We start from the raw sequence: 57,671 nt of genomic DNA on the forward strand, positions 1-57,671 counted from the left end.
TACGGTAGCCCAGAAGGTTGGCATCTCACCTTTATCGGCATAGACGTTAGAGAACATCCCCTCTACGCCAGTCATGTCGACGCCGACACCTGGCTGGAAGACCACACCCATGAATAGGGCCAAGGCAACCGCAACCGCTGATGTCAGGCCGAAAAAGCCCAGGGTAGACAAGCCGACTTTACCTGCTGATTGGCTACTGCCAAGCCCAGCAGCACCGGAGATAATGGCGACGGCGACCAAAGGGATCACCAACATTTTGATTAAGTGGATGAAGATGCTGCCTAGCGGGGCGAACATACTTGCAGACTGGCCCATCATCGCGCCGACGAGGGTTCCCACACACATGGCAATGACGACCTGCACGCCAATATTGCCAAACAGTCCTTTTTCTTTTAACACGGTTAGATACCTCAGTTGTGTTCGATATTATTCGCAAAGCAATGGGTATAAAAAACATTGGTAATTTGTTTTGTAATTGTACTAAATGTTAACCCGATATTTTGCGCGTGTGTTTTTACACGGAAATATCATCTTTATCAATCTTTCTTTTACTTGATTGGTGTTATTGCCTTTCAAACTTGCAATTTGTTTGTACCTGGCCTTAACAAGTTGGTTACTGTATGGGGGAAGGAGGAAGAGATCTTTGATCTTGCACCAGAAAATATCAGGGAGATGCAAAAAGCCGCCCACAGAGTGACCTGGGGCGGCTTTTGTGTTTATAGCTTAACGCCGGAAAGGTTAGCCTTTGCGGGTTGCTGCCTTCATGTTGCTGATAAAGCTATGCATATTGCTGAGCATAGCATCATGATCATCAAGGTTGTTCTCAATCACTTTCACCACGGCAGAACCAGAAATGGCACCTGCAGCACCGGCTTCAATCGCTTCGGCAACTTGCTGCGGCTCTGAAATACCAAAGCCAAGCAGTGCTGGTGGTGCATTGTGCGTCTTCAGGCTTTCCAGCAGGTGGTTGATTGGCGCACCTGCTTTGGTTTCAGTACCGGTTACACCGGCGCGTGATAGCAGGTAGGTATAACCACCACCGAACTCAGACACCGTTTTCAATGTATCTTCATCAGCATTTGGCGGGGCGATGAAGATTGGGTGGATGCCGTGCTTAGCTGCCGCGTTACGGAACTCTTCAGACTCTTTTAGCGGCACATCGGCAACAAGAACCGAGTCGACACCCGCTTTTGCGCACTGTTGGTAGAAGTTTTCGATACCATTGGTGAACACCAGGTTGGCGTACATCAGAAGGCCAATTGGCATGTCAGGATACTTAGCGCGGATCTGGCTCAACAGATCAAAACAGACGGCTGGGGTAGTGCCAGATTCCATAGCACGGATTGTTGCACCCTGGATAGTTGGGCCATCAGCCAGCGGATCAGAGAATGGGATCCCTAGCTCCAGTGCGTCGGCACCGGCTTCTACCAAGGTTTCAATGATTTTCAGTGATTGCTCCGGGTTCGGATCACCGATTGTAACAAAAGGAACAAATGCGCCTTCGTTTTTCGCCGCCAGGCGGTCAAATTGGGCTTGGTAACGATCCATTACAGCACTCCTTTTGCATCTAGAATATCGTGTACGGTGAAAATATCTTTGTCGCCACGGCCTGATAGGTTAACGACCAGCAGCTGTTCTTTTTCTGGGTTGGCTTTGATCATCTTCAAGGCATGGGCCAGTGCGTGGGCTGACTCAAGTGCCGGGATGATACCTTCGCTGCGGGCAAGCTCTTGGAAGGCTTCCAGTGCTTCGTCATCGGTGACGGCTTCGTATTCGGCACGGCCAATAGCGTTGAGGTGGGCGTGCTGAGGGCCGACAGACGGGAAGTCCAGGCCGGCAGAAACAGAGTAAGACTCTTCAACCTGGCCATGTTCGTCCTGCATCAGAGGTGCTTTCATACCGAAGAAAATACCTAGCTTACCGTGTTTCAGCGGCGCGCCGTGCATGTCGGTATCGAGGCCTTTACCTGCCGGCTCAACACCAATCAGGCCAACACTTTGCTCGTCGATGAAGTCCGAGAACATACCGATAGCATTCGAGCCACCGCCGACACAGGCGATAACGGCATCAGGTAGGCGGCCTTCTTTCTCAAGGATCTGGGCTTTGGTTTCTTCACCGATGATGTGCTGGAATTCACGCACGATGGTCGGGAACGGGTGAGGACCGGCAGCAGTACCTAGCAGGTAGTGCGCTTTGTCGTAAGTGGCTGTCCAGTCACGCATCGCTTCGTTACAGGCATCTTTCAATGTTGCCGAGCCTGAATGGACTGGGATCACTTCGGCACCCATCAGCTTCATGCGAAATACGTTAGGGCTCTGGCGCTCAACGTCTTTGGCACCCATGTAAACACGACACTTAAGACCCAGTAGCGCACAAGCCAATGCTGTGGCAACACCGTGTTGGCCCGCGCCGGTTTCGGCGATGATTTCATCTTTGCCCATACGCTTAGCCAGTAGGGCCTGACCCAATACCTGGTTGGTTTTGTGGGCACCACCGTGCAGTAGGTCTTCGCGCTTAAGGTAAAGCTTGGTCTTGGTGCCTTTGGTTAGGTTTTGGCACAAAGTCAGCGCTGTTGGACGACCGGCGTACTCTTTTAGCAAGTCGATAAATTCTTTCTGGAAGCTAGGGTCTTGCTGGGCTTCAACAAACGCTGCTTCAAGCTGGTCTAGGGCTGGCACGAGGATCTGTGGGACGTACTGGCCACCGAACTCGCCGAAGTAGGCACTAATCTTACTCATGGTTTATTTTCCTTAATACTTTCTGATAGCCGCGAAAGCCGCTTTCAATTTTGTTGGGTCTTTTTTGCCGGGCTTACTCTCTACACCGGAATTCAAATCCAGTCCCCGGCAGCCAAGGTGGGCTGCTTCGCAGACGTTGTCCGGGTTAAGGCCACCGGCCAGCATGGTGATTTGCTTTTGAACGCTAGGAATCAGGCTCCAATCAAAGGCAACACCCGTGCCTCCAGATTGGTTACCGACCTTGCTATCTAGCAAGTGACGGTCGACCTGCCACTGACCAAGGTCTGGTGCTTTTTCAGTCACGCCGTGGGCTTTCCAGATTTCACACTCTGCAGGTAGCTGGCCTTTTAGGGCTGCAATATAGTCGTGGTCTTCATCGCCATGAAGCTGAACCGCTGACAGAGATAGCGCCTCGGCAGCTTTAGCGACAGCCTCTGGGTCAGCATTGCGGAATACACCGACATATTTCAGTGGCGCACCGCTCATCACCATGCGGGCCTGCTCGATGTCGACATGGCGTGGCGAGCCAGACACAAAGATAAGGCCACCGTAAACCGCACCGCTCTGGTAGGCAGCTGCAGCATCATCGGCATGGGTTAGACCACAAACTTTGTTGTCACCTAGCAATACACGACGAACTGCCAGCTCAAGGTTGTCTTCAGCCATCAGCGAGCTACCGATCAAAAAGCCGTTGGCATAAGCCGACAGGTCACGTACCTGCTGGTTGTTGTAGATCCCAGATTCTGAAATCACAATCGTTCCTTCCGGAAGGCGTGGGGCTAGCTCTTTGGTACGGTTCAGATCAATGCTGAGATCGCGCAGGTTGCGGTTGTTGATCCCCACCACCTTGGCCTTGAGGGCAATCGCACGCTCAAGCTCCTCTTCATTACTGACTTCCGTCAGGATACCAAGGTTAAGCTGCTCGGCAACCTCGGCCAGTTCACGGTATTCATCATCGTTCAATACCGACAGCATTAGCAAAATGGCATCGGCATTGTAGTGGCGCGCAAGGTAGACCTGATAGGTATCAATCATGAAGTCTTTGCAAAGCACCGGCTGGCGAACTTGGTTACGCACCACTGGCAGGAAGTCAAAGTTACCTTGGAAGTACTTCTCATCGGTCAATACCGAGATAGCACTGGCATGGCCGTTGTACACCTGGGCGATCATGTTGAGGTCAAAGTCTTCGCGGATCAGGCCTTTTGACGGTGATGCTTTTTTACATTCCAGGATAAATGCCGCCTGATCGCCCGATAGTGCGTCGTAGAAGCTGCGGTCACTCGGGATTAGGCTGTCTTTGAACGATGCTAGTGGTTGCTCAGATTTACGTGCATCAACCCAAATACGTTTGTCGGCGACAATTTTAGCTAGAACTGTTTCCATTTTAACCTCGTGCTGCAAGTTGGCCGACAAGCTCAAAGGCTTTGCCTGATTTCATGACATTGATGGCCTTCTCGGCATTGGCCTTGAGATCTTCTTGGCCAAACAGGCGAAGAAGCAGGGCCACGTTGACGGCGACAGCGCCCATTTGGGCATCGGTCCCTTTACCGGTCAGGATATTGGTAATAATGGCACGGTTTTCTTCCGGCTCACCACCCTTGATCGCTTCAAGCGGGTGGCTTTCAAGACCAAAGTCAGCAGGGGTTAAGGTGTACTCGGTGATTTCACCGTTGATGATTTCTGCCACTGTGGTTTCACCGTGGATAGCCACTTCGTCCAGGCCGCTGCCGTGGACAACTGCGGCACGTTTCATACCCATTGCTGCCATGGTTTCGGCAATCGGGCGAACCAGTGAAGCGTCGTAGACACCCATTAGCTCGATGTTAGGGCGAGCCGGGTTAATCAAAGGACCCAGCACATTGAAAATGGTACGGGTTTTCAGGGTTTGGCGAACCGGCATCGCATGGCGTACGCCGCCGTGGTACTCAGGTGCGAACAAGAAGCAGACACCAAGGTCGTCAAGGGCTTCGCGGGCCGTCTCCGGTTTCATGGCAAGGTTGATGCCGAATTTGTCCAGCAGATCAGAAGAGCCTGACTTGCTAGAGACGCCACGGTTGCCGTGTTTGGCAACCTTAACGCCACAGGCGGCAGCCACGAAAGCTGCCGTGGTCGAAATATTGATGGTATTAGCACCGTCGCCGCCGGTACCGACGATGTCGGCAAAGTCGTACTCAGGGCTTGGGAACGGGTTGGCATTGGCCAGCAGTGCTTTGGCGGCACCGGCGATTTCAGCTGGGGTCTCGCCTTTGATTTTCAGTGCTGTCAGTACCGCCGAGAGCAGTACTGGCTCAACTTCGCCTTTTATAATGGCGTCAAACAGGGTTTGGCTTTCTTCTTGGCTCAGTGCCTGTTGGTCGTAAAGCTTGTTGGCAATGGTGTAGATGGTCGCATCCATAATAAAAATCCTTGTTGTCTATACCGGCTGATTATTGGTTCGGCTCATTATTGGTCGGTTGTCGGAGACGTGACCCAGGCCAGCGTATTGGTCAGCAGCTGGGCACCTTGGGTCGTGAGGATAGATTCTGGGTGGAATTGGTAACCACACACACGATCCTCATCATTGGTCACCGCCATGACCAGGCCGTCAACATCGGCAATAATATTCAGGCTCTCTGGCACCGTTTCGGCAACTAGCGAGTGGTAGCGGGCAATCGATAATGGGCTTGGCAACCCGCCAAACACGTCATGGCCGGTATGGCTCATCATGGCTGATTTGCCATGAACGATTTCACCTGCGCCTGAGACCTTGCCGCCGTAGGCTTCGACAATGGCCTGGTGGCCCAGGCAGATACCGATCATCGGAACCTTGCCGCGCACTTGTTTGATCAGCTCTGGCATACAGCCCGCATCGGCAGGGGCACCCGGGCCCGGTGACAGCACCAGAACCGGATTGCTTTTCTCAGCCAGTGCCTGTTCCATCTGCTCGACGCTAAGGCTGTTGCGGTAAATCGTTACTTCGCAGCCTAGCGAGCGGAACTGGTCAACCAAGTTGTAGGTAAAGGAGTCAAAGTTATCAAGCAATACAATATGGGGTAGGGACATCAGTGGCTCCTTAGTGCGATTTACGTTCAGGGGCACTGTGTGCCTTGCGGATAGCTGTGATCACCGCTTGTGCCTTACCACGGGTTTCATCGGCTTCTGCCTGAGGGACAGAGTCGTAAACCACACCGGCACCGGCTTGGACGCTGGCAACATCATCTTCGACATAGGCCGAGCGGATCACGATACAGGTATCCATATCACCATGGCCGGTCAGATAGCCGACTGCACCGCCATAACTGCCACGGCGGCGCTGCTCGACCTCACGGATAAGCTGCATCGCACGGATTTTCGGCGCGCCGGTCAGGGTTCCCATGTTCATACAGGCCTGGTAAGCGTGCAGGGCATCCAGATCGCCACGTAGCTGGCCGACAACACGGGAGACCAAATGCATTACATGGCTGTAGCGGTCGACGGCAAGTAAATCTGCGACATAGCGGCTACCCGGCTCGCTGATACGGGCAACATCGTTACGGGCCAAGTCAACCAGCATCATGTGCTCGGCGTTTTCCTTCATGTCGCAGCGCAGTTCGAGCTCGATACGACCATCGAGATCGAGGTTGATTGAACCGTCCGGGTTCTTGCCGCGACGGCGGGTACCGGCTATCGGGTAGATCTCAATTTGGTTGCTCTCGGTACAGTATTTCAGGGCACTTTCCGGCGACGCACCGAACAGGGTGAAATCGGCATCCTGCAGGTAGAACATATAAGGACTTGGGTTGCCGATTTTAAGCTCTTTGTAAGCGTTTAGCGGTGACGGGCACGGCAGGGTGAACTGACGAGACGGTACCACCTGAAACACATCACCATTGATGACGTGCTGTTTTAGATCGACCACCTGCTGGCAGAAGTCTTCGTCGCTCACGCTTGCTACCGGCTCGCATTCATCGAGTAGCTGGGCGGCTGGTAGCGGCATCGGCTCCAGGCAGGCTTCCTTGATGTGCTGCAGGCGGCGGCTCAGCTCGAAGTAGCTCGAGGTGTACTCATCGCCGCCGAACAGGGTGGCCTGCAACTTGCCCTTGCGGCGCTGGTGGTCAATCACCAGTAAGGTCTCGGCAATATAGAACAGGTAGTCCGGGCAGCGGTTGTCCTGCTTGACGCCTGGCAATGGCTCAAAGCCATCAACCACGTCATAGGCGAAAAGACCACCGATAAATAACGCTTCGCGCGGGTGACCGGCAATATCGAAGGCATGCTGGATCATTCGCAGTGCATCAAACGAGGAGGTCTGGCGCAGACGGCTGTCTTCATCCAGCGCGCGTTCGGCTGATGGGAACGTCAGTTCCAGCTGGCGCCCCTCGCGTACTGCAGTGATATCGGCAGGCATCTTGCCTTCCAGGGTTTGCAGCACATTGAGGCCGTTATCGGTCAGGGCCTCGAGGGTGACCACTATGCCGCGGCAGACAATACGGACTGCCGCGTCGATGAGCATCAGGCTCTTGAGGTCTTGTTTGGAGTCGACTTCGGCCGACTCCAGCAATAGGTTGTGTGGGCGGTCGCCACAGACGGAGTAATACAACTCCGTCGGATCCGCAACATAGGGTACATCGAGGCTGAGCAGTTCCAGCTCACCGACGCCTAGTGGGGTAGTATTCACAGCGTTCTCCCTGCCGCTTCTACAAACGGTTTCAACTCTTGCATCAACTGTTCAAACATTGGGCCGGTCAGTGCCTGATGGCCGTCCGACAAGGCTTCACACGGGTTAAGGTGTGATTCAACGATAATACCGTCGGCACCGACTGCAGCCGCCGCGCGTGAAAGTGGGATAACCAGTTCACGGACGCCGGTACCATGGCTCGGGTCAACCACCACCGGTAGGTGGGTACGTTGCTTAAGGTAAGCCACGGCGTTCAAATCCAATGTGTTACGTGTTGCTGTCTCGTAGGTACGGATACCTCGCTCACACAGGATGATATTTGGGTTGCCTGCGTCGTAGATATATTCCGCCGCGAGTAACAGCTCCTCGATAGTGGCTGAAAGTCCGCGTTTGAGCAAGACCGGTTTTTTGCTTTCACCCACCGCTTTTAGCAGGGCGTAGTTCTGCATATTGCGAGCACCAATCTGAAGACAGTCGATGTATTCACACATTGAATCCATCTGGCTGACCTCCATAACCTCAGATACGGTCGGGATACCCAGTTGTTGGTTGGCTTTTTTCAGTAGCTTCAAACCTTCGACACCCATGCCTTGGAAATCATATGGGCTGGTACGTGGCTTGTAAGCGCCACCGCGAAGGGCAACGGCACCATGTTTTTTCACCACTTCGGCAACGCTTAGCAGCTGCTCTTCAGATTCGACCGAACAAGGGCCAGCAATAACTGCGAACTTGTCGCCACCGACAGAGGCATTACCGAAACGAACCACGGTATCGTGGGCCTGCACTTCACGGCTGACCATTTTGTATTTGGTCAGGATAGGCTTGACGTTTTCGACACAAGGGTAGGCATCAAGGTGTAGCTGTTGTAGAACACGCTCATCGCCAAGCGCGCCCAACACAATGCGCTCAACACCCGGCATGTAGAGAGGTTTGAGGCCGGCTTCTTCGATGCGGGCAAGAATTTCTTTGGCTTGTTCTTCGGTTGCGTTTGGCTTAAGTACGATGATCATATTCTTTTCCTCTTCAGGGCGCGGCTTGTGGTTGGCGCTCTGGTAAAATCTTTGTCTGGCTGAATTTGGCTATAAAAAAACCCGCGTCGAGGCGGGTTCGTGTAATCTGTTTAAGGCACAGCTAATCACACCACCCGCGTTGGGAAGTGCCACCACCAAGATGAGAAAGCGCGGAGCTGACGATGAATTTGCTGTACCATGTATTTATCCTTTCAGTGTTATACAGGCTGTCAGTGAATATACTGAACCACCAAATGTAGTACTGGGTAACTGCGTACTAGTAAACTAGTTCGCGAGAGTAAAGTCAAGAAGATAATTTATGTTGTTTGATTTACACAGCCATACCACCGCATCAGACGGTCGGCTGTCACCGCAAGATCTTGTACGGCGCGCCGCTGAGCGTCGGGTCGATGTATTGGCGATTACCGATCACGATACAGTGGCCGGACTTGCGCCTGCCGAACAAGCGATAGAAGCAGAAAATCTGCCTTTAACTCTCATCAAAGGCATTGAAATATCGACACTTTGGTCAAATTTTGATATTCACATTGTCGGATTGAATATCGATCCCGAGCACCCGGCGATTGTTCGTATTATCGAAGAGCAGGCACAGCGCCGTGCCGATCGTGCCGCCTTGATGGGGGAGCGGTTGGAGAAGAACCGAATGCCGGGGGCATTAGAAGGGGCCAAGGCCATTGCCAATGGGGCCACGCTTACCCGTGCCCACTTTGCCCAGTGGATTGTCGAGCAGGGCTATGCCAAGAACATGCAGGCCGTTTTCAAAAAGTTCCTGACCCGAAACAACCCGGGCTATGTGCCACCTAACTGGTGTTCGATGGCCGAAGCGGTGGAAGCCATCCACCAAGCCGGCGGGCAGGCCGTGCTTGCCCATCCCGGCCGTTACAATATGACCGCAAAATGGCAAAAACGCTTATTGACCGCTTTTGTTGAAGCCAAAGGGGATGCGATGGAGGTAGCGCAACCGCAGCAATCTCCGCAGGAAAGGCGTTTGCTCGGCGATTATTCAATAGATTATCAATTACTCGCTTCACAGGGCTCTGATTTCCATTATGCCTCGCCATGGACCGAACTTGGACGTAACTTGTGGTTGCCCAAGGACGTGACCGAAGTCTGGCAGGACTGGAGCGTTGAGAAGAAACGCATAGAAGAGGAAGTGCGCGAATAGGCTGCATTTCCTATGGAGGAAGAATGAGTCAGTTTTTTTATGTTCACCCTGAAACACCGCAAGTCCGTTTGATTAACCAGGCGGTAGCCATTATCCGCAATGGTGGGGTGATCGTGTACCCGACCGATTCTGGTTATGCACTTGGCTGCCAGCTGGAAAATAAATCGGCACTGGAGCGGATCTGCCAGATCCGCCGTTTGAACGATAAGCACAACTTTACCCTGCTGTGCCGCGATCTTTCCGAGCTGTCGCTATATGCCCGTGTTGATAACGCGGCATACCGTTTGCTGCGCAACAATACGCCGGGGGCTTACACCTTTATTTTCAAAGGCACTAAGGAAGTTCCACGCCGTTTGATGAACCCTAAGCGTAAGACCATAGGTATTCGTGTACCGGACAATGCCATTGCGCTGGCTTTGCTTGAGGCGTTAGGTGAACCGATGATGTCGACATCTTTGATTTTGCCGGGCAACGAAACCACAGAGTCTGATCCGGAAGAGATCCGCGACCAACTTGAGCATGCAGTGGATTTGATCATCAACGGCGGCTATCTGGGTGAACAGCCGACCACGGTGGTTGATTTTAGCAATGACGAAATGGAAATTGCCCGTGTGGGTGCCGGTGACCCATCACCTTTTGAGTAATATCGGGTTAACAGGGTGTTTTCTGTGGTATCTCAGCTAAGCTTTTGGCATAATCCGCCATCGCTTTAAGATGGCTTAAAGCATGATGATATTTCGACGCCTGTGAAGGCGACAAAGGTTTGTCTAATGAGTGAAAAATTACAGAAGGTACTGGCGCGTTCTGGCCAGGGTTCTCGCCGAGAAATCGAATTAATGATCCAGAACGGTCGAGTTAGTATCGACGGTAAGGTAGCCAAGCTTGGTGACCGCCTGGACGATCTGTCAGTCAATGTCCGCATTGATGGCCACAAAATCCAGTTGGTGTCGTCTTCAGAAGAAGTTTGCCGAGTATTGGCGTACAACAAACCTGAAGGTGAACTATGTACCCGTCACGATCCAGAAGGTCGCCGTACGGTATTTGATCGTCTGCCTCGCCTAAACGATGGTCGCTGGGTATCGGTGGGTCGTCTTGATGCCAACACCGCTGGTCTGCTGCTGTTCACTACCGATGGTGAATTGGCAAACCGTCTTATGCACCCGAGCCGTAGCGTTGAGCGTGAGTACATGGTCCGCGTATTCGGCGAAGTGACCGAAGAGATGGTTCGCAACCTGGTTAAGGGTGTTGAGCTAGAAGACGGCATGGCGCGCTTCGAAGACGTGGTCTACGCCGGTGGTGAAGGTATGAACCATACCTTCTACGTGGTGATTACCGAAGGTCGTAACCGTGAGGTTCGTCGTCTGTGGGACTCCCAGGGTGTAACGGTAAGCCGCCTGAAGCGTGTGCGTTACGGTGATATCTTCCTGACTAAGGATCTACCTCGTGGCGGTTGGATGGAGCTTGAGCTTAAAGAAGTGAACTACCTTCGTGAGAAAGTAGAGCTTCCAGCTGAAACCGAAACTGTACTGACAGTTGAAGGCCAGAAGCGCAAGCGTGGTGTTCGTCAGATCCGCCGTGCAGTGCGTCGTCACGAAGAGCGCCTGAACGAAGATACAGGCCGTGGCCGCCGAGGCCGTCAGGACCAGCGCCGTTCATCGAGCCGTAACCAAGGTGAAGATAACAGCCAAGCACCACGCCGCAAGCCAACAGGGAACACCTCTAACCGCCGTCACCAAGGCGAAGAAGGTAACAACGGTTCACGCCGCAAGCCGTCAGGTAATGCTGCAAACCGCCGTAACCCGCTGAAGAACAAGCCAGCCAAGCCTCGTACCCGCAAATAGCATGTACTGGCGAATAAGCCGGTTTGAAACCGAATAAAAAAAGCAGCCATTGGCTGCTTTTTTGTTATCTATCGCTGGTAAATCGCTTAGCTAGCCGCTCCCGGCTTACGCTTTGGCTGGGCGTCAATGCACTGGCCGTTGACGTCTTTGCTCTCTGGGCCCATCAGGTAGAGATACAATGGCATGATCTCCTCTGGGGTTTTCAGCAAAGAGGGGTCTTCCGCAGGGAAGGCCTTGGCACGCATACCGGTTCGGGTACCACCTGGGTTGATGGCATTGACGCGGACATTGGTATTGGCCATTTCATCGGCCAGAATCTGCATCATGCCTTCGGTGGCAAATTTAGAAATAGAATAGGCACCCCAGAATGAGCGGCCTTGGTGGCCAACGGTCGAAGAGGTAAAGACAATACGGCCGTCTTCAGCTTTTTTGACCAGTGGCATGATAGCTTGGGTTAGCAGGAACTGGGCTTTGACATTGACCTGCATGACATCGTCGTAGGTATCTTCACCTAGTTGGTCAAACGGGCTAAGTACGCCCAGCAGCGAGGCGTTGTGCAGTACCCCATCCAAGCGGCCGAATTGGCCTTCAATAGTTTCTGCCATATCCAGATAGTTCTGCTTGGTCGCACCCATCATATCCATAGGGATAATCGCTGGCTGAGGGTAGCCCTGTGATTCTATCTCGTCGTAGACGGCTTCTAGCTTGGCAACCGTGCGTCCGAGCAAGATAACAGTCGCGCCGTGGGCGGCATAGCTGATGGCAGCCTGGCGGCCAATTCCATCACCCGCTCCGGTTACCAGGATAACTCTATCTTTCAGTGAGTTTTCAGCGATTTGATAATCCACTGTGTACTTCCTTATTGGTTTTTTCGTGTGCCCATTGTATACCCAAAATTTGCTCGCTTAAACGAGCATATTGACGCTGTTTGGCTATATTGCGATAGCGGTATGGGTGACAACTTGGTTACAATGGCTAAATGTCAAAAAATGAGGACTCGACATTGGATTTTTTGTTTGATTATGGATTGTTCCTAGCCAAGATTGCCACGGTGGTTATTGCCTTTATCGCGATTCTGGTGGTGGCCAAAACAGTGAAAGGCCATCATGGTAGCCAGAAAGGTGAGTTGGAAGTTACTGACCTGACAGAGCAATACAAGCACACTGTGCATCAACTGGAGTCTCACTTGTTTGATAAGCCATTGCTTAAAGCGCGTGACAAGGCTGAAAAGAAAGCAGACAAGGAAAAACACAAAGCACGACAGAACGAAGTAAAAAAAGCGGCTAAAGAGGGCGATTTGTCTCACTCCCGTGAGCCACGCCTGTTTGTGTTGGATTTCCATGGCAGCATCGATGCCCGTGAAGTGGCCTCACTACGTGAAGAGGTGACGGCAATTCTTGCCGTGGCTATGGAAGGTGATGAAGTACTGCTTCGCCTTGAGACCGGCGGTGGTATGGTTCATGGCTACGGCCTGGCATCTTCCCAACTTGACCGTTTAAAAGCGGCAGGGATCAAGCTGACAATCTCAGTGGATAAAGTGGCGGCCAGTGGCGGCTACATGATGGCCTGTGTTGCCGATAAAATTATCTCGGCGCCGTTTGCGGTTGTCGGCTCTATTGGCGTGATAGCCCAACTGCCAAACTTCAATAAAGTGTTGAAGAAAAACGATATTGAGTTTGAGCAAATCACAGCCGGTGAGTTTAAGCGCACCCTGACAATGTTCGGTGAAAACACCGACAAGGCACGTGAGAAATTCCAGAGCGAAATTGAAGAGACCCATGGTTTGTTCAAGGCCTTCGTGTCTGAGCACCGCCCTGAGCTAGACCTTGCCAAAGTGGCGACCGGTGAGCATTGGTTCGGCAAGCAAGCGCTAGAGCTTGGATTGGTTGATGAAATTGGCACCAGTGATGATTACATCAGCACATCTTGTAAGGACCGCGAAGTCCTTCAGGTACGTTATGTCCAGCGTAAGAAGCTAGCGGAAAAACTTGCCGGCGCGACTGGCGATGCGGCTGATAACCTGCTGCTGAAATGGATCAGCCGCGGGCAGCGTCCAATTGTCTAAACGTCCATTAGTATAGAGAGGTTACGATGGATCAAAAGTGGGCCTTGTTTTCGTTTCAAGGGCGAATGCGCCGTCGGGATTATTGGCTTTATAGCATCCCTGTGCTCTTGGTATCCTTACCGGTGTTCTTGTATTCCACACCGGAAAATGCGGGTAACCCGATGCTCAATATCTTGTCTATTGTGGTCCTCGTTTTTGTGTTTTGGGCTTCGGCAGCCCTGAACGTAAAACGCCTGCATGACCGCAATAAAAGTGCGTGGTGGATTATTCTGACTTTCTTACCGTTGATTGGTCCGATCTTCGTCATTGTTGAACTGGGGATTCTGGACGGTACACCAGGGCCGAACCAGTTCGGTGCGGACCCGAAAGGGCGTGGTGAGCCACCTTCAGCACCGGGGCCTCGCTCAGATAATGAGTCCAAGGATAACGGTAAAGAGACAATGACTATCGATATGTAAGTATATCGACAGGGCTATAGGGTTATAGCCCTAAAATCATAGCCTTGTAAAAAGCCAGCCCCGCCAAAAGCGGGGCTGTTTTTATTCTGCATGACCCTTTTAAAGGAGGCTTATTTGCCAAGGGTGAACTTTGGCGATAGCTGGTGGGCCAGGTATTTGAACATGTTGAACACTGCCGTGGTCTTTTCAGTTGGCAGGCCTTTGTCATCAAGGAAGAACTCGCCTTTGAAAATCAGTACCCCACCACGCTCTTCTACGGAGGTGGCACGCATCCCGTCGATGTAGCCTTCATGATCTTGGATTTGCTGGTTGGCAATCATTAGCAGGTCATCAGTTGAAATGGTTTCTTTGGTGCTCATGGTATCTCTCTCATCTCACAGCAGGTTGCCGGTAAGTTCGCCGGCAGAGGTGGCTTAGTGTATTTGAGTTGGTGTGCAATGACAAATTTTGCGCCAAACTGAGCGTTGTCATTTTATTGGCGTTGTTGATTTTTATTGGGAACTGGTTATATCTTGAAAAAAGGCGAATTTCAGCAAGTCGGTTTTTTGTCATCCTAAGTTGAAAATATCAGGGTACAAAGAATAGGCATTAACCCGTTGAATTGTCGAAAATCTGTGAGCGATGGCAAAAAATAGTGGTTTTTTATAGTCAAAGCGTTGCGGAGGTGGTAATGATTAGCGCCCATTGCGGGAGTTGTTTTCAGTTTTACGGATAAATGAGAGGAAAATCGCGCCGCAACTTGTCTTGTCGGCATACATTTTTCCTATGCATTTGGTTAGCGTAACCAGCTGTTAACAAGTGGGGAAGGGACAACCAAACGGTCTCGTTTTGTTAAAAAGCAGTTGACCTTCTCCGATTGTAGCCCAATATGTAAATACCAATCACATTACGTAACTAGTTATCCGGAGCTGTCCTCAACCGGTTGGATTTCGCGATGTAAATAGTTACTTAATCAGTTTGGTGTACCAGCGTTGCCGTGCTAGTTCTAGTTTTTTTAGCGTGCAACTAGTTGTTTTAATTTTAAGTTTTGTGAGCACGAGGACGTAATAGAATTATTATGGGTAAATCTCTCGTTATTGTGGAGTCCCCAGCCAAGGCGAAGACAATCAATAAGTACTTGGGTAAGGACTTCGTTGTTAAGTCAAGCGTCGGTCACGTTCGTGACTTGCCGACTGGTGCACGCAGCACCGGTAAAAAAGCGGCGGCTACTTCAACCAAGGGCTTGAGCGCAGAAGAAAAAGCGCGCATTAAAAAAGAAAAAGACCGCAAAGCGCTGATCAATAAGATGGGTGTCGACCCATACAATGACTGGGCTGCCCAATATGAAGTGCTGCCAGGTAAGGAAAAAGTCGTCAACGAACTACAGAAGTTGGCGGAAGATGCTGACTTTGTTTATCTCGCGACCGATTTGGACCGCGAAGGGGAAGCTATTGCGTGGCACCTTCGTGAGATCATCGGCGGCGATGATGAGCGTTACAAGCGAGTGGTTTTCAACGAGATCACCAAAAATGCGATCCAGCAGGCCTTCGAGCAACCGGGTGAGCTGAACATGGATGGCGTGAATGCACAGCAGGCGCGCCGATTCCTCGACCGTGTGGTCGGCTTTATGGTTTCCCCTTTGTTGTGGAAGAAAGTCGCACGTGGTCTTTCTGCGGGCCGTGTACAGTCGGTCGCGGTCAAGCTGATTGTGGAACGCGAGCGCGAAATCAAGGCGTTCGATCCAGAAGAGTACTGGGACATGCATGCCAATACCCAAACAGCAGGCAGTGATGCCCTGCGTTTGATGGTGGCACAGCAGGCCGGCAAAACCTTCCGCCCAGAAAACGAAGCGGATACTATGGCGGCCAAAGCCCTGTTGGAAAAAGCGGCTTTCCAGGTCAAAGATCGCGAAGACCGTCCAACCAGCAGTAAGCCTTCAGCACCTTACATCACCTCGACGCTCCAGCAGGCGGCAAGTACCCGCTTAGGCTATGGCGTTAAGCGCACCATGGGCTTGGCCCAGCGTCTGTATGAGGCAGGTTACATTACTTATATGCGTACCGACTCGACCAACCTGTCGAAGGAAGCGGTTGAAGCGGCGCGCGAATTCATTGCCAGCGAGTATGGCGATAACTACCTACCGTCTGCACCGAATGTTTACGGTAGCAAGGGTAATGCCCAGGAAGCGCACGAAGCGATCCGTCCTTCTAGCGTTGATGTCAAACCGGAAAACCTTGAAGGCATGGAACAAGATGCGATCAAACTTTACGATTTGATCTGGCGTCAGTTTGTATCGTGTCAGATGGTGCCAGCGAAGTACGATTCGACCACGATTACTGTCGAAGCCGGTGACTTCACCCTGAAAGCGAAAGGCCGTACCCTACGCTTTGCCGGTTGGACCAAAGTACAGCGTCCATCGGGCAAGAATGAAGATACTACGCTACCAATGGTTCACGTGGGCGATACGCTCAAACTGGAATCGTTGGAGCCAAAACAGCACTTTACCAAGCCACCTGCACGCTTTACTGAAGCGGCACTGGTTAAAGAGCTGGAAAAACGCGGTATCGGTCGTCCTTCAACATACGCATCAATCATTTCAACCATTCAAGATCGTGGTTATGTGCGTGTCGACCAGCGCCGTTTCTATGCCGAGAAGATGGGTGAAATTGTTTCGGATCGTCTGGATGAGAGCTTTGCCGATCTGATGGACTATGACTTCACTGCCCGTATGGAAGGCAACCTCGATAAAATCGCCGAAGGCGATGCAAGCTGGAAATCGGTTCTGGACAAGTTCTTCAGTGACTTCACCTCTGAGCTAGAAAAAGCTGAGCTGGATGAAACTGAAGGCGGCATGAAGCCGAACAATATCGTACTGACCGACATTGAATGTCCGACTTGTGGCCGCCCAATGGGTATCCGCACCGCATCAACAGGGGTATTCCTGGGTTGTTCGGGCTATTCACTGCCACCGAAAGAGCGTTGTAAGACAACCATCAATCTGGGTGACGAGGACGGTATCGTCAATGTCTTGGAAGAAGATGTTGAAACAGCTGCCCTGCGTGCCAAGAAACGTTGTCCGAAATGTAGCACGGCGATGGATGCCTACCTGATCGATGCCGAGCGTAAGTTGCACGTTTGTGGTAACAACCCAAGCTGTGACGGCTACGTGGTTGAGAAAGGTGAATTCAAACTCAAAGGCTACGACGGCCCGGTTATCGAGTGTGATAAGTGTGGCTCGGATATGGAGCTCAAGAACGGCCGTTTCGGTAAGTACATGGGTTGTACCAACGAAAACTGTAAGAATACGCGTAAGATCTTGAAGAACGGTGAAATTGCACCACCGAAGGAAGATCCGGTTCACTTGCCTGAACTTCCTTGTTCCCAAGATCCAGATGCTTACTTCGTACTGCGTGACGGCGCTTCCGGCCTGTTTATGGCAGCGAGCACCTTCCCGAAATCGCGCGAGACCCGTGCACCATTGGTGGAAGAACTTGTTCGCTTCAAGGATCGCCTGTCGCCGAAGTTCATGTACCTGACAGAGGCGCCGACGGAAGACCCGGATGGCCGTCCTACAGTGGTTCGCTTTAGCCGTAAGACCAAAGAGAACTACGTCCGTTCGGAAATCGAAGGCAAGCCATCAGGCTGGACCGGGCTCTACATTGACGGTAAGTGGGAAATTACCGACAAGCGTAAAAAGCCGAAGAAAGAGAAAGCTGAGAAATAATAAAAAACCGCCGCAAGGCGGTTTTTTTTGAGAGCAGGAAGAGCGGGGGCTAGGAACAGATGGTCCTAGGAGAAGCTGGAATGGGGCCTAGGAAAAGAAGGCCCTAGATCCTAGGTAGAGCAAAAAAAGAATGAGCTTGACGTTCTCTAGTTTTTAAACATCCTGCAGCACCCAGCACCCAGCACCCAGCACCCAGCACCCAGCACCCAGCACCCAGCACCCAGCACCCAGCACCCAGCACCTAGCACCTAGCACCTTAAGCGATAGCGTATGCCGGTACTCCGCTGTGGAAGCGGAAGGTGTCGTCTGGGCTGCTGATCAGCTCGGCTTCGCGGGCACCGATGGCTTTTATGCGCTCGCTGATATCTTCGCCGGCGATTTGCTCGGCCAGTTTGAGGTAGTCCTGGTAGTGGCGGGCCTCCGAGCGTAGCAGGGAGATATAGAACTTCTGCAACTCTTCATCAAGGTATGGGGCCAGCTTAGCAAAGCGCTCACAAGAGCGGGCTTCGATGTATGCACCGATGATTAGCTTGTCGATCAGGGTGCTAGGTTCATGGGTACGGACAATCTTCATCAGGCCTTTGGCATATCGACCCGCGTTCAAACTGGAGTAGGGGATACCGCGGTTTTCCATGATTTCCAGTACTTGTTCGAAGTGGTGGAACTCTTCTTTGATCAGGCGGACCATCTTGTCGATAAGCTCTTCACCGTGGGCAAAATCAGCCTTGGGTTTTAGCTCAGCAGCCAGGCCATTTTTCTTACCATGGAAACTGCGGGTGTCTCTCTCGTTACCATAGACGAACTCTTCATACGGTTTTGCCCATTCGAGCAGAGCTTTGCCACTCTCTGTATCAACGGCATATTTGCGGATCAGGAACATCGCGGTTTGGCTGGCTTTGAGCTCGCAATTGCAGTGATCGACAAGTAACGCCGTGAGGTTTTCAGGTTTTTTTGCTTCGTTGATCCAGGCATTAGGCGTATCGCATTGCAGGAACTGCTTGATCGGCTCAAGCAACGTGTCGATCATCTGTTGAGTTGTATTCATGGGCTTGATTTGTTGAGTCTTGTTGTAGATATTTGCCCAGTATACCAATGCAAGTGCGTAAAGTGGAAATGGCTGAAAAAACAAAGGCCACCGCATGGGTGGCCTTTGGTAGGAACTTTGCTGGTATGCAATGCGCTACCATTTGCGCTTAGGCTGGAACAAGACATCTAGCTCGTCCTGCTCTTTCTCAATCATCTGCTGGCGTTGCTGCTGGTTAGTCATGTTCTGGCTGCTGTCGATATCTTTTAGCATCTTCTGCAACTTCTCACGAGCCTGGTTGGCATAGTCGTCGTTTTTGCTAGACAGTACATCAATACCTTTCTTCAGTAGCTGCTTGGCCGTACCCAGTTGCCTTTTCACGCGCGCCTCGTTGGCTCGTTTGATAACATTTTCAATATTGATCCTAAGCTGGATGCCTTCTAGGCGAGCATTTTCGGTGACAAATGCTTGAGTTGGCATCCGACCTTTGCTGTGCTCACTTTTGATTACGTTTTTCAGGCGTTTTACAAGTTGAAGCATACCAAGAGCTTGTTTGTCAGTACTTGGTACCTTGAAACTGGCGACATCGGCTTGCGAATAGTTAGCCTGCAGTTGGTTTATTTGCTCGGTAACATTAATAACGCGCTGTGGCAGTGATTTATCCGATGGATCGACTTCTTTCATTCCTTCCAGAGAGAACAGTACCCGTTTGTTCAGGCAGACGAGCAAATCCTTGCTGTATGGAAGGTGGTGGGCATTACTGATCAACTCTTCGGTCGCATCAATAACGGCGATAAATTTTGCCAATTCCTGCTGTTTTGCGCTTTCTAGTTTCTGTCGGTATTGAATAATGATGTTGTAGCCAACAATCAGAATCAACAACAGGCTTACCAGGCCAATAATTAGTGGCATGCTCATGGGGTGGGGACCGTCCGTGCTTACTCAAGCCCTATAAGATACACCATATCGATAATTGGTCATAGCTGCGAGATCGTTTTCTAATTGATCGACCTCGCGTAAGCGTTGATTGGTGGCATAAAATTGCTTATTGCGATAAGGATACGTGACATTTTGCGGGTATCGTCTATTACTTGCGAAAATTAGACACTCAAGGCTGGGAAACTGGGTCTATAAGTTATATAACATTATGTTATAAAGCCCTGCGGAACGCAGTGCAGGGAGACACTCCAAGGTCGGGGTATAGATGATAAAGGACTATCATTAGGCGGGACCATGAAACTACAACAATTAAGATACATCGTTGAGGTTGTAAACCATAACCTAAATGTCTCTGCGACAGCGGAGAGCTTGTACACATCCCAGCCGGGGATCAGCAAACAAGTCAGGTTATTGGAAGATGAACTTGGCGTGCAAATTTTCGAGCGTAGCGGTAAGCACCTGACTCAGGTGACACCGGCAGGCGAGTCGATTGTCAAAATCGCAAGGGACATTTTATCCCGTGCGGAGAGCATAAAATCGGTGGCTGGGGAGCATACCCACCCAGAAATGGGCACACTGAATATTGCTACCACCCATACCCAAGCCCGTTATGCGCTTCCGCCGGTGATCCAAGGCTTTACGGCCCGCTACCCCAAGGTCACCCTTCACATGCACCAAGGGACACCCAACCAGCTTGCGGATGCCGTGTCCAAAGGAACCACGGATTTTGCTATTGCCACCGAAGCACTGCACTTGTACCAAGATATGATCATGCTGCCTTGCTACCATTGGAATCGCTCGATCGTGGTTAAAGCGGATCACCCCCTTGCCCAGAAGTCAGAGATTACTATCCATGATTTGGCCGCCTATCCATTAGTTACTTACGTCTTTGGTTTTACTGGCCGCTCTGAACTAGATAGTGCCTTTAATCGTTCAGGTTTGACGCCGAGAATTGTCTTTACTGCAACAGATGCCGATGTGATCAAAACCTATGTCCGCCTGGGTATTGGTGTCGGGGTTATTGCCAGTATGGCCATGGACCCAGCTACTGACAGCGATTTGGTGGCGATTGATGCCAGCCATATTTTCGACGCCAGCACGACCAAAATTGGCTTTAAGAAAGGTACATTCCTGCGCAGCTACATGTATGACTTTATCAAACGCTTCGCCCCTCACTTAACACGGGATGTGGTTGATCAGGCCGTGACGCTGAAAACCAACGCTGAAATCGAGGCAATGTTTGCCAATATGCCGTTACCGGTGAAGTAACGCTTATGCAGGTTGCCGCTTGGCAGCCTGTGAATCTTTCTTATCGTGACATAGTCTCTTTCTGCCTATTTGGTGCATTTGCGTTTACAATATCCGGGTTTTGCAGATAAACCCAAGAGTAAACCATGCACGCTCCACGCTTCTCCCAACTTGATCGCTTACTGACGGATACCCGTGAGTTTTGGCAGTTTATGCCGTTTTCTAGTTCGCCATCGCAATGGGAGCAAAGTCATCCTGAGTTCACAAAATGGCTGCTGGGTTTGGATGAGCAGCAACTTGCCCATTTTAAAGAAAAGCCCGGTTTACTGGCCGAGGCGGTCAGTGATTGGATCCCTCAGGCGGCGAGCTTACAAGTACTTGCCGACCTTGAAGCGTTGCCGCATGAAGAGCGCATCCCCCCACGTGGGCTTGATACGGGCATCCCGGGAAGGAAGTGGCAGCAACTGCAAGCTTTTAACGGTGTACTGCCGGCATTACAACTGCCTTGGCTGGAATGGTGCGCAGGAAAAGGGTTTCTTGGCCGGGTTCTGGCGGCGACCCATAAGACACCTGTAACCAGTTTGGAGTGGCAGCAGGCACTGTGTGAAAGTGGGGAAACTGCGGCCCGTAAGCTGTCTTTGCCAATGACCTTTGTCCACGGTGATGCTTTTTCTGCCGAAAGCGGCAAGTTTATTTTGTCCCAGCAGCATGCCGTTGCTTTGCACGCTTGTGGCGATTTGCATGTCTCTTTGCTGCAGCGAGTGGCTGACCGAAAAGGGCGAGCGGTAAGTGTTTCACCGTGCTGTTACCATTTGATCCGCAACAAAGCGTACCAGCCGATGTCGGCACTGGCGAAACAAAGTGAGCTATCCCTAAGCAAACATGATTTGAGGTTGCCACTGCAAGAAACGGTGACCGCAGGAAACCGGGTGCGAAACCTGCGTTTTGTCGAAGTAAGCTTCAGGTTAGGTTTCGATAGCCTGCAGCGCGACGTGACTGGGCAAGATACTTATATGCCAGTGCCCAATGTCCAGAAGGCATTGTTCAACGATGGTTTCGCCGCTTTCTGCCGCTGGGCTGCTGAGCAAAAGGGGTTGGTACTCCCTGATAATATTGATTTTGCCTACTGGCAGCAGGTTGGTGAGCAGCGGTTTGATTGGGTCGAGCGCTTGGAGTTGCTGCGCCAACTTTTCCGCCGGCCACTGGAGATGTGGCTGGTGTACGACCGAGCATGTTTTATGGAAGAAGCCGGCTACGAAGTGACCGTCGGGACATTCTGTGACAAGCCTATTACCCCTCGAAATATTATGATTCATGCGGAGTTAAAGGACTAAATGGACATTAGTACCTTAGTTTATTGTGCTATTGCCTTAGCTGCAGGGTGTTTTGTGCAGAGTACCGTGGGATTCGGTATGGCGATTGTTGCTGCGCCCGTTGTGTATTTTTTTGAGCCCCGCTTTGTACCCGGGACCATTACCCTTGTCGGCTTAGTTCTGGCATTGATTAATATGTGGCAGTACCGATCACAGATATCGTTCCGTGGTTTGGGGGCAGCATGCAGAAGCCAATAAGCTCAGGGCTAACCTTGCCGGCTATTTCGCATTCAGTTGTATTCTGTCTTTGGTTGCCTTATCGGCAACAGGCCATTTTAGCTGGTGGCATTTTAAATACGGCATGATGGTTATGCCTGCGCCGATCCTCGCCAGTTTGTTTGCTTACCGGATCCAGCATTTAATCAAGGCCGAGTGGTTGCGGTACGCGCTGCTGGTACTGTGTTCTGTTTCTGGTGTTATTGCGATTTGGCAGGGGATGGCACCAAAATTTGTCTAAAAATCGATTTTGCGTAAAAAGGCCAGTCACTGACTGGCCTTATTCGTATCAACTTTCAACCTGCTCAAGGGCGGTTATTCAACCGTTTCCCGAACGGTTTCCGGAATCGCGTTGAGTAAGCTGAAATTTCGCTCTTCATGCTCGTGGGCAGGAAGTGGTCTGCCAAGATAATAGCCCTGGCAGAAATCGAAACCACATTGTTGCAAATAACGCAGTTGTGCTTCGGTTTCGACCCCTTCAGCGACCACTTTTAGCGCCAGCTTTTCACAGATAGCCTGGGTGGCCTCTATAATCGCCTGGCTACCCTTATGCTCACCTTGGACAAAGCTTTGATCCAGTTTGACGGTACTGATCGGCAAATCTTGCAATTGTGATAAAGAAGAGTAACCGGTACCAAAATCATCAAGGTAGAGCTCAAGGCCCAGCGAGGCAAGATCATCGAGGCATTGCTTTGCTTCATCATACTCTTGCAACATAGTGGACTCGGTTAACTCAAGTGCCAACTGCGCAGGTGGAATTTGGTAATATTTCAGTAGCCCTTCGATAGTCGGTGCCAAGCTTGATTGCAACTGGGCACGCGACAGGTTAACACTCATAATGAAGGCTTTACCGTACTTTTCACGCCACAGGGCCAATTGCTTACAGGCTGTTTTGATGATCCATTTACCCAGTGGGACTATCTGGCCGGTTTCTTCTGCCAGCGGAATAAACTCACCTGGCGAAACCTGCCCCAGCTCCTCGTCATGCCAGCGGATCAAGGCTTCGAAGCCCTTGAGGGATTTGCTGTTCATATCAACAATCGGTTGATAGTAGAGTTCAAACGCCTCTGCTTCCAATGCCAGTGTTAGGTGGTGGCGCAAAGTCATCTTACGGTAAAGCGCATCGGCCATGTCTGGTGAGAAGTGATGGCTGCGATTGCGGCCACGCAGTTTCGCCCGGTGCATGGCCATATCAGCCTGGGTCACCAAGGTTTCGATGTCTTTTGCATCGGTAGGGTAGTCTGATGTACCGATACTACAGCCAATCGATAATTCACCGACTTCTTTGAGGTGGAAGGGGCGGTTAAGGGCTTTGATCAGCTGTTTGGCGAACATTGCCGAGTTTTCGATATTGCGGTGCTCCGCCTGGACAATAAACTCGTCACCGCCAAAGCGCGCTAGCAATCCCTTGAACTTCACTTCTTCTTGCAAGCGAATGGCAATGGCTCGAAGCAGTTTGTCACCGATGGCATGGCCATAGGTATCATTGACCAACTTGAACCCGTCAATATCGAGGAACAATAAACTATATGGATGTTGGCTGTGCTGGTTCTCCACGATGGCATTGGTGATACCTCGGCGGTTTAACAGCCCAGTAAGAAAATCATGTTCGGCGTTATATTTTGCCTTGTGCAGTTGCTCTTTTTCTTGGCTGATGTTGATTAAGCTCAGCAGCAACTGGTGCTTATCGGTGAGCCATTTTCCATCGATATTCAGCCAATGGTGGCTTTTGCCTGTCCAGCATAGGCGCTTGGTTTTTAGTACGCCTTCAGAACGGGCCGTCGTTAGCCATTTATCCGCTAACTGGGCGTCACCGAGAAAGCTGGCAAGATCTTTTAGATCTTCGCCAAAAGAATGGGTAAATGAATTGTTGGCACTGATCAGGCTGCCGTTTTCATCAAATAGCAAAGCCAGGTTTGAGCTGCCTGAAAAAGCCAACTCACGGCGAAGGCTGGCCTCTTCAGCAATGACCTCAACGAGCATCACGGTGTTGCCATTAGGGCCCGGCATACCGGAAAAATAACATAATGCTTTCTTGATGACGTTGTTGGGGGAGAAATACCACCAGGTTTTGATTTTTTCACCTTGTTGGAAACGGCTTAGGTAACCATCTAGGATAGCATCAACGGCTTCGGACATATCAAGGCTGAGATCACGGGCTGTCAGCTCATCCGTAGTTTTTGCTTCCCATAAAGAAAGTGAGGCGGAATTAGCCCAGAGGATGCGTTTTTGGTGAATATCGAAAATCCAAACAGGGGTCTGTAAGAACTCGTAGAGAGAAAAATTTTGGTTCATCACCAAGGCTTTGTTATTTATTGTGATATTTATCAGATGCTATATCAAAAACGGCGTTTTAAATACGTATACGGGATAAAATCGTGAGGTTTATTCACGATTATTGAAAAAAAAGATGCAATATCTTGAAAAGCAGCAAAAAAGTCGATATGAGTCGCATTTTTTTGCTGCTTTTTTCATTATTACTGTAGCGCCAGCTTCACTTCCAGACCGACGAAGACAGGGTCGTAAGCTGCTCCGGCGTCGAGTGCAAAGTTGGCTGCATCGGTATTACCGAACCATGGGGTGTAGGTAAGTCCGACATCGGCGTCGCCACGCCACCAGTCAGTCACCCAGTAATGGATGTGGCCAACAGGGTTGAGTAAGAACAGGCTGACATCACCCATGGTTTTCGACCCCATTACCTTGCCGCGGTTGGCGGTAATTTCCATCTCGGTTTGGAACATCCATTCACCGACGGCTGCACCGAATAGCGGGGTAACGATAATATCCTGGATCGATGGCACTTCAGCAAAAGCCTCTACACCGTATTCCCAGAAGAATGTCGACATGGTTGCTGAATACAGGAATGACTCCCATTCGTTAAAACCAGAGTGACGCGCTGCAGTATAGTAAACCCCACCGAAATATGGGTGCATAATGTAGTTTAACCAGTGATCATCCTTATCCCATACCGGTCCTTCCGAAACATTATCCCACCATTTTTTGCCAAGGCCTTTTAGGTTGGTATCTTCTGGGTCCCAGTTAGTCACATCTTCAGGCAAAAGCGTCATCAATCCGACCGTTGCGATACTCAAGCCGAAAATGGTGTAAGACTGCTCTAGCAGGTAATCCCAGTCTTTTTCTGGTGCAACAGATAAGTGCTTAGGCAATGTATTGGTGGTTGGTTCAGCCGTCGTTGGTTGCAGCGAAAGCCCTTGATCCATGGCTGTATACTGATAATTGTTGGTCGACCCCAGCGACTGGCTAGGCTGTGACGCATAGCTGTTTAGAAACGTTGGCTGGTGGTTTGAACCCATATAGGCATTCTCATTCCATGCGAATGCAGGGGTGCTGATGGCAAGCCCCAGGACAAGTGGTGATAGAAGTGAAGTGCGCAAGATACGCTCCGCAATAGATCAAGGTGGATAGGATAAAAAAGTGCGGGAAGTATCACTGAAAAGATTAAAAAATCCTAGTATTTAATCGCGTGATTCGTGCAAAAAAATTGTAAAAATTACCCATTTATATGAATGAAATTCATAATTAACAACATTGTTCAAAATGCTCACTGTACAGAAATAAAAACGGCAAGCGATAGGGCTTGCCGTTTGCTTTTGGGTTAGCCCACAGCGGGGATCAATCCAGCCATTTGGAGAAATTGTGCGGCAATGATGAGCACACCAGCACCTGTTGCTAATGCTAGGGCAGGTTTACCCCCAGCCACTTGGTAGCCGTTTTCTTCGATCTCACTCGTTTGCTGCAATTGCTTGCGCTGGGCGCTGACCATCGCGACTGGCAGGAAAATGGCGAGGATAACTAGGGCAATAGCAGCAAAGCCCAATGCCATGATAAAGCCTTGAGGGTAAAACAAAGCAAAAGCCAGAGGTGGAATGAATGTCATCGCAGCTGTTTGCAGTCGCCCATGTTTTTTATCATTTTGCTTGAAGCTATCGGCTACAAAATCAAACAGACCTAAGCTCACACCTAAGAAAGAGGTGGCCAAAGCCAAGTCAGCAAACACAGAGACAGACTGGCTAACCATTGGGTTATGTAGCAGTTCGCTGAGAGTGCCAATGAATGAACCTAGGCTGTTGCTCGCCATCAGATCTTGCTGGCTAAGTACGCCTTGGCTGGTGAACTGCCAGAAGACGTAGATGATTAGCGGCAATGAAGAGCCAATGACCATCACTTTCTTAAGAGCTTTCATATCCAAGCCAATGTAGCGCACGATAGATGGGATACTGCCGTGAAAGCCAAACGAGGTGAAGATGACCGGTAACGCCGAAACGATGAGTCCTTTTTCTACTGGCATATTGACCAGGTAGCCGCCTTCGACATTCGGTGCAAGTAGGCTAAGCATTACGACCAAGGCGATGACTTTCAGGGTGAACAGCACTCGGTTAACCATATCGACAGAGTGAGTACCGATCGCCACAATGCTGGCAATAACCAGGGTAAAAATGACCGTACTAGTTTGCGCCGAGACTTCCAACCCCACCCAATTATTCAGTTTGTCGTTAAGTTGGCCGCCACCGCCAGCAATGTATGCGGCGCAAAGCGAGTACATAAGGAAGCAGACAGCAAAGTTGGCGAGCAGCTGACCTTTTTTTCCCAGTAGATCACGGGCCAGTGAATTTAGCGTCGCTTGGTGATCAGCGTACTGGTGCACTTCTAACATTAATAATGCGGTGTAGGTCATCAATGACCAGATACCAAACATAATCAAAGTTGCGGTGGTAAAGCCAAGCCCGGCCGAGGCCAGAGGAAGGGCTAGCATGCCTGCGCCGATCGTCGTACCGGCGATGATCAGCATACTGCCGAAAGTCTTGTTCATTGACATGGGGTTATTTGCTCCGAGTAATCAAAAGGTTGTGCTCGGGAGGCGGTGTTCGCACCTGTGGTCGCTCCCTATTTTGTTTAGAGGGCCACAATGGCAAAGAGGTGTCAGAATTTATTTACACTCTATATAGCCATTGCGGCTATCGATAGAAGGTGCCTGATTGGAGTATGTTCATGGTTTATTCCATTTCTTATAGTGATAAATAGTGCGCTTTTGGCCACTGCTGGCGCTTGCGTCTGGTTGTGAACAATATATTGATTGTATTTAACTGTCAACTTTTGTGCTTGTTGGTGTAATTTTTTATTTACAGTGTGGGTGAGTAAACACTTTGGACGGCGTTACTTTTTAGCATGGGTATGCCCGAGAGAAAAATAACGTGCTGAAACAGATAGAGATATGCTTGAATAGGGAACACCCACCGCAATGTGTCCTATTTGAGAGCTTTGGGTATCTCGAGAGCTGGCGGGTAATACAATAATGAAAAGCCGGATGGTAAAAGGTAGCCACAACGGGCAATACGGGAGAATGTATGCTGAAAGTCGCAATGATTAGTACTGGTGAGGAAGTGCTTCACGGGGATATAACAGACACCAATGCCGCTTGGCTGTCGGCGCTGCTGTTTCAGCGCGGCTTCCCGATGTCACGTCGGACGACTGTGGGTGATCAGCTTGATATGCTGGCCAAAGAAATTGAACACTGCAGCCTAACAGCTGATGTTGTGATCGTTAATGGGGGCCTGGGGCCGACAACAGATGATTTAACTGCCCAGGCCGCAGCCATCGCTGCCAATGTCGGCCTCGAGTTGGTCGATGAATGGGTCGCTGCAATGGAAGAAAAGTATGCCAAGTTGGGCCGTGTCATGCCCGAGACCAACCTCAAGCAGGCTATGTTGCCAGAGGGCTCGGAAGTGCTGGATAACCCTGTTGGCACGGCTTGCGGGTTCGCGATGCGGATCAACCGTGCTTGGGTTTTCTTTACTCCTGGGGTGCCGAGCGAATTCAAGAAAATGGTCCATGAGCAAATCTTACCTCGCCTAGCGGTGAACTACGCCAACACCAGTGCCCGGGAGTGTATCCGGCTCCATACTTTTGGCCTATCCGAATCAGGCATTGGCCAGTCTCTACAAGCCATTCGCCTACCTGACGATTTCGAACTCGGTTACCGCTCTGAAATTCCTTTTATCGAAGTGAAAGTATTCTGCCCGCAAGATCACCCACAAGCACCTGCCATCGTCGAGGCCATTGCCAACCAACTAGGGGATAACCTCGTTGGCCATAATCAGCCTTTGCTGAACGCAGTGGGGGAGTTAATTGAGCAAAAGGAATATTCACTAGCGGTTGCCGAATACTATTCCGGCGGTTTCCTGACCAGTTGGCTCTATGACGACGAGTATTTGGCTGAGCGTGTTGTGCAATCATGGGTACTGGGTAGAGGCAAGTTACCCAAAGAGCATCACCAAGCACCGATGGAAGCATCGTTGTCAATGGCCCAGGCCGCGAGGGAGAAAAATCAGGCGGATATTGGTCTGGCAATAGGGACCGAGCAAGATGGGCATGTCGTTGTGGCGCTAGTGACCCCCGAAGGGGAATGGGCGCAACAAGTGTCGACCAAGCGCCGTTATGCGTCGCGTGATTTCCGCTATGTGTTGTCGACACTTGGCTTGGATATGCTACGCCGCTGGCTTGAGGGTAAACCCGTGTTAGGCCACTCGGAATCATTGCGGCGTATTGATCAAAGAGAAAACAAGTACTAACGGTTGCTTCCATCTTTGGGCTGACTCGACAGGCAGCCCAATTATTAATATGCGGGTAGGCTGCTATTGATGTGCGATAGCTTTGACATGCATATTGGCAACATACTCGTCTTCGGCCCAGTAGATCCGGTCGGCGACCATAGCTTCTGGGTTGAGCTCAACGCCATCTAGCACGCGTTTTTTGAACGCATGGTAGCCGGACCTGTCGATAAGGTGGCCCATGTGCAGGTACACCGGGTTACCTTCGAGCATTTCCTTCTCGAACTCAAACAGGTTGTTCAGTACCTGATGGAGTACATCTTCGGTTACCCAGTTGAGGAACAGCTTGCCAACTCTCGGTGTTTTCTTGGAAGTTCGCCCACCCAGTTTGACCATATATAGCTGTTTTGGATTGCGCTGCCAGGCCAGTGTAGGACAAGCCAGAACACACTCGCCGCAGCCAATGCATTTGCTCTCTTCCTTGACCGCTTTACCGTTCTCAATGCTCAGGCAGTCTACCGCATGGTGTCCGCACGCCTTCACACAGGCACCACAGCCGATGCAGCGATCGCTGTTGAATTCAATCTTGGCTACCCCGAGAACCCCAAAGTCACACATGTTGGCTTTTGCACAGTCATTCGGACACCCGGCCAGAACAATCTTCAGGTGGTAGGGTTGCGGATAGACATGGTGCTCGAGGCGCTGGGCAAGACCGGTTGTATCGGTGTTGGCCTTTTGGCAAATCCGGCTACCTTGACAGGCGACGATATTACGACCACCGATGCTCTGGTAGCCCGCTTGGGTATCTTCAACATCAATGCCGCACAGATCCACCGTGATGTCTTTGATGAAGGGCTCTAGGGCGCGGTTTACGGCGGGAATATCTTGGTATTTTATCCCCGGCATTGCCAGTTTCTGCCTGGTTGTCAGGTGGATAACACCGTTACCGAACGTCTCCGCGATGTGCTGGGCGGTAGAAAGCAGGTAAGCGGGCATGATCCCACCCGGGATACGGACACTGATCATGCATTCGCCACGCTCCTTGGATAGGCGGTAGTCACCATTGGCGCGAGCTTTAATAATGTCGATATCGAGACTCATGGTCACTCCTTAGTCAATCATGTGTTGGGCTTGGTCAAAACGAAATACCGGGCCGTCGAGGCAGACGTATTTGTCGCCGATCCGGCAGTGACCGCATTTACCGACCGCACAGGCCATGCGACGTTCATAGTCGACCCAGATTTGCTCTTTGCTAAGGCCGCGCTCAAGTAGTGCTAGTACAACGAATTTGATCATGATAGGTGGGCCAACTACGATGGCCTGAATGGCTTCGGGCGCCGAGAAATCGAGTTGGTCAATGTAGTCTGTCACACGGCCGACACAGAATTGCTCATCGGCTTCGCCCTCATCGAGAGTGACAATCAGGTTCTGCTGCTGGCGCCACAGGTTGAGATCTTGCTGGAACAGCACTGCATCACGGTTCTTGAACCCGAGGATCATATCAAGCTGTTTGATGGACTCCGGATGGTGGCAGAAATGCGATAACAGGCCTTTGACCGGAGCAACACCGGTTCCTCCCGCAACGACAATCAGCTGCTTTTGCTGATACTCTTCCATCGGGTAGCCGTTGCCGTGAACACCACGCATCCATACCTTGTCACCGGGGTGGAGGGTAAACAGTTTATCGGTGACTTTACCGACTTTGCGGATCAGCAGGTCGATATAATCATCCCCGAAATCGGAGACGGAAATCGGTGCTTCGCCGGCCAGTGGCAACGAAACTTCGACAAACTGACCGTAGTGGGTATCGAAATCTTTGGCGACACGGAACGTCCATTCAAGCTCGGTGTGCTTTTCAATCGCCAGAATGTCATAGGCTTTTGGCAACAGCTTGTTTGCCGCCCCGTCGTGGTCATTGTTCTGGCATTGGCAATGATGGGCTGTGGTGTGTTCAGTCATGTTGTTGCTCCAGCGCAACTGAGTTCATGGCGCTTTCAACCACGTCACTCATTTTGTTGATGATGTTTGAAAATGAAATGTAGTGCGGGCAGCGGTCATCACAACGGCCGCAACCAACACACATATGGTCAGTGCCTTGGCGGGCTTTGTAGTCATTGACCTTGTGCAAGGCACGGTAGCGCAGGCGATCGCCGGTTTTTTCGCGGAAGCTATGGCCTCCGGCCATGTCGGTGAAGTTACCTGTCATACAACTTGCCTGTTGGCGGCGGCGTTCACCGATACGGGCTTCGGTGTTGTAACTGATGTCGAACACACTGTAGCAGGTACAAGTAGGGCAGGAGGTCGTGCAGCGGCCACAGCCGATACAACGCTTGTCATATTCTTGCCAAACCGGGTTGCCAGTCAGGATTCTCCTGATCTTGTCTGGGTCATCACAGACTTGGTCAGGGGTACGTACCTTGACTGGGTTGCTGGTAACAAAACTCGGCTCGAAGTCTTGGTCTGCACCGAGCAGGTCAAAGTACGACTCCAAGCTTGGATCTTTTATGGTGATAGCCATGCCGTTGTCGTCGAAGCGCACTGCGGCAGCGTAGTTGTCAGTCTTATTGGTGCCCATCGAGACACAAAAACAGTTTTCGAAACTGCTTTCGCACTCGAGCAGTACTATTTTGACCTTCTTGCGCAGACGATCGTAGTACCAGTCGCGGTTTTTGCCGTTCTTCAGGTACATGTGATCGAGTCTTTCGAAGGCGTGGATATCGCAAGAGCGGGCGAACAACAAGATAGGCTTGATGTTGTCGCTTGGTTGGATGATTTCATCACCGTGGAAATGAAACAGTGTTTGGGTAACCGGCAGCACGACTTCGTTTGGTGAGAAGTGGGATTTCTCCTGCCAGACAATATCTGCAGCCTGCTCGATATCCTGATAGACCAGGTTGTCGGTGTGGGCGAACCGCCCGCCAAAATGCTCGTAGGCCGGCGCCAGGACGCGATACTCTGAGCGCAGATGCGTCAGTGCCTCATCGAGTTCATCAAGCGTGAGGTATTTAGCCATCAGATAGCTCCTTCAAGTGAATGTTCAAATAGGTGTTCGGTTTGCTGGTGGTTGGAGTGCCATTTGATCTGATTGGCTAAGTCGACTGTCTCACCGACAACGATCAGCGAGGGTGCTGTAGGCGTATTTTTCAACAGGCAATTTTCCAGCTCGATGAGGGTAGTGCTCAGTTGGTGATGCTGTGGCTGGGTGCCGTGGCTGATAATTGCGATCGGGGTGTCTTTGGACATGCCGTGGAGCATGAGGCTAGAAGCGATCCATGCCGCGCAGTGCAGTCCCATGTAAAACACCAGCGTATGATTGAGTTTGACCAAGCTTTCCCAGTTGATCTGGTACTGTTCATTGTTGCCACGGGCGGTTACGGCTGTGAATCCCCGTGAAACACCTCTGTGGGTGAGGGGAATTCCGCTGTAGGCGCAACATCCCAAGGCTGCAGTGAGGCCAGGTACAACTTCGAAGGGGATCTGCTGCTGTTCAAGGGCGATAGCTTCCTCGCTGCCACGACCAAAAACAAATGGGTCCCCACCTTTGAGGCGGCAAATCCGCAGTCCCCTTTGCGCCATGGATACCAGCATGGTGTTGATGCCTTCCTGGGTTGCTGATGGGTTGTTGTAACTTTTTCCAACCTCAATAATGTTGGTTCCCGGCTTGGCGTTTTGGATGATCGCTTTGGTAACGAGGTGATCGTGCAATATGACATCGGCTGACTGGATGGCTTTCAAGGCTTTGAGTGTCAACAGTTCCGGGTCGCCCGGCCCGGCTCCTACCAAGGAGACAAAGCCTTGTTTATCCCGGTTCAGGGCGGTGCGAACTTGGGATGGCCGGATTGGTAGTGAGTTAGTGTTTGAATTGCTTTTTCGTAATTGCATAAAGGATCTTTCCGAAGCAAGGGTGAACAGCCAAGCTGGTTGATCTGTTTGAAAGCTATCTGCCTGAAATCTAACTGCTTGAACTTTAACTGCGGGGAATGGTTGCCCAAAAAGCAGGGCAAATCTATTTGGACTTTATGAATAGGCAGTTCAGCAAAAGTGAAAGGAGGTGCATAGGGGGGCTTTAGCGAGTTGAATTAATAAATAACAGCATGAAAAACAGTGTTATTTTTTTGTAATGCTAGTCATTCTCAATACCGGTGGGCAAGGTGGAACTGTGTCGATAACTCGTAATGTAAGTTTGCTATTCCGGAATGACTTATCACCGATAAGGCTGGGTAGGGTATAGGCTAACAGCGTGTAATGCTCGGCTTGTCCTGCTGTGGGTAGAAAGCAGTGCGGAGATGACGGGGTATTGATAGGAAAAGTGGAGTGTCAGCTGAATCAGGCAGGGGAGAGGCCGCCTACAAACGAAGTCACAGGCTGGCTTTTAGTTCTTGTTGCTGCAGTTGGTATTCAAACTCGACATCGATATTGCTTTTAGGGACGGAACAACAGGCAAGCACTTCATTTGGGGCAATGAAAGCCATCGAGTCTTGCTGGTCGACTGCACCGGACTTTAGCTTACAGCGGCAGGCACCGCACATTCCGTTGCGGCACTGGTATTCGGGTTGAAAGCCCGCTTTTTCCAGTTGGTCGAGCAAAGGCTCACGGCTATTGCCGTGAACCTCCATACCATTGACGCGAATGGCGACTCGACTCATAGTTCGAAGTCACCTAGGTCATCGGCGCTGACATCATTGTCGATCTGGCCAACCAGGTAGGAGCTGATCTCAGCTTCCTGAGGTGCAACCTGAACGTTGTCAGATGATAACCATGAGTTGATCCAAGGGATCGGGTTCTGAGTTGCACCCGGGTAGGCGTGTTCTAGGCCGACAGCCGCCATACGTAGGTTGGTAATGTACTCAACATACTGGCACAGGATGTCTTTGTTCAGGCCGATCATTGAGCCATCTTTGAACAGGTACTCAGCCCATTCTTTTTCCTGCTCGGCGGCATCACGGAAGATAGCAAAGCACTCTTCTTTACACTCTTCTGCAATTTCAGCCATTTCAGGATCGTCCTGGCCGGTACGCAGCAGATTGAGGATATGCTGGGTACCGGTTAGGTGAAGTGCTTCATCTCGTGCGATCAGCTTGATGATTTTAGCGTTACCTTCCATCAGCTCTCGCTCGGCAAACGCAAACGAACAGGCGAAGCTGACATAGAAGCGGATAGCTTCCAGTGCATTCACAGACATCATACAAAGGTAAAGCTTCTTCTTGATGTTGCGAAGGTTTACCGTGATGCTCTCGCCATTGATGGTGTGCGTACCTTCGCCTAGGCGGTGGTAATCGTTGGTTGCCGCGATCAGGTCATCGTAGTACTTGGAAATATCGCCAGCACGTTTGATGATGTGTTCATTACCGACGATATCGTCAAATACAATCGCCGGATCGTTAACGATATTACGGATAATGTGGGTGTATGAGCGCGAGTGTATCGTCTCGGAGAACGACCACGTCTCAATCCAGGTTTCTAGCTCTGGGATAGATACAATCGGTAGCAGCGCTACGTTAGGGCTACGGCCCTGGATTGAATCCAGCAGTGTCTGGTACTTCAGGTTACTGATGAAAATGTGGCGCTCGTGATCTGGCAGGTTGTTGTAATCAATACGGTCGCCAGACACATCCACTTCTTCTGGTCGCCAGAAGAAAGAAAGCTGTTTTTCGATCAGCTTTTCGAAAATCTCAAATTTTTGTTGGTCGTAACGCGCAACGTTGACAGGCTGGCCAAAGAACATTGGCTCTTTAAGTTGGTCGTTATTGGTTTGACAGAAAGTGCTATATGCCATCTTATCCTCAACATCAATGGGAGCCGAAGCTCCCACTGTTTCAAATCATTAAATCTTGCAGCTTGTGCAGTCGTCTGCGCCTACATCGCCCTGGCTATCAGAAGCGCCGTCACGGGTGTTATGGTAGTACAGGGTTTTCACGCCGAGTTTATACGCTGTTAGCAGGTCTTTTAGCAACAGTTTCATTGGCACTTTTCCGCCTGGCTGCTGGCTAGGGTCGTAGTTGGTGTTTGCCGAAATCGCCTGATCGATGAATTTCTGCATGATGCCAACTAGCTGCAGGTAACCGTCATTGCTACCGATGTTCCAAAGTAGCTCGTAGTTATCCTTGTACTTGCTGTACTCAGGCACTACCTGCTTCAGGATACCGTCTTTCGATGCTTTTACAGATACGAAGCCACGTGGTGGTTCGATCCCGTTGGTTGCGTTCGAGATCTGCGATGATGTCTCAGATGGCATCAGTGCAGATAGGGTTGAGTTACGCAGGCCGTGGGTCTTGATTTCCTCACGTAGCGCTTCCCAGTCGTAACGAAGCTCAGCAGAACAAACTTTATCGATATCTTTCTTGTAGGTATCGATAGGCAGAATGCCTTGGGCATACGTTGTTTCGTTGAATGCCGGACAAGCACCTTGCTCTTTTGCTAGGCCCAAAGAGGCCTTCAATAGGTAGTACTGGATCGCTTCGAATGCTTCGTGGGTCAGGTTGTTTGCGCTGCCGTCAGAGTAGCGAACGCCGTTCTTCGCAAGGTAGTAAGCAAAGTTAATCACGCCCACACCAAGGGTACGGCGGTTCATTGTTGAACGGTAAGCCGCAGGTAGTGGGTAATCCTGGTAGTCAAGCAGTGCATCTAGGGCACGAACAGTCAGGTCAGCCAGCTCTTCAAGGTCGTCCAGTGATTCGATTGCGCCAAGGTTGAACGCCGATAGCGTACACAGTGCAATCTCACCGTTTTCGTCTTCAACGTTGTTCAGTGGTTTGGTTGGCAGTGCAATCTCCAGACATAGGTTAGACTGGCGGATTGGCGCAACACTTGGGTCGAACGGGCTGTGGGTATTACAGTGGTCGACATTCTGCACGTAGATACGGCCAGTTGACGCACGTTCTTGCATTAGCAGCGAGAACAGTTCGATAGCTTTGATGCTCTTGCGCTTGATGCTGCTGTCCTGCTCGTATTTCACGTACAGGCGCTCGAATTCGTCTTGGTCTGCGAAGAAGGCGTCGTATAGGCCTGGAACGTCAGACGGGGAGAACAGGCTGATGTTCTCGCCTTTGATCAGGCGGGTGTACATCAGTTTGTTGATCTGTACGCCGTAATCCATATGGCGGACACGGTTTTCTTCTACACCACGGTTGTTTTTCAGTACCAAAAGTGATTCTACTTCGCCGTGCCACATTGGGTAGAACAACGTCGCCGCACCACCACGTACACCGCCTTGAGAACAGCATTTAACCGCTGTCTGGAAATACTTGTAGAATGGGATACAACCGGTGTGGAAGGCTTCACCGCCACGGATTTCTGAGCCAAGGGCACGGATACGGCCAGCGTTGATACCGATACCGGCACGCTGGGAAACGTAACGTACAATAGCGCTTGATGTTGCGTTGATAGAATCCAGGCTGTCGTCACACTCGATCAGTACACATGAGCTAAACTGACGGGTTGGGGTACGGACACCAGACATAATTGGTGTCGGTAGTGAAACTTTAAACTGGGATACCGCATCGTAGAAACGCTTGATGTAGTCCATACGGGTGTCGCGTGGGTATTTGCCGAATAGGCAAGCGGCGATCATCATGTATAGGAACTGGGCACTCTCAAAGATTTCACCGCTTACACGGTTCTGGACGAGGTATTTACCTTCCAACTGCTTAACGGCAGCGTAAGAGAAGTTCATATCGCGCCAGTGATCGATGTAGTTATCCATCAGATCAAATTCTTCTTTGCTGTAGTCTTCCAGCAAATGCTTGTCGTACTTACCTTTTTCAACAAGGTTCGTAACATGGTCATACAGCTTAGGCGGCTCGAATTGGCCGTAGGCTTTTTTGCGCAGGTGGAAGATAGCAAGACGTGCAGCCAGATATTGGTAGTCCGGCGTTTCTTCAGAGATCAGATCAGCTGCTGCTTTAATGATGGTCTCGTGAATGTCTTCAGTTTTGATCCCTTCATAGAACTGAATGTGAGATTTTAGCTCGACCTGAGACACCGATACATTCTCAAGGCCTTCGGCGGCCCAAGTGATCACTCGGTGGATTTTGTCTAGATCGATACTTTCTTTGCGTCCATCACGCTTGGTAACAGTGAGCTGTTGATTCATTTTTGGTAGTTTTCCCAGATTTCCATCCATAGCAGTGTTTTTTGTAACTTTTAGCAATAAGGTTAGCAAAGATTGTGATCTTTGTTAGATTTCTGATTGCCTATTAAAACACTACATATTGGGGTGTTGAGCTTATGGTGTTACAAGATAGTGGTGAGAGGGGGGTAATGCAAGGTGGTAATTTTTAACCAGCTGTGGATAACATGGGGATTCATAAAATTAAGTTAGTGCCCACTAACTGATTTGCGCAGGTATGACAATATCATAGGAAAAATCAAAATTTTTTGAGGTTAAAAAAAGTGCCTGCAAAAAAAAATTCCTTGATTTTTTACAGGCATTAGACGTACTGACAAACATCATATTTTTTGGTTATTTCTTGGTTAGTTAGTGGCACGTCGCTTGGGTTACTCACTGCCGACAACCGCCAAAATTTCACTAGGATGGGATAGCACACCCTGTGCGTGCCAGTCAGAAGGGGTATGGTCATCACCTATGTATCCCCAACCAGCGACATACCCTGCCATATTGGCGGCTTTGGCTGCGATCATGTCTTTTTCAATGTCACCAATATATATGCAGTCGCGGTGATCAACCCCCATTTGTTGGCTGGCATGTAATAGTGGCTCGGGGTGAGGCTTGGCAACGGGCAGGGTATCCCCACAGACGACGGTTTGGGCTCGCAACAGTTCAGGGAAGAAGGGGAGTAACATATCGGTCAGGAAACCGGGCTTGTTGGTCATGATCCCCCACTGGATCCCCTTTGCTTCCAGTTGTGCCAATAAAGTGGTGACCCCTTGATAAAAAGATGTGTTGACGCAGATATTATCTTCGTAATAACGCAGGAACTCTTCCCTGAGAGTCATAATATCGAGGTGATCGGGAATGGTACCAAAACCCGCGGTCAGTAGCCCCTTGGCCCCCATGCTGGTATTGGCCTGAATTTGCTGCTGGGTCAGTGGCGGTTGGTCGTAGTCGGCCAGCACCCGGTTGGCGGCATTGGCCATGTCAGGGGCGGTATCGAGAAGGGTGCCATCTAAATCAAACAGTACTGCTTTTATTTTCATTGCCATATATACATTTCCTTGTATCAAAACAGGGGGGCTTTAATGAGTATATACGTGGGGCAAATGGAAAAAGTGATCATTGATATTAATTCCGTCATTTCATTCGGGGGGATCCTGTATGGATTGAAATGGAAATGGAGTCAGGATTTAGGCGTGTGCTTGGTGAGCTGATAGGCAGTGGTTAAATTGGCGGAGAGGCTGGAGAGTGGGAGGCTGGGGATAAGATTAGCCCCAGCCTAAAAAGCATGATGTATCTGTATCACTGCTTAGTGGTATGGACGATGTAGTTCACATCCACATTTTTGCCCAGCCAGTAACGGTCAGTTAGCGGGTTGTAGTGTAGGCCGGTAATGTGTCGGTCTTGCAGCGGGGTGGCATCAATCATACTCAGCAGCTCGGACGGGCGAATGAACTTCTCATGGTCATGGGTACCCTTGGGAACCAGCTTCATCACTTGCTCGGCGCCGACGATGGCGAACAGGTAGGATTTGAAGTTACGGTTCAGGGTCGAGAAGAAGACATGGCCGCCTGGCTTAACCATTTTGGCACAGGAAGCAATCACCGAGGCAGGGTCAGGTACGTGCTCCAACATTTCCATGCAGGTCACGACATCATAGGTCTCAGGGTGCAGTTCGGCGTGCTCTTCGGCAGTGCGCTGGACGTACTCAAGTTTGGTGCCCGTTTCTAGCGCGTGCAGGCGGGCAACTGTCAAGGGCTCTTTACCCATATCAAGGCCGGTGACTTCTGCACCTTCTACCGCCATGCTCTCGGCCAGGATGCCGCCGCCGCAACCGACATCCAACACTTTCTTGCCAAATAGGCCTTCTGCACGATCAATCACATAGTTGAGACGTAGGGGATTGATTTGGTGAAGCGGCTTGAATTCACCTTCCAAGTCCCACCAACGGGACGCCATTTCTTCAAATTTGCTGATTTCTGCTGGGTCTACATTCAACTGCTTAGTCATGAATCTTTGCCATATTCCTTTGTGATGGCGGCATTATAACCCCAAGCATGAAGAAGGTGCAGGTATTAGCGGTAATTTATTGGCTTGTTATGCTGATGTTGTTGAAAAGACAAAGGTAAATCGGTTGTGGTAGGAGCACCGCTGCCGCTCGGGAGTATATAGAAACGGCAGGCGTATTCGGTGTTGCTGGAACAAGCAAAGAACAGAGAAGGGGAAGTAAAAGGAGAAATCCTGTCCTTAAAAACAATTCAGGCTTAGGAGCTGCTTGCGGTGTCTTCGCATTTTGCTTCTAAGCCTGGTAAACGTTCCGTGTTTGCATAGGATTTACTCAGCTGGTTCTATCATGGCTAGCTGCATTAAATCAGCCTGTGCACCGCCTGTAGTCATTGCAATACCTGCGATGATGAGCATAAGAAGATATTTGCCGCCGATGATGCATACGCCTAAAGTGGTGATTACTCTGCCTAACATAATTGACCTCGCTTAACTGCTTAAGTAATGATTTTTGAAATCTTAGATTTTGTTCTTGCGGGTTAATTGTACCTAATTTGGTAGAAGCAAAATTGATAATGATCAGTTTTTTGTTCAGCTTTTAGTCAGATTTTTACAGAGGTGGTGCAATTACGATCTTGCTCAACAATTTACAATTGGTTGCAATTTGATCGTGTTCGATTCAAAAATGAGAAAAGTAATAAAAAACAAGCTTTGAGCAAAAAACAGGCTGTCAGTAGGGGAATACTGAGATAAGTACTTTCGATTTTTTCCCAATCCGCTAAATTACTCACAACATAATGGTGAAAGGTGTGCCTATCTGGGCTGAAATATGCTATATTTTCGCACCTTGCACGTATGGTACCAGACGTTATAGATAACGCCTTAGATTGGCCCTCAGCCCGTTTTAGCGCTAACTATGCCGTTTGGTATACGTATACGACAGAAATTACCTGAGGGATATTGGCTCCATGAGCGATCTTGCAAAAGAGATCACGCCCGTAAACATTGAAGAGGAGCTGAAAGGCTCGTATCTCGACTACGCGATGTCAGTTATCGTGGGTCGTGCTCTTCCTGATGTGCGTGATGGCCTTAAGCCGGTACACCGTCGCGTTTTATTCGCGATGAACGTACTGGGCAATGACTGGAATAAAGCATATAAAAAATCTGCCCGTGTGGTTGGTGACGTAATCGGTAAATATCACCCGCACGGTGATAGCGCGGTTTACGACACGATCGTACGTATGGCGCAACCTTTCTCTCTTCGCTACATGCTGGTAGATGGTCAGGGTAACTTCGGTTCGATTGACGGCGACTCCGCCGCGGCAATGCGTTATACCGAAGTGCGTATGGCCAAGATCGCCCATGAACTTTTGGCTGATCTGGACAAAGAGACGGTAGATTACGTTCCTAACTATGATGGTACCGAGCAGATCCCTGCGGTACTGCCAACTAAGATCCCGAACCTGTTGGTTAACGGTTCATCGGGTATCGCTGTTGGTATGGCAACGAACATCCCACCTCACAACCTAGGTGAAGTGATCGATGGTTGCTTGGCTTATATCAATGATGAAGACATCACCATTGATCAGCTAATGGAATACATCCCGGGTCCAGACTTCCCGACTGCAGCTATGATTAGTGGCCGTAAAGGTATCGTCGATGCCTACAAGACTGGCCGCGGCAAGATCTACTTGCGCTCGAAAGCGGAAATTGAAGCTGACAAGAATGGCAAAGAGACCATTGTTGTTACTGAGATCCCTTACCAGGTCAACAAAGCCCGCCTGATCGAAAAGATCGCCGAGCTAGTAAAAGACAAGAAGGTAGAAGGGATCAGTGCCCTGCGCGACGAATCTGATAAAGACGGTATGCGTATTGTTATCGAATGTAAGCGTGACGCTGTGGGCGAGGTAGTGCTGAACAACCTTTACGCACAGACTCAGCTTCAGACCACATTCGGTATCAACATGGTGGCACTGGACAACGGCCAGCCGAAGACTTTCAACCTGAAAGAGATGTTGAAGTGCTTCGTGAACCACCGCCGTGAAGTGGTGACCCGCCGTACAATCTATGAGCTACGCAAAGCCCGTGAACGTGCCCATATCCTTGAAGGTTTGGCACTGGCACTGGCCAATATCGATGAAATCATCGAGCTGATCAAAAGCGCGCCGACCCCGGCTGAAGCGAAAGCTGGCCTGGTTGCACGCGGTTGGGATCTTGGCAACGTTGCAGCAATGCTTGAGCGTGCAGGCACCGATGCCGCTCGTCCAGAATGGCTGGAAGAGCAATACGGTATCCGTGACGGTCAGTACTACCTGACTGAACAGCAAGCACAAGCTATCCTGGACCTACGTCTACACAAACTGACTGGTCTAGAGCACGAGAAGATCCTTGGCGAATACAAAACGCTGCTTGAAGAAATCGCTGAGCTAATGCACATCCTTGCAAGCTCTGAGCGTTTGATGGAAGTGATCCGCGAAGAACTTGAACTGGTTAAAGAGCAGTTCAACGATGTTCGCCGCACTGAAATTACTGCAGCAAGCCACGATATCGATCTGGAAGATCTGATCAACCAAGAAGATGTGGTCGTAACCCTTTCTCACGAAGGTTACGTTAAGTACCAGGTTCTAAGCGACTACGAAGCACAGCGTCGTGGTGGTAAAGGTAAAGCGGCAACGCGTATGAAGGATGAAGACTTCATCGAGCGTCTGCTAGTGGCCAATACCCACGATACGATTCTATGTTTCTCAAGCCGTGGCCGTATGTACTGGCTGAAAGTTTACCAGCTACCGCTGGCAAGCCGTACCGCTCGTGGTAAGCCGATTGTTAATATCCTACCGCTGGAAGAAGGTGAGCGTATCACTGCTATCCTGCCAGTGAAGGAATATGCAGCCGATAAGTTTATCTTTATGGCGACTGCAGACGGTACTGTTAAGAAGACGCCGCTGACTGACTTCAGCCGTCCTCGTAGCGCAGGTATCATCGCAGTTAACCTACGCGACGGTGACTCGTTGATCGGTGTGGATATCACTGAAGGCAGCGACGACATCATGCTGTTCTCGAAAGCAGGCAAGGTTGTTCGCTTCTCTGAAGAGCAGGTGCGTGGCATGGGCCGTACTGCGGCAGGTGTTCGCGGTATCAAGCTGGCCGAGAGCGACAAGGTTGTTTCTTTGATCGTGCCGCACAACGACGGTGACGTACTGACAGTAACCGAAAATGGTTACGGCAAGCGTACCGAGCTGGAAGAATACCCAGCGAAGAGCCGTGCGACCCAGGGTGTTGTTTCTATCAAGGTCTCTGATCGTAACGGTAGCGTTGTCGGTGCTGTTCAGGTCGAAGAGGGCGACGAGTTCATGATGATCACCAACGGCGGTACGCTAGTACGTACCCGTGTGGCAGAAGTGAGCCGTGTTGGTCGTAACACCCAGGGTGTGACCTTGATCCGTACCGCTGAAGACGAGCAGGTTGTTGGCCTGCAGCGTATCGATGAGCCGGAAGAAGACGAGCTTATCGAAGATGCGGAACTGGTCGAAGGTGAAGCGCCTGCAGAGGGCGAAACGCCAACTGCCGATAGCGAAGCAGACGACTCTTCTGAGCAGGAATAACTAGCTAGTTAGTTACTCTGATAAAAACGCAGCCGACAGGCTGCGTTTTTTTATACCCGCAGTTCCGTGCCCAGCCTTTCCCGCGACTATTTTGTGTTTGCCCCTTTTCAGCTCCTTCATAAAGGTGTAAAAACAGACATTGGTCACAGCTTTGTGGCCACAACTTTATGTTTTTCCAGCAGGAGCTCGTCTTACACCATGGACAACGTTTATAACTTTTGCGCCGGCCCAGCGATGATCCCGGCAGACGTATTGAAAAAGGCCCAACAAGAACTCGTTAATTGGAATGATCTTGGTACCTCGGTGATGGAAATCAGCCACCGTGGCAAGGAGTTCATTGCGGTGGCCCAACAGTCCGAGCAAGACCTGCGCGACCTGCTTTCCATCCCCGATAATTACCATGTATTGTTCTGCCATGGCGGTGCCCGTGCCCAGTTCGCAGCCGTACCGATGAACCTACTGGGAGATGCTGATACAGCTGATTACATGGATGGTGGCTATTGGGCTCACAGCGCGGCCGCTGAAGCCTCGAAATACTGCCAGCCGAACGTGGTCGATATCACCTGCGAGCGCGATGGCAAGAAAGCAATCTTGCCTGCTGCCGAGTGGCCGCTGTCTGATGATGCCGCTTTTGTTCATTTCTGCCCGAATGAAACCATCGATGGACTAGAGATCCGCGACCTGCCCGTAACGGACAAACCGATTGTGGCTGACTTGTCATCGACAATCCTGTCCCGTCCGATTGATGTGTCAAAATACGGTGTGATTTATGCCGGTGCCCAGAAGAACATCGGCCCAGCGGGTTTGACGATTGTTATCGTGCGCGATGACCTTCTAGGCAAGGCTAAATCTATCTTGCCAAGCATTCTGGATTACAGTGTTCAGGTGGATAAAGAGTCGATGTTCAACACCCCGCCGACGTTTGCCTGGTACCTGGCCGGTGAGGTATTCAAATGGCTTAAAGAGTTGGGCGGTGTGGAAGCGATGGAACAGCACAATGTTGCCAAAGCGAATGTGCTGTATGACTACATTGACCAGTCGGACTTCTACCGTAATGAGGTCCACCCAGACAACCGCTCACTGATGAATGTGCCGTTCCAGCTCAAGAATCCGGAGCTGGATGCTTTGTTCCTCGAGCAAGCGGATGCAGTCGGCTTGAAAGCCCTCAAGGGGCACCGTGCCGTTGGTGGTATGCGCGCTTCAATCTACAACGCAATGCCAATCGAAGGTGTACAGGCTCTGGTCGACTTCATGAAGCAGTTCGAGCAGCAGCATGGCTGAGGATAGTCGCTGAGCCTTAGCACTGTAAAAAAAGCCGCTGATGACAGCGGCTTTTTTATTGTGTGTCTCCTCCTGAAATGTGTTTGCACATTTAAGGATGGGGCAGTGGGCTTTTTTATCTGCTCATTGATAGCGTGACTGCTCGGGGTAGATCAGCTTGTCGGTTTCAAACCCTGCCTTTTGCGCAATCGCGACATAACGGGAAATTTGTGCTTCGTCTAGCTCAGGGGCTCTGGCTAACAACCACAGATAGTCGGTGTTAAAACCGCTGACAAGGGCAACGGAATAGTCGGGCTCGAGGAAGAACACCACGTAGCTGCTGTAGAAAGGGCCGAAGAAAGAGACCTTGAGGTGGCCTTTGTTTTCGTCATCGACAAATACGGCCCGGCCATCGGCCTGCTGCCATTCTTGATCTTTGGTATCAAAGCCCCGGTTGGTAACTTTTATAGAGCCGTCATCATTAAGGCTATATACGGCGCTGACATCACTAAGCCCACGCTCGAAGCTATGATCAAGGCGGGCGATTTCATACCAAGTGCCGAGGTAGTTGTCGACACTGAAAGGGGTAACAGGCTTGACCGATTGCGGCATGCCGGTACAGGCGGATAGTAACACCACAGCCGCGAAAGTGGTTAGGGTTCGAGTGAGAAACTTGAGCTTTACTGTCATATAGACTCCATCCTTGGTAAGCATTTATCCCATAGTAAATGGGAAACATTTAAACCACAATTCAGTACTAGCGAACTGAGGCATTATTCGTTACTCTGCAAGGACTGCGACCAAACAGGATTAATGAAATAACAGATGGAAAGTTTAACGTTACAGCCGATCAGTAAGATTAATGGCACTGTGAATCTGCCAGGTTCCAAAAGCGTCTCGAACCGAGCCCTGCTATTGGCGGCGTTAGCAAGCGGCAAGACCCGACTGACTAACCTCCTTGATAGTGATGATATCCGTCATATGCTAACAGCCCTGACCAAGCTGGGAGTGAGCTATCAGTTGTCAGATGACAAAACCGTTTGTGAAGTAACTGGCCTAGGTGGCGCATTCAAGCCAACCGACGCGCTGGAGCTATTTTTGGGTAATGCCGGTACTGCTATGCGCCCGCTGGCAGCGGCACTGTGTTTGGGAGAAGGTGAATTCGTCCTAACTGGTGAGCCTCGCATGAAAGAGCGCCCAATCGGCCACTTGGTTGATGCACTGCGTACTGCTGGTGCTGAAATTACTTACCTTGAGAATGACAACTACCCACCACTAAAGATCAAAGGCACCGGCCTTAAGGGTGGCGAAGTAGAAATCGACGGTTCTATCTCGAGCCAGTTCCTAACAGCCTTTTTAATGTCGGCGCCGCTGGCCTCAGCAGATACAGTGATCCGCATTAAGGGTGATCTGGTATCGAAGCCTTACATTGATATCACCCTGCACATCATGGCCCAGTTCGGTGTCGAGGTGGATAACCGTGACTACCAAGAGTTCGTGGTTAAAGGTAACCAGTCTTACCTAGCTCCGGGTGACTTCTTGGTAGAAGGGGATGCCTCATCTGCGTCTTACTTCCTTGCGGCAGCGGCTATCAAAGGCGGCGAAGTGAAAGTGACCGGTATTGGCAAAAAGAGTATCCAGGGTGATGTTCAATTTGCTGATGCGTTGGCTGCCATGGGCGCTGAAATCGAGTGGGGCGATGATTATGTCATTGCCCGTCGCGGTGAGCTAAAAGCGGTTGATCTAGATTTTAACCATATCCCTGATGCCGCGATGACGATTGCAACTGCAGCGCTGTTTGCTGAAGGCACGACGTCTATCCGCAACGTTTACAACTGGCGCGTGAAAGAAACCGACCGTTTGGCGGCAATGGCTACAGAGTTGCGCAAAGTAGGGGCCGAGGTCGATGAAGGTGAAGATTACATCACGATCACCCCGCCGGCACAGCTGACCCATGCAGCTATCGATACCTATGATGACCACCGTATGGCTATGTGCTTTTCGCTAGTGGCATTGAGCGATACGCCAGTAACGATTAACGACCCGAAGTGTACATCCAAGACCTTCCCGGACTACTTCGAGAAGCTGGCGGTTCTGAGTAACTAATTGTCAGGTTCATCAGTAGCTACAAGAAACCCGCCAGCAGGCGGGTTTTATTTTTTCCGTGTCAGTATTCAGCCATAATCCGGATTACTGATTGGTATCACAACTTTTTTCTCGTATAATATGCCCCCGTTTGAGAGCGGTAATAAGTATCGGTATGTCCCTGCAGGCGTGTCGATGGGTATTACTGCTTAGATTAAACAAGTTTGGAGATTACCTATGTCTACTCATGCGCCAGTGATCACTGTCGATGGACCAAGCGGTGCTGGCAAGGGCACGCTATGTATGCTGTTGGCAGAAAAACTGGGCTGGAAGCTATTGGACTCTGGTGCCATCTACCGAGTGCTTGCCCTTGCTGCATTGCACCACGGTGTTGACCTTGAGTCTGAAGACGCACTTGTGCCTTTGGCTGCTCACTTGGATGTGCAGTTTGTAGCTGAAGGTGAGTTGGTAAAGGTGATTCTTGAAGGGGAAGACGTATCGGGTGAACTTCGTAAGGAAGAAACCGGTATGGCAGCCTCTAAGGTGGCTGCATTGCCACGTGTGCGTGAAGCCTTGCTTCGTCGCCAGCGTGCTTTCAGTGAGGCACCGGGTCTGGTTGCGGATGGCCGTGACATGGGCACCGTTGTGTTCCCTCAGGCAGAAGTTAAGTTCTTCCTTGATGCGAGTGCTGAAGAGCGTGCGAATCGTCGCATGAAGCAGTTGCAACAGAAAGGGTTAGATGTTAACTTTGACCACCTTTTGAAAGAAATTCAGGAACGTGACTACCGAGATCGCAACCGTGCGGTCGCGCCGTTACGTCCCGCGGCTGATGCATTGGTGCTAGACTCTACAGAGATGTCTATCGATCAAGTCATCGAACAGGCATTGGCCCATATTGAAACCAAATTGTCTGCCGAATAATTCGGCATGATGGCGTCGGTGTCACGGATGATAACTGACATTACTACCAACCCCATGCGGTAGGATACCCATGGTTGTTAATCAAATTGAAGATTAAATAATGACTGAATCTTTTGCTCTACTTTTTGAAGAGTCTCTAAACGAACTAGAAACACGTCCAGGTGCAATCGTTAAAGGTACTGTTGTAGCTATCGAAAACGGTTACGTACTAGTTGACGCAGGCCTTAAGTCTGAGTCTTCTATCCCTGCTGATGAATTCAAGAACGCTGCTGGCGAAATCGAAATCGAAATCGGCGCAGAAGTTGACGTTGCTCTAGACGCAGTAGAAGACGGCTTTGGTGAGACTAAACTTTCTCGCGAGAAAGCTAAGCGCCACGAAGCTTGGATCGTTCTTGAGAAAGCTTACGAAGACGCTGAAACTGTTGTTGGTATCATCAACGGTAAAGTTAAAGGCGGCTTCACAGTTGAACTTAACGGCATCCGTGCGTTCCTACCAGGTTCTCTAGTAGACGTACGTCCAGTTCGTGACACTGCTCACCTAGAAAACAAAGAGCTAGAGTTCAAAGTAATCAAGCTAGACCAGAAGCGTAACAACGTAGTTGTTTCTCGTCGCGCAGTTATCGAATCTGAAAACAGCGTTGAGCGTGATGAACTTCTTGCTTCTCTACAGGAAGGCATGGAAGTTAAAGGTATCGTTAAGAACCTTACTGACTACGGTGCGTTCGTTGACCTTGGTGGTGTTGATGGTCTTCTACACATCACTGACATGGCTTGGAAGCGCGTTAAGCACCCATCTGAAATCGTTAATGTTGGCGACGAGATCAACGTTAAAGTTCTTAAGTTCGACCGTGAGCGTACTCGCGTATCACTAGGTCTTAAGCAGCTAGGCGAAGATCCATGGGTAGCTATCGCTAAGCGTTACCCAGAAGGTACTAAGCTTTCTGGCCGCGTAACTAACCTAACTGACTACGGCTGCTTCGTTGAAATCGAAGAAGGCGTTGAAGGTCTTGTACACGTTTCTGAGATGGATTGGACTAACAAGAACATCCACCCATCTAAAGTTGTTAACGTGGGCGACGAAGTTGAAGTTATGGTTCTTGATATCGACGAAGAACGTCGTCGTATCAGCCTAGGTCTTAAGCAGTGTAAAGCTAACCCATGGCAGTCATTCGCTGAAATGCAAGCTAAGGGCGATCGCGTAACTGGTAAGATCAAGTCTATCACTGACTTCGGTATCTTCATCGGTCTTGAAGGCGGCATCGACGGTCTAGTTCACCTATCTGACATTTCTTGGAATGTTGCAGGTGAAGACGCAGTTCGTGACTTCAAGAAAGGCGACGAAATCTCTGCAGTTGTTCTAGCAGTTGACGCTGAGCGTGAGCGTATCTCTCTAGGTATCAAGCAGATCGAAGAAGACCCGTTCAACGGCTTCGTTGCAGTTAACAAGAAAGGTGCTCTAGTTACTGGTACTGTTTCTGCAGTTGACGCTAAAGGCGCAACTATCGAGCTAGCTGAAGGTGTTGAAGGTTACCTACGTGCTTCTGAAGCATCAGTTGACCGCGTTGAAGACGCTACTCTAGTTCTTTCTGTTGGCGATTCTGTTGAAGCTAAATTCACAGGCGTTGACCGTAAGAACCGCGTAATCAACCTATCAATCCGCGCTAAAGACGTTGCTGAAGAGCAAGAAGCTATGGCTAACCTGAACAAGCAAGAAGACGCTTCTTTCGGTAACGCAATGGCTGACGCTTTCAAAGCGGCTAAAGGCGAATAATTGAGCTCGGGGGGATCACTTTTCCCCCCAAGCGGTTATACTATTGAGAAACATACTAAAAACGGAGTGTTTATGACAAAGTCTGAATTAATTGAAAGACTATGTAGTCAACAAACACATCTTTCTGCCAAACAGGTAGAAGATGCAATTAAGGAAATCCTTGAGCATATGGCTACGACACTTGCTGAGGGTGACCGTATCGAAATCCGTGGCTTTGGTAGCTTCTCTTTGCATTACCGCGCTCCACGTGTAGGTCGAAACCCGAAAACAGGTGACAAAGTTGAGTTGGACGGCAAGTACGTTCCTCACTTCAAGCCAGGTAAGGAATTGCGCGACCGTGTTAACCAGTCTATTGCTAGTTAAGCACGTTTAGAACAAAAAAACGGCATGCTGTTAAGTATGCCGTTTTTTTATGCGTATTGATCATGGTCTGATGAGGCAAAATCTTGCATAATCAGGCCATACCGATCTGTGTTTATACCAGATATGTGTCATCTACAATCTACATTTCGTTCAAGTGAGAAGGATTCACGATGAAGATACTGACTGTACTCTTACTAGCTGCATGTTTCTTGGTTACCCTAGCGCTAGGTGCCCAAAATCAGCAGTTGGTTAACTTTGACTTTCTGATCGCCCAGGGAGAACTCCAGCTGTCGACACTGCTGGGTATTGCCTTCGGTTCCGGGTTTGTGATCGGCTGGCTGATTTGTGGCCTGCTATACCTCAAAGCCCGCTTCACCAAAAACCGCCTGAGCAAGAAAGTACAAAAGCAGCAACAAGAATTGGATCAGCTTCGAGCCGAGCCAGTTAAGGAATAACATTTAATGCTAGAACTGTTGTTCCTGTTATTACCAATTGCAGCCGCTTATGGCTGGTACATGGGTAACAGGAGCGCTAGTAACAAGCAACAAGAGCAATCTCATCACATGTCACGTCAGTACGTGACAGGCCTGAACCTGCTGTTGTCAGACCAATCTGACAAAGCAGTGGATGTGTTTATTGAGTTGCTCCAGGTTGATAGCGAAACCATCGATACACACCTGGCTTTGGGAAATCTGTTCCGGAGCCGGGGTGAAGTTGATCGTGCCATTCGCATCCACCAGAACCTGATTGCCCGCCCCAACCTAACTATTGATCAGCGTAACCTTGCTTTGCAGCAGTTGGCACAAGACTACATGGCTGCAGGTTTTTTTGACCGCGCAGAGAAGATCTTCGAGCAGCTACTGGATGAGCCAGACCACCGTAAAGGCGCCTTGCAGCAACTTCTGACCATCTACCAACAGACCCGTGAATGGGAGAAGGCAATCAATATTGCCAACCATTTGGTCAAGATGGGTAAGAGTAAGCTCAAGCATGATATAGCCCATTACTGGTGTGAAATGGCCATGCTCGAAATGAGTGCCCAGAACCCTGATAAGGCCAAACAACTGCTTAAGAAGTCTCTCTCGGCGGAGAAAAACTGTGTCAGGGCCAGTATCATGCTAGCCAAGATCTTGATCGCAGAAGAAGAATTCAAAGCAGCCGCCAAGCAATTGGAGCGTGTCGCCGAGCAGGATATTGAGTTTATCGGCGAAGCACTGCCGCTTCTTCTGCAGTGTTATGAGGCAATGGACAATGAATCGGGTTGGCTCAAGTACCTGCGATATTGTGTCGAGCAAAAGGCAGGTTCGACGGCCGAGTTGATGCTCGCTGACGAGATTGCCAAGCGGGAAGGCCCAACCATGGCCCAGACCTTTATGACTCGTCAATTGCAGAAGAACCCGACCATGAAAGGCTTTTACCAGCTGATGGACTATCATTTGGACGAAGCTGAGGACGGCAGGGCAAAAGACAGTTTAACCACACTGCGTGGCTTGGTGGGAGAGCAGCTTAAAATTAAGCCTCATTACCGTTGCCGCCAATGTGGGTTTGCCACCCACTCCCTTTATTGGCAATGCCCATCCTGTAAAGGCTGGGGTTCAATCAAGCCAATTCGTGGATTGGACGGCGAATAAGCGCTAGTAAATGTTGTAAATCACTAAAAAAGCCCGCTTGGTATTCAAGCGGGCTTTTTTTGTAATAAAACTCAGCCATTTTAGCGTAAATGGGCCAAGTAAAAATTTTAAGGTGCTTTTTAGGATCAAAAAAACGATTAGAAAAATCTTCTATTTACGTTAATCGATTGGCTGGTGATTTTGAGTGTGTTTTTTGGCTATTTGGATTGAATTATTAATTAGTGCTCGATAAAAAACTGTTTTGCTGTACAATCCTGAGCGCGCTCAGCAAGCTGGGCTAGTTTGACCTTATAACTAAGCAGGAGATGCCATGTTAGATCCAAAAGTAATTGTCGCTCTCGACTACCCAAGCCAAGACGAAGCACTGGCCTTTGTCGATCGAATTGAACCGGGAAGCTGCCGATTGAAAGTTGGCAAAGAGATGTTTACTTTTTTTGGCCCTGACTTTGTGCGTAAACTGCATGATCGGGGCCATTCTGTATTTCTTGATTTGAAATTCCACGACATTCCAAACACTTGCTCACGTGCGGTAGCTGCTGCTGCTGATCTGGGTGTGTGGATGGTTAATGTCCATGCCAGCGGTGGCGAACGTATGATGACTGCGTCCCGTGAAATCCTTGAGCCGTTCGGCAAAGACCGACCGCTACTGATCGGTGTGACTGTACTAACGAGTATGGAAGCTTCTGATCTGCAGGGCATCGGCATTACGGCGGAACCAAAAGACCACGTATTGAACCTGGCACGTTTGACCAAAAACAGCGGCCTAGACGGCGTTGTGTGCTCAGCCCACGAATCAACCATGCTGAAGACTGAGTTGGGGAGTGAGTTCAAACTGGTAACACCGGGCATTCGTCCTGCTGGTAGCGCCGCAGGTGATCAGCGCCGTGTGATGACCCCAGTCGAAGCCGTGCAGGCTGGTTCGGATTACTTGGTGATTGGCCGTCCTATCACTAAAGCCGCTGATCCTGCTGCAGTATTGGCTGAAATCAACAAGACGCTAGCCTAAGCGTACTTTCTTAGATTAAATGAAACAGGCCCCATCAGGGCCTGTTTTTTTATATCTGGATTAAACTGGTCAATGCCGCGCCATTACTCGAACAAATCGCAAGGTTGCTATATCAAGTACGTTGCCCCGGTTGATGTCGGTCATGGGTATACCCTTGAACTGGTCAGTGAAGGCTGCTAACAGAAATATCAAAACCGTGACAAACCAGACAGTTACCTTTTTCGCCACGACCTAAACTAAAAAGTGTGGGTGTTTTAGGTCACTAGAATGGACGTTGAACTTGCGTTTGCTTCCCCTTATATCCGGCTGGGTATCGCCTTGCTGCTCGGGGCTATTATAGGCATCCAACGTGGTTGGGTAGAGCGTAATGAAGCCGCGGGCAGCCGTATTGCCGGTATCAGAACGTATTCGTTGGTGGGTTTGCTTGGGGGCATTTGCGGCCTGTTGGCTGACTACTTTTCCGAGCTGTTTATCGGCTTGTCTTTTGTGGCTTTGACGGTCGTGTTGACTGTGGCGTATGCGCTGCGCTTAAAGTGGCATACTAACCTCAGTATTACCGGCTTGGTTGGCACCTTAATTACCTTCCTCCTCGGCGCGTTGGCGATTGTCGGCGAGCCCACCTTGGCAATCTCTGCCGCAGTGATCACCGCTATTATCCTCGACAATAAGCAAGAGTTGCACAATGCCCTGCAACGATTACAGGAATATGAACTCGATGCCGCGCTGCGCCTGCTGCTGATTTCTGTCGTCCTGCTGCCACTCTTGCCCAATGAACCTATGGGGCCTTGGGGAGCCATAAATCCTTATGAGATTTGGTGGATGGTGGTATTGATTGCTGGTATCTCTTTTGTTGGCTATTTCGCGATGAAGATCGGTGGGGCACAAAAGGGAATTCTGCTGACATGCTTATTTGCCGGCTTAAGTTCATCAACAGCCCTGACTTTGCAATTCTCCCACCTATCGAAGCAGCAACCCCAGCTCAATGGGCTGCTGGCAAGCGGCATCCTGCTTAGCTGCGGTACGATGTTCCCCCGTATTCTTTTTGTCTGCTCAGTGGTCAACCGGCAACTGATTGAGTCTCTGTGGCTGCCTATGCTGCTGATGATGCTAGGGTTTTATATTCCAGCATGGTTCATATGGCAGCGTAACAAGCAGTTGGGCCAGACAAATCCGGAAATGAAGCAAAACCCGTTGGCCCTGACATCTGCCTTAGGGTTTGGGCTGATCTTAATGCTGATTATCCTGCTGGCCAATGGCCTTCAGGAGTGGTTTGGTGATACCGGAACCTTGGCATTGGCTGCGATTTCGGGGATCACCGATGTCGATGCTATTACCTTGGCGTTAGGCAGGCAAAGTGCCGGTGGTGAGATGTTAGTTCTTGCGGCGATGGGGATTTTTATCGCAGCTGCAGTAAACAGCCTGGTTAAAATGGGGATGGTATGGTTCATTGGTGAGGCAGGCATGCGCAAATATGTTGCCTTGCCCGTTCTCGGCGCAGTAATGCTTGGTGGGCTAGCTGTGATTGTGGTTTAAGTGCGTTTTGCGATGATAAAAACGGGCCATTAGGCCCGTCTTCAGTATGGGAATGGTGAGTTCAGCACTCAATTTTTGGCGTTGCCCGGCTAAGGCGGTTGCTCCGGTCATGGGAAGGGGCTGAAAAGTGGCTATCGAGTAGTTTTTGGGTCAAAGCATGTTGTGGGCTGCTAAAGACCTCATCGGTTTTGCCTTGTTCAACAATTTCGCCATGCTGCATCACAATGACCTTATCTGAGAAGTGCTTAATCACCCCCATGTGCTGTGACACGTAAATGTACGATAGGCCCATCTCTTCCTGTAGTTCGAGTAGCAGGTTGAGGATTTGCGAGCGCATAGACATATCTAGCCCGTTTAACGCTTCGTCGGCAACGATGATACAGGGTTGGAGGATCAGTGCTCGTGCGAGCGACACACGTTGCTTCTGGCCAGTAGCCAGCATCTGCGGGTAGAAATACGCGTGCTCAGGCAGCAAACCGACTCGCTTGAGGGTTTCCATGATCCGGCGTTCACGGGCTTGCGGTGTCATGTTTGTATTTCGTTTCAGCGGACCCTCAAGGATCTTGCCAATTTGGATCCGAGGGTTCAGTGATGTGTTGGGATCTTGGAAGATCATCCTGATCAGTTTGCAGCGGGTTTGAAAATCTCGGTGCGCCAGCGGCTCGCCATTTACCCGAATAATGCCTTCGGTTGGTTCTACCACGCCAGCAAGCATACGTGCCAAGGTTGATTTACCTGAGCCATTTTCACCCATGAAAGCAATGGTCTCGCCAGCTTCCAAACTAAATGAAACTGGTTTTACGGCTTCAATCGTCCGGCGGCGGAATAGCCCTGAGCGGTAGTGGTAGTCTTTTTTCAGGTTCTCGACTTCAAGTAACGCACTCATTTGGTATTACTCTCCATGTTCAGCGGGAAGTGGCAGCTGAACTTGTGATTCTTGATCTTTCTGCGCTTCGGTACTTCAACGCACTTTCGCTGGGCGTGCGGGCAGCGTGGCCCGAGACGGCAGCCAATTGGCAAATGCTGTAGCGGCGGAATAGAGCCCGGCAAGGTTTCCAGCTTACTCTTGTGGGCAAGCTTATCGAGGTTGAAGTCCGGCATTGCCCGCAATAACGCTTCGGTATACGGGTGATGTGGTGACTCTAGAAGTTGCTGGCGGTTTGCCGATTCAACAGATTGGCCGCAATACATGACGGTGATCCTATCTGCCCATTGGGTCACGGTCGTCAAATCGTGGCTAACTAGCAGTATTGTGGTGTTGCCAAGCTGATTCATCCGGCTCAGCAAGCGGAAAATCTGTGCCTGGGTGATTGGATCAAGGTCATTGGTCGGTTCATCGGCGATCAGTAGGCGAGGGCGGTTGGCAATGGCCATGGCTATCATGACCTTCTGGCACTCACCATCGGTTAGCTCGTAAGGGTAACTGCGCATCACACGGCGGTGATCTTTGATACCGACTTTGTGCAAAAGGGCGATGGCTTGTTTCTGGCGCCAATGGAAGCGTTGCCAGAAGTAACCATCGAATGATGATGACGGAATGGCTTCTTCCAACTGCTCACCGACTTTTTCAGACGGGTCAAGACAGGATGAAGGCTCCTGGAAAATCATCGCGATCTCGCGTCCTACCACGCGCCGGCGTTCACGCGGTGACAGGGTCAGTAGATCAATATCTCCTAACCGGAGGCGATCGGCACTTACTCGCCAGTTGCTCTTGGTCACACCGGCAATGGCTTTGGCGACCAAGCTCTTACCTGAACCGGATTCACCCACTAGACCACGGATCTCACCTTCGTTAATCGTCAGGCTCATGCGGTCAACCGCTTTCACCATCCCTTGGGGCGTATCGATTTCAATGGTCAGGTTACGTATATCTAACAGTGGCATCAGTCAATCCCCGCATTAATGGCCTGGCGGAGTCCTTCTCCTACTAAGTTTACAACCAATACGCTAAACGTAATGGCGAGCCCCGGTAAAGTCACCGTCCAAGGTGCTAGGTAAATCAGTTCAATGGAGTCACCCAGCATGGCTCCCCACTCTGGCATCGGGGCTTGGGCACCGAGGCCAAGGAAGCCAAGCGCTGCAATATCAAGGATCGCAATAGAAATTGCCCGGGTAAACTCATTGGTCAGCACGGTCAGGATATTGGGTAAAATCGAGTTGTACAGCAAGTAGAAGTCGTTGGCGCCATCAAGGCGGGCGGCCATGATGTAATCTTTCTCAACTTCATTGTGCACGGCAGTATAGACCGCACGGATAAATCGTGGGATCAACGCTAACCAAATGGCAAGCAAGATATTGGTCTCACCCGGGCCCATGTAGGCAACGACAATGATAGCCAGCAGTAGAGAAGGAATCGATAGCACAGTATCCAACACATGGTTGAGGAAACTGGATTTCAACCCTCGGGTCATACCCGCTAATACACCGATCAGAATACCAATCGCCGCCGAGGCGAGTGCAACTAAAACGGCATAGCCGAAGGTCAGGCGCGAGCCAAGTAGCAAACGGCTGAGCATATCGCGGCCAAGGTCATCGGTACCGAAGAAATATTCCACTTTGCCCGCGGTATCCCACGACGGTGGCATCAGCAGTTCACCCACTTGGGTGAAAGCATCATATGGGGTCAACCAAGGGGCAAGTAGCGTGATTAAGGTAAGCAGAACCAAACACCATAGACCAAACATAGCCAGGGAGTTGTTTCTGAAATTTTGCCAAGCTCGCTCGATCTGGGTCGGGATCTTGGTCTCCTGGTAAATGTTATTTGATAGCATACCATTCCTTGCGAACCAGTGGATTGACAAAAGCGCCGGTCAAATCAGACAGGATGTTGGCAATCAGGATAAAGCTACCGACGGTGATGACACCGGCCTGGATAGCGACATAGTCCTGGGTTGAGATCGCATCGAGCAACCAGCGCCCGATCCCCGGCCAGTTGAAGATGGACTCAGTCAGCATGGCGAAGGTCATCATGGTTGAGAACTGCATACCCAGTTTCGGGATAATAGGCGGAATGGCGTTTCTCAGCACATGCCGGGTGATGATTTCAAACATCGACAAGCCTTTGGTTTGTGCCACCTTGATAAAGTTCTGCTCCATGACATCCGATACCGATGCGCGGGTTAGGCGTATTACCTCGGTGGTAGGTGCCATTGCCAGTACGACGGTCGGCAGCACGAGGTGCCTGATAGTGTCCATGAGGGCTTCGGCACGGTATGGCTTGTCAGATAGCATCACATCGATAAGGGCAACTCCGGTGATGTGGTCAATCTCATACAGCAGGCTGTAGCGGCCAGAGACGGGTAACCAGCCCAGTTTCAGAGAGAACAGCAGGATAAGCAGCGTTGCTAGCCAGAACAGTGGGATAGAGTAACCAACCAAGGTAATCGATGAGATGGCGGTATCAATGTATTTACCGCGTTTTACTCCGGCAAGGGTACCGACAGGGATACCGATCAACAGTGATAGTACAAACGCAAAGAAGCTGAGTTCAAGGGTGGCAGGGAAGACGGCCATGACTTCGTTGACAATAGGCTCGCCCTGCTGGTTAAGCCCCAAATGACCAGACAGCAGGTTATCGAGGTAAACAGCCCAACCAGAGAAAAACGGTTGAGTGCTCCATAGTGAGGTACTATCGAGGCGTAAAAGACTATAGCCGATCAGGGTTAAGATCAGCAGGGTAATGAGGAAAAGGTTTAGCCTACGGATGGTATAGATAAACATATTAGATCTCGCTCCGGCGGAAGACAGTCGAGAAGGAGCGGGTGCCAAACGGGCTCATCTGTAACCCCTCAAGGGAGCGGTGATGGACCTGGAAATGGACGCCATGGGCCAGCGGGACAATCGGCACCTCAGTGTCCAAGATATCCTGGGCAAGGTGGTAGTAATTGAGTCGTTGGTTCAACTTCGGGGTGCGGGAGGCCAACTCCAGCAAGTTATCAAAGCTGAGGTTGCACCAGTTCGCCACGTTCAGTCCGGCTTGCTTGGCATCACAAGATAGCAGCGGGCGCAGGAAGTTGTCGGGATCGCCATTATCAGCCACCCAACCGGTCAGGATCAAATCGCTGTTGAACTTGTCGATGGCACTGAATCGGTTAACCGTATCCTGGGTGATAATGTCGACCTTAACGCCGACCGCATTGAGGTCGGCCTGGATCAACTCAGCGGTTTTCCTCGGGCTAGGGTTGTACGGGCGAGGTTCAAGCGGCACCCACAAGGTCAAGCTAAGGTTCTTTTCAAAGCCTGCTTCCTTGAGCAAGGTACGGGCTTTGACCGGGTCATAGTCCAGCGCCTGGCTGCCGTGGTTATAGGCCCAGGACATCGGTGGCAGTATGCTGCGCGCCTTGGTGCCAGTACCGTAATAAACCGAATTGAGTAGG

At 50.4% G+C, this 57,671-nt stretch carries 53 protein-coding genes and 1 other annotated feature (2 of these 54 cut by a window edge); of the genes, 22 read left to right on the forward strand and 31 right to left on the reverse strand.

Annotated elements, in window-relative coordinates; all coding sequences use genetic code 11:
* From C9J01_RS16210 to C9J01_RS16245, 8 genes are all read right to left on the reverse strand, one after another.
* Window positions 1-414, reverse strand: partial view of a dicarboxylate/amino acid:cation symporter gene (locus C9J01_RS16210; protein ID WP_107299174.1) — the 5' end (the start) only. 861 nt of this gene lie to the left of the window's left edge; only the first 414 of its 1,275 coding nucleotides appear in the window; the start codon lies at window positions 412-414; the stop codon falls past the left edge of the window.
* A 324-nt stretch (window positions 415-738) separates the two neighbouring features.
* Window positions 739-1,548: a tryptophan synthase subunit alpha gene (trpA, locus tag C9J01_RS16215; RefSeq protein WP_107299175.1), complete on the reverse strand. Its 810-nt coding sequence runs from the start codon at window positions 1,546-1,548 to the stop codon at window positions 739-741.
* The gene (gene trpB, locus C9J01_RS16220; protein WP_107299176.1) at window positions 1,548-2,738 is read right to left on the reverse strand and encodes a tryptophan synthase subunit beta; all 1,191 of its coding nucleotides are present in this window, start codon (window positions 2,736-2,738) and stop codon (window positions 1,548-1,550) included. Before trpB ends, trpA begins: the two co-directional genes overlap by 1 nt.
* A 12-nt stretch (window positions 2,739-2,750) precedes the next feature.
* Window positions 2,751-4,121, reverse strand: a complete 1,371-nt coding sequence (trpCF, locus tag C9J01_RS16225) for a bifunctional indole-3-glycerol-phosphate synthase TrpC/phosphoribosylanthranilate isomerase TrpF (protein ID WP_107299177.1) — start codon at window positions 4,119-4,121, stop codon at window positions 2,751-2,753.
* 1 nt (window position 4,122) lies between these two features.
* Window positions 4,123-5,133, reverse strand: a complete 1,011-nt coding sequence (gene trpD, locus C9J01_RS16230) for an anthranilate phosphoribosyltransferase (protein ID WP_107299178.1) — start codon at window positions 5,131-5,133, stop codon at window positions 4,123-4,125.
* 47 nt (window positions 5,134-5,180) lie between these two features.
* On the reverse strand, window positions 5,181-5,780 hold the full coding sequence (locus C9J01_RS16235; protein ID WP_107299179.1) for an aminodeoxychorismate/anthranilate synthase component II: 600 nt from the start codon (window positions 5,778-5,780) through the stop codon (window positions 5,181-5,183).
* 10 nt (window positions 5,781-5,790) lie between these two features.
* Window positions 5,791-7,374 carry an anthranilate synthase component 1 gene (locus tag C9J01_RS16240; protein WP_107299180.1) on the reverse strand — a complete coding sequence of 528 codons (1,584 nt, stop codon included), beginning with the start codon at window positions 7,372-7,374 and terminating at the stop codon, window positions 5,791-5,793.
* Entirely contained in the window at window positions 7,371-8,384 is a 1,014-nt protein-coding gene (locus tag C9J01_RS16245; protein ID WP_107299181.1) for a bifunctional 3-deoxy-7-phosphoheptulonate synthase/chorismate mutase, read from the reverse strand. The genes C9J01_RS16240 and C9J01_RS16245 overlap by 4 nt, the downstream gene beginning before the upstream one ends.
* Window positions 8,385-8,455: 71 nt before the next feature.
* Window positions 8,456-8,548 (reverse strand) — a sequence feature (Trp leader region).
* Window positions 8,549-8,703: 155 nt separating this feature from the next.
* Here C9J01_RS16245 and rnm point away from each other — a divergent pair.
* The 3 genes from rnm (at window position 8,704) to rluB (ending at window position 11,411) form a co-directional block, all read left to right on the forward strand.
* Window positions 8,704-9,570 (forward strand): RNase RNM, encoded by an 867-nt coding sequence (gene rnm / locus C9J01_RS16250; protein ID WP_107299182.1) that lies wholly within the window; start codon window positions 8,704-8,706, stop codon window positions 9,568-9,570.
* Window positions 9,571-9,593: 23 nt separating this feature from the next.
* Window positions 9,594-10,214 carry an L-threonylcarbamoyladenylate synthase gene (locus C9J01_RS16255; protein WP_107299183.1) on the forward strand — a complete coding sequence of 207 codons (621 nt, stop codon included), beginning with the start codon at window positions 9,594-9,596 and terminating at the stop codon, window positions 10,212-10,214.
* Window positions 10,215-10,340: 126 nt separating this feature from the next.
* Window positions 10,341-11,411 (forward strand): 23S rRNA pseudouridine(2605) synthase RluB, encoded by a 1,071-nt coding sequence (gene rluB, locus C9J01_RS16260; protein WP_107299184.1) that lies wholly within the window; start codon window positions 10,341-10,343, stop codon window positions 11,409-11,411.
* A gap of 86 nt (window positions 11,412-11,497) precedes the next feature.
* Here rluB and C9J01_RS16265 read toward each other — a convergent pair whose 3' ends face one another.
* Complete coding sequence (locus tag C9J01_RS16265; RefSeq protein WP_107299185.1) at window positions 11,498-12,259, reverse strand: YciK family oxidoreductase; 762 nt, start codon at window positions 12,257-12,259, stop codon at window positions 11,498-11,500.
* A gap of 155 nt (window positions 12,260-12,414) precedes the next feature.
* On the opposite strand from C9J01_RS16265, the gene sohB reads away from it, so the two are divergent.
* Window positions 12,415-13,476 carry a protease SohB gene (gene sohB, locus C9J01_RS16270; protein WP_107299231.1) on the forward strand — a complete coding sequence of 354 codons (1,062 nt, stop codon included), beginning with the start codon at window positions 12,415-12,417 and terminating at the stop codon, window positions 13,474-13,476.
* A 26-nt stretch (window positions 13,477-13,502) separates the two neighbouring features.
* Window positions 13,503-13,934 carry a DUF805 domain-containing protein gene (locus C9J01_RS16275; RefSeq protein WP_107299186.1) on the forward strand — a complete coding sequence of 144 codons (432 nt, stop codon included), beginning with the start codon at window positions 13,503-13,505 and terminating at the stop codon, window positions 13,932-13,934.
* 110 nt (window positions 13,935-14,044) lie between these two features.
* Here C9J01_RS16275 and C9J01_RS16280 read toward each other — a convergent pair whose 3' ends face one another.
* Window positions 14,045-14,293, reverse strand: coding sequence for a YciN family protein (locus tag C9J01_RS16280; protein ID WP_107299187.1), 249 nt, complete (start codon window positions 14,291-14,293; stop codon window positions 14,045-14,047).
* A gap of 698 nt (window positions 14,294-14,991) precedes the next feature.
* Here C9J01_RS16280 and topA point away from each other — a divergent pair.
* On the forward strand, window positions 14,992-17,637 hold the full coding sequence (gene topA / locus C9J01_RS16285; protein WP_107299188.1) for a type I DNA topoisomerase: 2,646 nt from the start codon (window positions 14,992-14,994) through the stop codon (window positions 17,635-17,637).
* A 256-nt stretch (window positions 17,638-17,893) separates the two neighbouring features.
* Here topA and miaE read toward each other — a convergent pair whose 3' ends face one another.
* Complete coding sequence (gene miaE, locus C9J01_RS16295) at window positions 17,894-18,682, reverse strand: tRNA isopentenyl-2-thiomethyl-A-37 hydroxylase MiaE (protein WP_107299232.1); 789 nt, start codon at window positions 18,680-18,682, stop codon at window positions 17,894-17,896.
* Between the two features lie 135 nt (window positions 18,683-18,817).
* Complete coding sequence (locus C9J01_RS16300; RefSeq protein ID WP_107299190.1) at window positions 18,818-19,579, reverse strand: DNA repair protein; 762 nt, start codon at window positions 19,577-19,579, stop codon at window positions 18,818-18,820.
* Window positions 19,580-19,894: 315 nt separating this feature from the next.
* On the opposite strand from C9J01_RS16300, the gene cysB reads away from it, so the two are divergent.
* From cysB to C9J01_RS29915, 4 genes are all read left to right on the forward strand, one after another.
* Window positions 19,895-20,869, forward strand: coding sequence for an HTH-type transcriptional regulator CysB (gene cysB, locus C9J01_RS16305; protein ID WP_107299191.1), 975 nt, complete (start codon window positions 19,895-19,897; stop codon window positions 20,867-20,869).
* Window positions 20,870-20,994: 125 nt separating this feature from the next.
* On the forward strand, window positions 20,995-22,182 hold the full coding sequence (locus C9J01_RS16310; protein WP_107299192.1) for a methyltransferase: 1,188 nt from the start codon (window positions 20,995-20,997) through the stop codon (window positions 22,180-22,182).
* Window positions 22,183-22,260: 78 nt separating this feature from the next.
* Window positions 22,261-22,419: a hypothetical protein gene (locus tag C9J01_RS30130; RefSeq protein WP_336596076.1), complete on the forward strand. Its 159-nt coding sequence runs from the start codon at window positions 22,261-22,263 to the stop codon at window positions 22,417-22,419.
* Window positions 22,388-22,678, forward strand: a complete 291-nt coding sequence (locus C9J01_RS29915; RefSeq protein WP_237156990.1) for a sulfite exporter TauE/SafE family protein — start codon at window positions 22,388-22,390, stop codon at window positions 22,676-22,678. Before C9J01_RS30130 ends, C9J01_RS29915 begins: the two co-directional genes overlap by 32 nt.
* A gap of 74 nt (window positions 22,679-22,752) precedes the next feature.
* Here C9J01_RS29915 and C9J01_RS16320 read toward each other — a convergent pair whose 3' ends face one another.
* From C9J01_RS16320 to C9J01_RS16330, 3 genes are all read right to left on the reverse strand, one after another.
* Window positions 22,753-24,732 (reverse strand): putative bifunctional diguanylate cyclase/phosphodiesterase, encoded by a 1,980-nt coding sequence (locus C9J01_RS16320; protein ID WP_107299193.1) that lies wholly within the window; start codon window positions 24,730-24,732, stop codon window positions 22,753-22,755.
* Between the two features lie 182 nt (window positions 24,733-24,914).
* Complete coding sequence (locus C9J01_RS16325; RefSeq protein WP_107299194.1) at window positions 24,915-25,751, reverse strand: DUF3943 domain-containing protein; 837 nt, start codon at window positions 25,749-25,751, stop codon at window positions 24,915-24,917.
* 302 nt (window positions 25,752-26,053) lie between these two features.
* Entirely contained in the window at window positions 26,054-27,274 is a 1,221-nt protein-coding gene (locus C9J01_RS16330; RefSeq protein ID WP_107299195.1) for an aromatic amino acid transport family protein, read from the reverse strand.
* Window positions 27,275-27,803: 529 nt separating this feature from the next.
* Here C9J01_RS16330 and C9J01_RS16335 point away from each other — a divergent pair.
* A complete protein-coding gene (locus C9J01_RS16335; protein ID WP_107299196.1) occupies window positions 27,804-29,027 on the forward strand; it encodes a CinA family nicotinamide mononucleotide deamidase-related protein in 1,224 nt (407 codons plus the stop codon).
* Window positions 29,028-29,090: 63 nt separating this feature from the next.
* Here the strand turns inward: C9J01_RS16335 and asrC are convergent, their stop codons facing one another.
* The 8 genes from asrC to C9J01_RS16375 form a co-directional block, all read right to left on the reverse strand.
* The gene (asrC, locus tag C9J01_RS16340; protein WP_107299197.1) at window positions 29,091-30,107 is read right to left on the reverse strand and encodes a sulfite reductase subunit C; all 1,017 of its coding nucleotides are present in this window, start codon (window positions 30,105-30,107) and stop codon (window positions 29,091-29,093) included.
* 9 nt (window positions 30,108-30,116) lie between these two features.
* Window positions 30,117-30,965, reverse strand: a complete 849-nt coding sequence (asrB, locus tag C9J01_RS16345; RefSeq protein WP_107299198.1) for an anaerobic sulfite reductase subunit AsrB — start codon at window positions 30,963-30,965, stop codon at window positions 30,117-30,119.
* Window positions 30,958-32,019: an anaerobic sulfite reductase subunit AsrA gene (asrA, locus tag C9J01_RS16350; protein WP_107299199.1), complete on the reverse strand. Its 1,062-nt coding sequence runs from the start codon at window positions 32,017-32,019 to the stop codon at window positions 30,958-30,960. The genes asrB and asrA overlap by 8 nt, the downstream gene beginning before the upstream one ends.
* Window positions 32,019-32,888 (reverse strand): uroporphyrinogen-III C-methyltransferase, encoded by an 870-nt coding sequence (cobA, locus tag C9J01_RS16355; protein WP_107299200.1) that lies wholly within the window; start codon window positions 32,886-32,888, stop codon window positions 32,019-32,021. Before cobA ends, asrA begins: the two co-directional genes overlap by 1 nt.
* Window positions 32,889-33,364: 476 nt before the next feature.
* Window positions 33,365-33,652 (reverse strand): class I ribonucleotide reductase maintenance protein YfaE, encoded by a 288-nt coding sequence (gene yfaE / locus C9J01_RS16360; RefSeq protein ID WP_107299201.1) that lies wholly within the window; start codon window positions 33,650-33,652, stop codon window positions 33,365-33,367.
* A complete protein-coding gene (nrdB, locus tag C9J01_RS16365) occupies window positions 33,649-34,782 on the reverse strand; it encodes a class Ia ribonucleoside-diphosphate reductase subunit beta (protein ID WP_107299233.1) in 1,134 nt (377 codons plus the stop codon). The genes yfaE and nrdB overlap by 4 nt, the downstream gene beginning before the upstream one ends.
* Before the next feature lie 48 nt (window positions 34,783-34,830).
* Window positions 34,831-37,098 (reverse strand): class 1a ribonucleoside-diphosphate reductase subunit alpha, encoded by a 2,268-nt coding sequence (gene nrdA / locus C9J01_RS16370; RefSeq protein WP_107299202.1) that lies wholly within the window; start codon window positions 37,096-37,098, stop codon window positions 34,831-34,833.
* A 404-nt stretch (window positions 37,099-37,502) separates the two neighbouring features.
* Window positions 37,503-38,168 (reverse strand): HAD family hydrolase, encoded by a 666-nt coding sequence (locus C9J01_RS16375; protein WP_107299203.1) that lies wholly within the window; start codon window positions 38,166-38,168, stop codon window positions 37,503-37,505.
* 36 nt (window positions 38,169-38,204) lie between these two features.
* On the opposite strand from C9J01_RS16375, the gene C9J01_RS30035 reads away from it, so the two are divergent.
* A complete protein-coding gene (locus tag C9J01_RS30035) occupies window positions 38,205-38,333 on the forward strand; it encodes a hypothetical protein (protein ID WP_272898725.1) in 129 nt (42 codons plus the stop codon).
* A gap of 88 nt (window positions 38,334-38,421) precedes the next feature.
* On the opposite strand, the gene ubiG is transcribed toward C9J01_RS30035, so the two are convergent.
* On the reverse strand, window positions 38,422-39,129 hold the full coding sequence (ubiG, locus tag C9J01_RS16380; RefSeq protein WP_107299204.1) for a bifunctional 2-polyprenyl-6-hydroxyphenol methylase/3-demethylubiquinol 3-O-methyltransferase UbiG: 708 nt from the start codon (window positions 39,127-39,129) through the stop codon (window positions 38,422-38,424).
* 324 nt (window positions 39,130-39,453) lie between these two features.
* A complete protein-coding gene (locus C9J01_RS29800) occupies window positions 39,454-39,600 on the reverse strand; it encodes a hypothetical protein (protein WP_170114916.1) in 147 nt (48 codons plus the stop codon).
* A gap of 491 nt (window positions 39,601-40,091) precedes the next feature.
* Between C9J01_RS29800 and gyrA the strand changes: the two genes are divergently transcribed.
* Window positions 40,092-42,725 (forward strand): DNA topoisomerase (ATP-hydrolyzing) subunit A, encoded by a 2,634-nt coding sequence (gene gyrA / locus C9J01_RS16385; protein ID WP_107299205.1) that lies wholly within the window; start codon window positions 40,092-40,094, stop codon window positions 42,723-42,725.
* Window positions 42,726-42,923: 198 nt separating this feature from the next.
* Window positions 42,924-44,006, forward strand: coding sequence for a 3-phosphoserine/phosphohydroxythreonine transaminase (serC, locus tag C9J01_RS16390; RefSeq protein ID WP_107299206.1), 1,083 nt, complete (start codon window positions 42,924-42,926; stop codon window positions 44,004-44,006).
* A 123-nt stretch (window positions 44,007-44,129) separates the two neighbouring features.
* Here the strand turns inward: serC and C9J01_RS16395 are convergent, their stop codons facing one another.
* Window positions 44,130-44,675, reverse strand: coding sequence for a lipocalin family protein (locus tag C9J01_RS16395; protein WP_107299207.1), 546 nt, complete (start codon window positions 44,673-44,675; stop codon window positions 44,130-44,132).
* A 135-nt stretch (window positions 44,676-44,810) separates the two neighbouring features.
* Here C9J01_RS16395 and aroA point away from each other — a divergent pair, with 135 nt between their 5' ends.
* The 8 genes from aroA to C9J01_RS16435 all read left to right on the forward strand — a co-directional run bounded on the left by aroA (window position 44,811) and on the right by C9J01_RS16435 (window position 53,295).
* On the forward strand, window positions 44,811-46,091 hold the full coding sequence (gene aroA, locus C9J01_RS16400; RefSeq protein ID WP_107299208.1) for a 3-phosphoshikimate 1-carboxyvinyltransferase: 1,281 nt from the start codon (window positions 44,811-44,813) through the stop codon (window positions 46,089-46,091).
* A gap of 216 nt (window positions 46,092-46,307) precedes the next feature.
* Entirely contained in the window at window positions 46,308-46,991 is a 684-nt protein-coding gene (cmk, locus tag C9J01_RS16405; RefSeq protein WP_107299209.1) for a (d)CMP kinase, read from the forward strand.
* Between the two features lie 100 nt (window positions 46,992-47,091).
* A complete protein-coding gene (gene rpsA / locus C9J01_RS16410; protein WP_107299210.1) occupies window positions 47,092-48,762 on the forward strand; it encodes a 30S ribosomal protein S1 in 1,671 nt (556 codons plus the stop codon).
* A gap of 72 nt (window positions 48,763-48,834) precedes the next feature.
* Window positions 48,835-49,125: an integration host factor subunit beta gene (gene ihfB / locus C9J01_RS16415; RefSeq protein ID WP_039468048.1), complete on the forward strand. Its 291-nt coding sequence runs from the start codon at window positions 48,835-48,837 to the stop codon at window positions 49,123-49,125.
* 170 nt (window positions 49,126-49,295) lie between these two features.
* Window positions 49,296-49,580 carry a LapA family protein gene (locus tag C9J01_RS16420; RefSeq protein ID WP_107299211.1) on the forward strand — a complete coding sequence of 95 codons (285 nt, stop codon included), beginning with the start codon at window positions 49,296-49,298 and terminating at the stop codon, window positions 49,578-49,580.
* 6 nt (window positions 49,581-49,586) lie between these two features.
* Window positions 49,587-50,756: a lipopolysaccharide assembly protein LapB gene (lapB, locus tag C9J01_RS16425; protein ID WP_107299212.1), complete on the forward strand. Its 1,170-nt coding sequence runs from the start codon at window positions 49,587-49,589 to the stop codon at window positions 50,754-50,756.
* Between the two features lie 310 nt (window positions 50,757-51,066).
* On the forward strand, window positions 51,067-51,762 hold the full coding sequence (gene pyrF, locus C9J01_RS16430; RefSeq protein WP_107299213.1) for an orotidine-5'-phosphate decarboxylase: 696 nt from the start codon (window positions 51,067-51,069) through the stop codon (window positions 51,760-51,762).
* 267 nt (window positions 51,763-52,029) lie between these two features.
* On the forward strand, window positions 52,030-53,295 hold the full coding sequence (locus C9J01_RS16435; RefSeq protein ID WP_107299214.1) for an MgtC/SapB family protein: 1,266 nt from the start codon (window positions 52,030-52,032) through the stop codon (window positions 53,293-53,295).
* 61 nt (window positions 53,296-53,356) lie between these two features.
* On the opposite strand, the gene C9J01_RS16440 is transcribed toward C9J01_RS16435, so the two are convergent.
* The 5 genes in view from C9J01_RS16440 to sapA are tightly spaced (at most 1 nt apart) and all read right to left on the reverse strand, a layout consistent with a single transcriptional unit that may run on beyond the window.
* Window positions 53,357-54,181 carry a peptide ABC transporter ATP-binding protein gene (locus C9J01_RS16440; protein ID WP_107299215.1) on the reverse strand — a complete coding sequence of 275 codons (825 nt, stop codon included), beginning with the start codon at window positions 54,179-54,181 and terminating at the stop codon, window positions 53,357-53,359.
* Entirely contained in the window at window positions 54,178-55,179 is a 1,002-nt protein-coding gene (locus C9J01_RS16445; RefSeq protein WP_107299216.1) for a peptide ABC transporter ATP-binding protein, read from the reverse strand. The genes C9J01_RS16440 and C9J01_RS16445 overlap by 4 nt, the downstream gene beginning before the upstream one ends.
* The gene (gene sapC, locus C9J01_RS16450; RefSeq protein WP_107299217.1) at window positions 55,179-56,066 is read right to left on the reverse strand and encodes a putrescine export ABC transporter permease SapC; all 888 of its coding nucleotides are present in this window, start codon (window positions 56,064-56,066) and stop codon (window positions 55,179-55,181) included. Before sapC ends, C9J01_RS16445 begins: the two co-directional genes overlap by 1 nt.
* Window positions 56,053-57,015: an ABC transporter permease gene (locus tag C9J01_RS16455; RefSeq protein ID WP_107299218.1), complete on the reverse strand. Its 963-nt coding sequence runs from the start codon at window positions 57,013-57,015 to the stop codon at window positions 56,053-56,055. The genes sapC and C9J01_RS16455 overlap by 14 nt, the downstream gene beginning before the upstream one ends.
* A 1-nt stretch (window position 57,016) precedes the next feature.
* Window positions 57,017-57,671, reverse strand: the 3' portion of a protein-coding gene (gene sapA, locus C9J01_RS16460) for an ABC transporter substrate-binding protein SapA (RefSeq protein WP_107299219.1). It continues 974 nt past the right edge of the window; 655 of the gene's 1,629 nt are visible here — the last part of the coding sequence; its start codon lies off the right edge, out of view; its stop codon occupies window positions 57,017-57,019.

Source organism: Photobacterium rosenbergii (assembly GCF_003026455.1).
GTDB classification, from domain to species: Bacteria; Pseudomonadota; Gammaproteobacteria; order Enterobacterales; family Vibrionaceae; genus Photobacterium; species Photobacterium rosenbergii.

Bases quoted from the DNA above. Each gene is read 5' to 3' on its own strand.
- trpA (WP_107299175.1), bottom strand. From the start codon at position 1,548: ATGGATCGTTACCAAGCCCAATTTGACCGCCTGGCGGCGAAAAACGAA.
- trpB (WP_107299176.1), bottom strand. From the start codon at position 2,738: ATGAGTAAGATTAGTGCCTACTTCGGCGAGTTCGGTGGCCAGTACGTC.
- trpCF (WP_107299177.1), bottom strand. From the start codon at position 4,121: ATGGAAACAGTTCTAGCTAAAATTGTCGCCGACAAACGTATTTGGGTT.
- trpD (WP_107299178.1), bottom strand. From the start codon at position 5,133: ATGGATGCGACCATCTACACCATTGCCAACAAGCTTTACGACCAACAG.
- C9J01_RS16235 (WP_107299179.1), bottom strand. From the start codon at position 5,780: ATGTCCCTACCCCATATTGTATTGCTTGATAACTTTGACTCCTTTACC.
- C9J01_RS16245 (WP_107299181.1), bottom strand. From the start codon at position 8,384: ATGATCATCGTACTTAAGCCAAACGCAACCGAAGAACAAGCCAAAGAA.
- rnm (WP_107299182.1), top strand. From the start codon at position 8,704: ATGTTGTTTGATTTACACAGCCATACCACCGCATCAGACGGTCGGCTG.
- C9J01_RS16255 (WP_107299183.1), top strand. From the start codon at position 9,594: ATGAGTCAGTTTTTTTATGTTCACCCTGAAACACCGCAAGTCCGTTTG.
- rluB (WP_107299184.1), top strand. From the start codon at position 10,341: ATGAGTGAAAAATTACAGAAGGTACTGGCGCGTTCTGGCCAGGGTTCT.
- C9J01_RS16275 (WP_107299186.1), top strand. From the start codon at position 13,503: ATGGATCAAAAGTGGGCCTTGTTTTCGTTTCAAGGGCGAATGCGCCGT.
- C9J01_RS16280 (WP_107299187.1), bottom strand. From the start codon at position 14,293: ATGAGCACCAAAGAAACCATTTCAACTGATGACCTGCTAATGATTGCC.
- topA (WP_107299188.1), top strand. From the start codon at position 14,992: ATGGGTAAATCTCTCGTTATTGTGGAGTCCCCAGCCAAGGCGAAGACA.
- miaE (WP_107299232.1), bottom strand. From the start codon at position 18,682: ATGAATACAACTCAACAGATGATCGACACGTTGCTTGAGCCGATCAAG.
- C9J01_RS16300 (WP_107299190.1), bottom strand. From the start codon at position 19,579: ATGAGCATGCCACTAATTATTGGCCTGGTAAGCCTGTTGTTGATTCTG.
- cysB (WP_107299191.1), top strand. From the start codon at position 19,895: ATGAAACTACAACAATTAAGATACATCGTTGAGGTTGTAAACCATAAC.
- C9J01_RS16310 (WP_107299192.1), top strand. From the start codon at position 20,995: ATGCACGCTCCACGCTTCTCCCAACTTGATCGCTTACTGACGGATACC.
- C9J01_RS30130 (WP_336596076.1), top strand. From the start codon at position 22,261: ATGGCGATTGTTGCTGCGCCCGTTGTGTATTTTTTTGAGCCCCGCTTT.
- C9J01_RS16320 (WP_107299193.1), bottom strand. From the start codon at position 24,732: ATGAACCAAAATTTTTCTCTCTACGAGTTCTTACAGACCCCTGTTTGG.
- C9J01_RS16325 (WP_107299194.1), bottom strand. From the start codon at position 25,751: ATGGGTTCAAACCACCAGCCAACGTTTCTAAACAGCTATGCGTCACAG.
- C9J01_RS16330 (WP_107299195.1), bottom strand. From the start codon at position 27,274: ATGTCAATGAACAAGACTTTCGGCAGTATGCTGATCATCGCCGGTACG.
- C9J01_RS16335 (WP_107299196.1), top strand. From the start codon at position 27,804: ATGCTGAAAGTCGCAATGATTAGTACTGGTGAGGAAGTGCTTCACGGG.
- asrC (WP_107299197.1), bottom strand. From the start codon at position 30,107: ATGAGTCTCGATATCGACATTATTAAAGCTCGCGCCAATGGTGACTAC.
- asrB (WP_107299198.1), bottom strand. From the start codon at position 30,965: ATGACTGAACACACCACAGCCCATCATTGCCAATGCCAGAACAATGAC.
- asrA (WP_107299199.1), bottom strand. From the start codon at position 32,019: ATGGCTAAATACCTCACGCTTGATGAACTCGATGAGGCACTGACGCAT.
- cobA (WP_107299200.1), bottom strand. From the start codon at position 32,888: ATGCAATTACGAAAAAGCAATTCAAACACTAACTCACTACCAATCCGG.
- yfaE (WP_107299201.1), bottom strand. From the start codon at position 33,652: ATGAGTCGAGTCGCCATTCGCGTCAATGGTATGGAGGTTCACGGCAAT.
- nrdB (WP_107299233.1), bottom strand. From the start codon at position 34,782: ATGGCATATAGCACTTTCTGTCAAACCAATAACGACCAACTTAAAGAG.
- nrdA (WP_107299202.1), bottom strand. From the start codon at position 37,098: ATGAATCAACAGCTCACTGTTACCAAGCGTGATGGACGCAAAGAAAGT.
- C9J01_RS16375 (WP_107299203.1), bottom strand. From the start codon at position 38,168: ATGGCAATGAAAATAAAAGCAGTACTGTTTGATTTAGATGGCACCCTT.
- C9J01_RS30035 (WP_272898725.1), top strand. From the start codon at position 38,205: ATGAGTATATACGTGGGGCAAATGGAAAAAGTGATCATTGATATTAAT.
- ubiG (WP_107299204.1), bottom strand. From the start codon at position 39,129: ATGACTAAGCAGTTGAATGTAGACCCAGCAGAAATCAGCAAATTTGAA.
- C9J01_RS29800 (WP_170114916.1), bottom strand. From the start codon at position 39,600: ATGTTAGGCAGAGTAATCACCACTTTAGGCGTATGCATCATCGGCGGC.
- gyrA (WP_107299205.1), top strand. From the start codon at position 40,092: ATGAGCGATCTTGCAAAAGAGATCACGCCCGTAAACATTGAAGAGGAG.
- serC (WP_107299206.1), top strand. From the start codon at position 42,924: ATGGACAACGTTTATAACTTTTGCGCCGGCCCAGCGATGATCCCGGCA.
- C9J01_RS16395 (WP_107299207.1), bottom strand. From the start codon at position 44,675: ATGACAGTAAAGCTCAAGTTTCTCACTCGAACCCTAACCACTTTCGCG.
- aroA (WP_107299208.1), top strand. From the start codon at position 44,811: ATGGAAAGTTTAACGTTACAGCCGATCAGTAAGATTAATGGCACTGTG.
- cmk (WP_107299209.1), top strand. From the start codon at position 46,308: ATGTCTACTCATGCGCCAGTGATCACTGTCGATGGACCAAGCGGTGCT.
- rpsA (WP_107299210.1), top strand. From the start codon at position 47,092: ATGACTGAATCTTTTGCTCTACTTTTTGAAGAGTCTCTAAACGAACTA.
- ihfB (WP_039468048.1), top strand. From the start codon at position 48,835: ATGACAAAGTCTGAATTAATTGAAAGACTATGTAGTCAACAAACACAT.
- C9J01_RS16420 (WP_107299211.1), top strand. From the start codon at position 49,296: ATGAAGATACTGACTGTACTCTTACTAGCTGCATGTTTCTTGGTTACC.
- lapB (WP_107299212.1), top strand. From the start codon at position 49,587: ATGCTAGAACTGTTGTTCCTGTTATTACCAATTGCAGCCGCTTATGGC.
- pyrF (WP_107299213.1), top strand. From the start codon at position 51,067: ATGTTAGATCCAAAAGTAATTGTCGCTCTCGACTACCCAAGCCAAGAC.
- C9J01_RS16435 (WP_107299214.1), top strand. From the start codon at position 52,030: ATGGACGTTGAACTTGCGTTTGCTTCCCCTTATATCCGGCTGGGTATC.
- C9J01_RS16440 (WP_107299215.1), bottom strand. From the start codon at position 54,181: ATGAGTGCGTTACTTGAAGTCGAGAACCTGAAAAAAGACTACCACTAC.
- C9J01_RS16445 (WP_107299216.1), bottom strand. From the start codon at position 55,179: ATGCCACTGTTAGATATACGTAACCTGACCATTGAAATCGATACGCCC.
- sapC (WP_107299217.1), bottom strand. From the start codon at position 56,066: ATGCTATCAAATAACATTTACCAGGAGACCAAGATCCCGACCCAGATC.
- C9J01_RS16455 (WP_107299218.1), bottom strand. From the start codon at position 57,015: ATGTTTATCTATACCATCCGTAGGCTAAACCTTTTCCTCATTACCCTG.